Source organism: Cupriavidus necator A5-1 (assembly GCF_000744095.1).
GTDB lineage: Bacteria > Pseudomonadota > Gammaproteobacteria > Burkholderiales > Burkholderiaceae > Cupriavidus > Cupriavidus necator_A.
In genome coordinates this window covers 3017967-3075637 of record NZ_JQLI01000008.1, presented here as the reverse complement: position 1 = coordinate 3075637, position 57671 = coordinate 3017967, and the positions used below count along the sequence as shown (strand labels likewise).

General features: G+C 66.2%; 50 protein-coding genes and 1 pseudogene (1 of these 51 only partly in view). 47 read left to right on the top strand and 4 right to left on the bottom strand.

Going from position 1 to position 57671, the window contains the following annotated elements; translation table 11 throughout:
• The first annotated feature begins 26 nt into the window (after positions 1 to 26).
• The 7 genes from K307_RS38080 (at position 27) to crcB (ending at position 6692) form a co-directional block, all read left to right on the top strand.
• A complete protein-coding gene (locus K307_RS38080; protein ID WP_042886245.1) occupies positions 27 to 1262 on the top strand; it encodes a pyridoxal phosphate-dependent aminotransferase in 1236 nt (411 codons plus the stop codon).
• A 48-nt stretch (positions 1263 to 1310) separates the two neighbouring features.
• Entirely contained in the window at positions 1311 to 2621 is a 1311-nt protein-coding gene (locus K307_RS38075) for a homoserine dehydrogenase (protein ID WP_042886244.1), read from the top strand.
• 21 nt (positions 2622 to 2642) lie between these two features.
• Positions 2643 to 4088: a threonine synthase gene (gene thrC, locus K307_RS38070; RefSeq protein WP_042886243.1), complete on the top strand. Its 1446-nt coding sequence runs from the start codon at positions 2643 to 2645 to the stop codon at positions 4086 to 4088.
• A 172-nt stretch (positions 4089 to 4260) separates the two neighbouring features.
• Entirely contained in the window at positions 4261 to 5502 is a 1242-nt protein-coding gene (gene glp / locus K307_RS38065) for a gephyrin-like molybdotransferase Glp (protein WP_042886242.1), read from the top strand.
• 32 nt (positions 5503 to 5534) lie between these two features.
• On the top strand, positions 5535 to 5792 hold the full coding sequence (moaD, locus tag K307_RS38060; RefSeq protein WP_022535668.1) for a molybdopterin converting factor subunit 1: 258 nt from the start codon (positions 5535 to 5537) through the stop codon (positions 5790 to 5792).
• Between the two features lies 1 nt (position 5793).
• Positions 5794 to 6312 carry a molybdopterin synthase catalytic subunit MoaE gene (gene moaE, locus K307_RS38055; RefSeq protein ID WP_042886241.1) on the top strand — a complete coding sequence of 173 codons (519 nt, stop codon included), beginning with the start codon at positions 5794 to 5796 and terminating at the stop codon, positions 6310 to 6312.
• On the top strand, positions 6312 to 6692 hold the full coding sequence (gene crcB / locus K307_RS38050) for a fluoride efflux transporter CrcB (RefSeq protein ID WP_042886239.1): 381 nt from the start codon (positions 6312 to 6314) through the stop codon (positions 6690 to 6692). The genes moaE and crcB overlap by 1 nt, the downstream gene beginning before the upstream one ends.
• On the opposite strand, the gene K307_RS38045 is transcribed toward crcB, so the two are convergent.
• Positions 6674 to 7540, bottom strand: a complete 867-nt coding sequence (locus K307_RS38045; protein ID WP_230626332.1) for an alpha/beta fold hydrolase — start codon at positions 7538 to 7540, stop codon at positions 6674 to 6676. The two genes, crcB and K307_RS38045, sit on opposite strands and share 19 nt — an antisense overlap.
• A 290-nt stretch (positions 7541 to 7830) precedes the next feature.
• Here K307_RS38045 and K307_RS38040 point away from each other — a divergent pair, with 290 nt between their 5' ends.
• The 33 genes and pseudogenes from K307_RS38040 (at position 7831) to K307_RS50115 (ending at position 46267) form a co-directional block, all read left to right on the top strand.
• The gene (locus K307_RS38040; protein ID WP_022535664.1) at positions 7831 to 8475 is read left to right on the top strand and encodes a TetR/AcrR family transcriptional regulator; all 645 of its coding nucleotides are present in this window, start codon (positions 7831 to 7833) and stop codon (positions 8473 to 8475) included.
• On the top strand, positions 8472 to 9254 hold the full coding sequence (locus K307_RS38035) for an enoyl-CoA hydratase/isomerase family protein (RefSeq protein WP_042886238.1): 783 nt from the start codon (positions 8472 to 8474) through the stop codon (positions 9252 to 9254). Before K307_RS38040 ends, K307_RS38035 begins: the two co-directional genes overlap by 4 nt.
• Before the next feature lie 76 nt (positions 9255 to 9330).
• Positions 9331 to 10518, top strand: coding sequence for a substrate-binding domain-containing protein (locus K307_RS38030; RefSeq protein WP_042886237.1), 1188 nt, complete (start codon positions 9331 to 9333; stop codon positions 10516 to 10518).
• A complete protein-coding gene (locus tag K307_RS38025) occupies positions 10518 to 11381 on the top strand; it encodes an ABC transporter ATP-binding protein (RefSeq protein ID WP_196251643.1) in 864 nt (287 codons plus the stop codon). The genes K307_RS38030 and K307_RS38025 overlap by 1 nt, the downstream gene beginning before the upstream one ends.
• Complete coding sequence (locus K307_RS38020; protein ID WP_042886236.1) at positions 11374 to 12114, top strand: ABC transporter ATP-binding protein; 741 nt, start codon at positions 11374 to 11376, stop codon at positions 12112 to 12114. Before K307_RS38025 ends, K307_RS38020 begins: the two co-directional genes overlap by 8 nt.
• Before the next feature lie 195 nt (positions 12115 to 12309).
• The gene (locus tag K307_RS38015; protein WP_042886235.1) at positions 12310 to 13335 is read left to right on the top strand and encodes a branched-chain amino acid ABC transporter permease; all 1026 of its coding nucleotides are present in this window, start codon (positions 12310 to 12312) and stop codon (positions 13333 to 13335) included.
• Positions 13336 to 13351: 16 nt separating this feature from the next.
• Positions 13352 to 14428 (top strand): branched-chain amino acid ABC transporter permease, encoded by a 1077-nt coding sequence (locus K307_RS38010; protein WP_042886234.1) that lies wholly within the window; start codon positions 13352 to 13354, stop codon positions 14426 to 14428.
• Positions 14429 to 14444: 16 nt separating this feature from the next.
• Positions 14445 to 15989 (top strand): acyl-CoA synthetase, encoded by a 1545-nt coding sequence (locus tag K307_RS38005; RefSeq protein ID WP_042886233.1) that lies wholly within the window; start codon positions 14445 to 14447, stop codon positions 15987 to 15989.
• A 116-nt stretch (positions 15990 to 16105) separates the two neighbouring features.
• Positions 16106 to 18259, top strand: coding sequence for a 3-hydroxybutyrate oligomer hydrolase family protein (locus tag K307_RS38000; RefSeq protein ID WP_042886232.1), 2154 nt, complete (start codon positions 16106 to 16108; stop codon positions 18257 to 18259).
• Positions 18259 to 19143: a MaoC/PaaZ C-terminal domain-containing protein gene (locus K307_RS37995; protein ID WP_042886231.1), complete on the top strand. Its 885-nt coding sequence runs from the start codon at positions 18259 to 18261 to the stop codon at positions 19141 to 19143. The genes K307_RS38000 and K307_RS37995 overlap by 1 nt, the downstream gene beginning before the upstream one ends.
• Positions 19144 to 19339: 196 nt before the next feature.
• Entirely contained in the window at positions 19340 to 21928 is a 2589-nt protein-coding gene (gene clpB, locus K307_RS37990; RefSeq protein ID WP_042886230.1) for an ATP-dependent chaperone ClpB, read from the top strand.
• Positions 21929 to 22240: 312 nt separating this feature from the next.
• Positions 22241 to 22780 (top strand): ferritin-like domain-containing protein, encoded by a 540-nt coding sequence (locus K307_RS37985; RefSeq protein WP_042886229.1) that lies wholly within the window; start codon positions 22241 to 22243, stop codon positions 22778 to 22780.
• A 395-nt stretch (positions 22781 to 23175) separates the two neighbouring features.
• Positions 23176 to 24180 (top strand): sulfate ABC transporter substrate-binding protein, encoded by a 1005-nt coding sequence (locus K307_RS37980; RefSeq protein ID WP_022535652.1) that lies wholly within the window; start codon positions 23176 to 23178, stop codon positions 24178 to 24180.
• Between the two features lie 76 nt (positions 24181 to 24256).
• A complete protein-coding gene (gene ssuE, locus K307_RS37975) occupies positions 24257 to 24880 on the top strand; it encodes an NADPH-dependent FMN reductase (protein WP_042886228.1) in 624 nt (207 codons plus the stop codon).
• Positions 24881 to 25034: 154 nt separating this feature from the next.
• Entirely contained in the window at positions 25035 to 26063 is a 1029-nt protein-coding gene (locus tag K307_RS37970) for a sulfonate ABC transporter substrate-binding protein (RefSeq protein WP_042886226.1), read from the top strand.
• Between the two features lie 36 nt (positions 26064 to 26099).
• Positions 26100 to 27263, top strand: coding sequence for an FMNH2-dependent alkanesulfonate monooxygenase (gene ssuD, locus K307_RS37965; RefSeq protein ID WP_042886225.1), 1164 nt, complete (start codon positions 26100 to 26102; stop codon positions 27261 to 27263).
• Positions 27264 to 27275: 12 nt separating this feature from the next.
• On the top strand, positions 27276 to 28076 hold the full coding sequence (gene ssuC / locus K307_RS37960) for an aliphatic sulfonate ABC transporter permease SsuC (protein WP_042886223.1): 801 nt from the start codon (positions 27276 to 27278) through the stop codon (positions 28074 to 28076).
• 43 nt (positions 28077 to 28119) lie between these two features.
• Positions 28120 to 29013, top strand: coding sequence for an ATP-binding cassette domain-containing protein (locus tag K307_RS37955; RefSeq protein ID WP_042886221.1), 894 nt, complete (start codon positions 28120 to 28122; stop codon positions 29011 to 29013).
• 208 nt (positions 29014 to 29221) lie between these two features.
• Positions 29222 to 30073: an EAL domain-containing protein gene (locus K307_RS37950; RefSeq protein WP_042886220.1), complete on the top strand. Its 852-nt coding sequence runs from the start codon at positions 29222 to 29224 to the stop codon at positions 30071 to 30073.
• Positions 30070 to 30741, top strand: coding sequence for an RBBP9/YdeN family alpha/beta hydrolase (locus K307_RS37945; RefSeq protein WP_042886219.1), 672 nt, complete (start codon positions 30070 to 30072; stop codon positions 30739 to 30741). Before K307_RS37950 ends, K307_RS37945 begins: the two co-directional genes overlap by 4 nt.
• A gap of 160 nt (positions 30742 to 30901) precedes the next feature.
• Complete coding sequence (cysT, locus tag K307_RS37940; RefSeq protein ID WP_042886218.1) at positions 30902 to 31864, top strand: sulfate ABC transporter permease subunit CysT; 963 nt, start codon at positions 30902 to 30904, stop codon at positions 31862 to 31864.
• A 1-nt stretch (position 31865) separates the two neighbouring features.
• Complete coding sequence (cysW, locus tag K307_RS37935; protein ID WP_042886217.1) at positions 31866 to 32795, top strand: sulfate ABC transporter permease subunit CysW; 930 nt, start codon at positions 31866 to 31868, stop codon at positions 32793 to 32795.
• Positions 32792 to 33901: a sulfate/molybdate ABC transporter ATP-binding protein gene (locus K307_RS37930; RefSeq protein WP_042886216.1), complete on the top strand. Its 1110-nt coding sequence runs from the start codon at positions 32792 to 32794 to the stop codon at positions 33899 to 33901. Before cysW ends, K307_RS37930 begins: the two co-directional genes overlap by 4 nt.
• Positions 33898 to 34842, top strand: coding sequence for a CysB family HTH-type transcriptional regulator (locus tag K307_RS37925; RefSeq protein ID WP_042886215.1), 945 nt, complete (start codon positions 33898 to 33900; stop codon positions 34840 to 34842). Before K307_RS37930 ends, K307_RS37925 begins: the two co-directional genes overlap by 4 nt.
• A 285-nt stretch (positions 34843 to 35127) precedes the next feature.
• Positions 35128 to 35517 carry a terminase gene (locus K307_RS37920; RefSeq protein ID WP_051975363.1) on the top strand — a complete coding sequence of 130 codons (390 nt, stop codon included), beginning with the start codon at positions 35128 to 35130 and terminating at the stop codon, positions 35515 to 35517.
• Positions 35518 to 35586: 69 nt separating this feature from the next.
• Entirely contained in the window at positions 35587 to 36768 is a 1182-nt protein-coding gene (locus K307_RS37915) for a sensor histidine kinase (protein ID WP_042886214.1), read from the top strand.
• A gap of 80 nt (positions 36769 to 36848) precedes the next feature.
• The gene (locus tag K307_RS37910) at positions 36849 to 37676 is read left to right on the top strand and encodes a LytR/AlgR family response regulator transcription factor (RefSeq protein ID WP_042886212.1); all 828 of its coding nucleotides are present in this window, start codon (positions 36849 to 36851) and stop codon (positions 37674 to 37676) included.
• Positions 37677 to 37820: 144 nt separating this feature from the next.
• On the top strand, positions 37821 to 39068 hold the full coding sequence (locus K307_RS37905) for an MFS transporter (protein ID WP_042887967.1): 1248 nt from the start codon (positions 37821 to 37823) through the stop codon (positions 39066 to 39068).
• Positions 39069 to 39127: 59 nt separating this feature from the next.
• Positions 39128 to 40867, top strand: a complete 1740-nt coding sequence (locus K307_RS37900) for a thiamine pyrophosphate-binding protein (RefSeq protein ID WP_230626330.1) — start codon at positions 39128 to 39130, stop codon at positions 40865 to 40867.
• 43 nt (positions 40868 to 40910) lie between these two features.
• Complete coding sequence (rraA, locus tag K307_RS37895; protein ID WP_042886211.1) at positions 40911 to 41408, top strand: ribonuclease E activity regulator RraA; 498 nt, start codon at positions 40911 to 40913, stop codon at positions 41406 to 41408.
• A 2-nt stretch (positions 41409 to 41410) separates the two neighbouring features.
• Positions 41411 to 41827: a gamma-glutamylcyclotransferase family protein gene (locus K307_RS37890; RefSeq protein ID WP_042886210.1), complete on the top strand. Its 417-nt coding sequence runs from the start codon at positions 41411 to 41413 to the stop codon at positions 41825 to 41827.
• 395 nt (positions 41828 to 42222) lie between these two features.
• Positions 42223 to 43518 (top strand): isocitrate lyase, encoded by a 1296-nt coding sequence (gene aceA, locus K307_RS37885; RefSeq protein ID WP_042886209.1) that lies wholly within the window; start codon positions 42223 to 42225, stop codon positions 43516 to 43518.
• 1001 nt (positions 43519 to 44519) lie between these two features.
• Positions 44520 to 46267 (top strand): annotated as a pseudogene (locus K307_RS50115) (ShlB/FhaC/HecB family hemolysin secretion/activation protein).
• Positions 46268 to 46374: 107 nt separating this feature from the next.
• Here the strand turns inward: K307_RS50115 and K307_RS37875 are convergent.
• A complete protein-coding gene (locus K307_RS37875) occupies positions 46375 to 46809 on the bottom strand; it encodes a universal stress protein (RefSeq protein WP_042886208.1) in 435 nt (144 codons plus the stop codon).
• A gap of 177 nt (positions 46810 to 46986) precedes the next feature.
• Entirely contained in the window at positions 46987 to 47940 is a 954-nt protein-coding gene (locus tag K307_RS37870) for a LysR family transcriptional regulator (RefSeq protein WP_042886207.1), read from the bottom strand.
• 261 nt (positions 47941 to 48201) lie between these two features.
• On the opposite strand from K307_RS37870, the gene K307_RS37865 reads away from it, so the two are divergent.
• From K307_RS37865 to K307_RS37840, 7 genes are all read left to right on the top strand, one after another.
• Complete coding sequence (locus K307_RS37865) at positions 48202 to 48903, top strand: haloacid dehalogenase type II (protein ID WP_042886206.1); 702 nt, start codon at positions 48202 to 48204, stop codon at positions 48901 to 48903.
• Between the two features lie 49 nt (positions 48904 to 48952).
• Entirely contained in the window at positions 48953 to 50539 is a 1587-nt protein-coding gene (gene aceB, locus K307_RS37860) for a malate synthase A (RefSeq protein WP_042886205.1), read from the top strand.
• Between the two features lie 616 nt (positions 50540 to 51155).
• On the top strand, positions 51156 to 51695 hold the full coding sequence (locus tag K307_RS47000) for a lecithin retinol acyltransferase family protein (protein ID WP_080745450.1): 540 nt from the start codon (positions 51156 to 51158) through the stop codon (positions 51693 to 51695).
• Positions 51695 to 51913 (top strand): hypothetical protein, encoded by a 219-nt coding sequence (locus K307_RS37855; RefSeq protein WP_042886204.1) that lies wholly within the window; start codon positions 51695 to 51697, stop codon positions 51911 to 51913. The genes K307_RS47000 and K307_RS37855 overlap by 1 nt, the downstream gene beginning before the upstream one ends.
• Positions 51914 to 52322: 409 nt before the next feature.
• Positions 52323 to 53441, top strand: a complete 1119-nt coding sequence (locus K307_RS37850; protein ID WP_042887965.1) for a porin — start codon at positions 52323 to 52325, stop codon at positions 53439 to 53441.
• 59 nt (positions 53442 to 53500) lie between these two features.
• Positions 53501 to 55666 carry an indolepyruvate ferredoxin oxidoreductase subunit alpha gene (locus K307_RS37845; protein ID WP_042886203.1) on the top strand — a complete coding sequence of 722 codons (2166 nt, stop codon included), beginning with the start codon at positions 53501 to 53503 and terminating at the stop codon, positions 55664 to 55666.
• 13 nt (positions 55667 to 55679) lie between these two features.
• Entirely contained in the window at positions 55680 to 57170 is a 1491-nt protein-coding gene (locus K307_RS37840; protein WP_042887964.1) for an indolepyruvate oxidoreductase subunit beta family protein, read from the top strand.
• 63 nt (positions 57171 to 57233) lie between these two features.
• On the opposite strand, the gene K307_RS37835 is transcribed toward K307_RS37840, so the two are convergent.
• Positions 57234 to 57671: the 3' portion of a cyclase family protein gene (locus K307_RS37835; RefSeq protein WP_042886202.1), read on the bottom strand. The gene runs 342 nt beyond the window's last position; only the last 438 of its 780 coding nucleotides appear in the window; its start codon lies beyond the right edge, outside the window; its stop codon occupies positions 57234 to 57236.

Here is a 57671-nt window from a genome sequence, read left to right as displayed (position 1 = left end):
CCCCGACAGCCTGCCCCGACATCGCCGTGAAACCCATCCAGAAATCCAACAAACTCAATAATGTTTGCTACGACATCCGCGGGCCGGTGCTGGAAAAGGCCAAGCAGATGGAGGAAGAAGGGCACAAGATCATCAAGCTGAATATCGGCAACCTGGCCGTGTTCGGCTTTGACGCGCCGGAAGAGATTCAGCAGGACATGATGCGAAACCTGCCGAATTCGGCAGGTTATTCTGATTCCAAGGGCATTTTCGCCGCGCGCAAGGCGATCATGCACTATACCCAGCAAAAAAATATCGAGGGCGTCGGCCTGGACGACATTTATGTCGGCAACGGCGCCTCCGAGCTGATCGTCATGGCGGTCAACGCGCTGCTCAATACCGGCGACGAAGTGCTGGTGCCGGCGCCGGACTACCCGCTGTGGACCGCCGCGGTGAGCCTCTCCGGCGGTACGCCGGTGCACTATATCTGCGACGAAGCCAATGACTGGATGCCCGACCCCGCCGATATCCGGGCCCGCATCACGCCGCATACCAAGGCCATCGTCATCATCAACCCGAACAACCCGACCGGGGCGCTGTATTCGGATGAACTGCTGCTCGAGATCGTCGCGATCGCGCGCGAGCATGACCTGATCATCTTCGCCGACGAGATCTACGACAAGGTCCTGTACGACGGCAACACCCACACCTCGATCGCCTCGCTGTCGACCGACGTGCTGACAGTGACCTTCAACGGCCTGTCGAAGAACTACCGCTCGTGCGGCTACCGGGCCGGCTGGATGGTGGTGTCCGGCGACAAGCGTCCGGCTATCGACTACATCGAAGGCCTGAACATGCTGTCGTCGATGCGCCTGTGCGCCAACGTGCCGGGCCAGTGGGCGATCCAGACCGCGCTGGGCGGCTACCAGAGCATCAACGACCTGGTGGCGGAAGGCGGGCGCCTGCGCCGCCAGCGCGACCTGGCCTATGAGCTGATCACCGCGATCCCGGGCGTGACCTGCGTCAAGCCCAAGGCTGCGCTGTACCTGTTCCCCAAGCTCGACCTGTCGATGTACCCGGTGCAGGACGACCAGGAGTTCATCTACGAACTGCTGCAGGAGTCCAAGGTGCTGCTGGTGCAGGGCTCCGGCTTCAACTGGGCCAAGCCCGATCATTTCCGCATCGTGTTCCTGCCGCACGAGGAAGACCTGCGCGAGGCCATCGGCCGCGTCGCGCGCTTCCTCGAGGCGTACCGAAAACGCCACGGCAAGGCGGCGGCCTGAATCGCGGGCCGCGCTGTATCTCATCCTTAGCAACTCAGAAGATTGTCCATGAACCCCATCAAAGTTGGCCTGCTCGGCATCGGTACCGTCGGTAGCGGCACGTACAACGTGCTCAAGCGCAATCAGGAAGAAATTCGCCGCCGCGCCGGCCGCGGCATCGAGATTGCCATCGTGGCCGATCTCAACACCGAACGCGCGCGCGAGCTGACCAACGGGGAAGTGGAGATCGTCAGCGATGCCAACGAGGTGGTCAACCGCCCCGACATCGACATCGTCATCGAGCTGATCGGCGGCTACGGCATCGCGCGCGAGCTGGTGCTCAAGGCGATCGAGAACGGCAAGCACGTGGTCACCGCCAACAAGGCGCTGCTGGCCGTGCACGGCAACGAGATCTTCGAAGCCGCGCGCCGCAAGGGCGTGATCGTCGCCTTCGAGGCCGCGGTGGCCGGTGGCATCCCCATCATCAAGGCGCTGCGCGAAGGCCTGACCGCCAACCGCATCCAGTGGATCGCCGGCATCATCAATGGCACCACCAACTTCATCCTGTCCGAGATGCGCGACAAGGGCCTGGATTTCGACGTGGTGCTGAAGGAAGCGCAGCAGCTGGGCTACGCTGAAGCCGACCCGACCTTCGACATCGAAGGCGTCGACGCCGCGCACAAGGTCACGCTGATGAGCGCGATCGCCTTCGGCATGCCGGTGCAGTTCGACAAGGCCCACGTGGAAGGCATCACCAAACTGTCCGCCACCGACATCAAGTACGCCGAGGAGCTGGGCTACCGCATCAAGCTGCTGGGCATCACCCGCCGCCGCGACGACGGCGTGGAGCTGCGCGTGCATCCGACGCTGGTGCCGGCCTCGCGCCTGATCGCCAACGTCGAAGGCGCGATGAACGCCGTGCTGGTGCAGGGCGACGCCGTGGGCGCGACGCTCTACTACGGCAAGGGCGCCGGCGCCGAGCCGACCGCCTCGGCCGTGATCGCCGACCTGGTCGACGTGACCCGCCTGCACACCGCCGATCCGAACCACCGCGTGCCGCACCTGGCGTTCCAGCCGGATGAGCTGTCGAGCGTGCCGGTGCTGCCGATCGAAGAGATCAACAGCTCGTACTACCTGCGCATGCGCGTGTCGGACGAGACCGGCGTGCTGGCCGAGATCACCCGCATCCTGGCCGAGGGCGGCATCTCGATCGACGCCATGCTGCAGAAGGAATCGCGCGAGGGCGAGCCGCAGACCGACATCATCATCCTGACCCACATCACGCGCGAGAAGCACGTCAACGCGGCGATCGCCAAGATCGAGGCGCTGCCGACCGTGCTGTCCGATGTGACGCGTCTGCGCATGGAAGAACTGAACTAAGGGCCGGACCAGCAGATTCAGATGAAATACAAGTCGACCCGCGGCCACGAACTGCCGCAAACCTTCTCCGAGATCCTGCTGGGCGGCCTGGCGCCGGACGGCGGCCTGTACCTGCCCGTCGAGTACCCGCAAGTCAGCGCCGACGAGCTGGAAGCCTGGCGCAAGCTGTCGTATGCCGACCTGGCCTACGAAATCCTGCGCAAGTTCTGCGACGATGTTCCCGCCGAGGACCTGCGCGCGCTGACGCGCAAGACCTATACTCCCGAGGTGTACTGCAACGCGCGCGAAGGCGACAACACCGCCGACATCACGCCGCTGCGCACGCTGGGTGAAGAGGGCGGTACGAAGCTGCAACTGCTGGGCCTGTCCAACGGGCCGACGCTGGCCTTCAAGGACATGGCGATGCAGTTGCTCGGCAACCTGTTCGAGTACGCGCTGGGCCGCGCCGGGCAGGAGCTGAACATCCTGGGCGCGACTTCCGGCGATACCGGCAGCGCCGCCGAGTACGCGATGCGCGGCAAGCGCGGCATCCGCGTGTTCATGCTGAGCCCGCACCGCAAGATGAGCGCGTTCCAGACCGCGCAGATGTTCAGCCTGCAGGATGCCAACATCTTCAACCTCGCTGTCGAAGGTGTGTTCGACGACTGCCAGGACATCGTCAAGGCGGTCTCCAACGACCTCGACTACAAGGCGCGCCAGAAGATCGGCACGGTCAACTCGATCAACTGGGCGCGCGTGGTGGCCCAGGTGGTGTACTACTTCAAGGGCTGGCTGCTGGCCACCAGCGGTCCGGGCCAGAAGGTCTCGTTCTGCGTGCCGTCCGGCAACTTCGGCAACGTCTGCGCCGGCCATATCGCGCGCATGATGGGCCTGCCGATCGACAAGCTGGTGGTCGCCACCAACGAGAACGACGTGCTCGACGAGTTCTTCCGCACCGGCGCCTACCGCGTGCGCAAGTCGGCCGAGACGTACCACACGTCGAGCCCGAGCATGGATATCTCCAAGGCCTCGAACTTCGAGCGCTTCGTGTTCGACCTGCTGGGCCAGGATGCCGACAAGCTGGCTGCGCTGTTCCGCGACGTGGAAGAGAAGGGCGGTTTCGATCTGTCGGGCACGCCGGAATTCGACCGCATCCGCGAGTTCGGCTTTGTCTCGGGCCGCAGCACGCATGATGACCGCGTGGCGACCATCCGCGACCTGTCGTCGCGCTACGGCATCACCATCGATACCCATACCGCCGACGGCGTCAAGGTGGCGCGCGAGCATCTCAGCGCCGGCGTGCCGATGGTGGTGCTGGAAACCGCGCTGCCGGCCAAGTTTGCCGATACCATCCGCGAGGCACTTGGCCACGAGCCGGAGCGCCCGGCAAAGTTCGAGGGCATCGAGAGCCTGCCGCAGCGCTTTGAAGTGATGCCGGGCGACGCCGCGCAGGTCAAGGCCTATATTGCCCGCCACACCGGCCTGTAAGCGCACGGGCACGGGGACCGGGCTGCGGCGCTGCCGCGTGCCGGGTCCGTGCCAACTCGCTACAATCAGGCTGCGGGCCCGATCTTCGGCCCCCGGATTGCACGCCCCAGCATGCTGGAGGCGGCAATGCGCGGGCCGTTTTTCATGGGCCAACCCTTTTCCACATAGCACCATGACCCAAGCCGCAGCACCTTCCCGCCCCCCGATGCTGACCATGGCCCAGGCGCTCGACGCCTTGCTCGCTGCCGCCCGTCCGCTGGGGCAGGTGGAGTCGGTCGACACGCTTGACGCCAACGGCCGCGTGCTGGCCGCGCCCGTGACCAGCACGCTGCGCGTGCCACCGGCCGACAACACCTCGATGGATGGCTATGCCATGCGCGCCGCCGATATCCCGGCAGCGGGCACGCGGCTGCGCGTGTCGCAACGCATTCCGGCAGGGCATGTCGGCACTGAGCTTGAACCCGGCACCGCCGCGCGCATCTTCACCGGTGGGCTGATTCCGCCGGGGGCCGATGCCGTGGTGATGCAGGAACAATGCACGGCCGAAGGCGAGGACGTGATCGTCAACCACGTGCCGCAATCCGGCGAATGGGTGCGGCGCGCGGGCGAGGACATCGAAGCCGGCAGCGTGATCCTGCCGGCTGGTACACGGCTCACGCCGCAGGCAATGGGGCTGGCGGCATCGGTCGGCCAGGCAAAGCTCGATGTGGTGCGCCGCGTGCGCGTGGCGGTGTTCTTCACCGGCGACGAACTGGCGATGCCGGGGGAGCCGCTCAAGCCCGGCGCGATCTACAACTCGAATCGCTTCACGCTGCGCGGCCTGCTGGAAAACCTGGGCTGCGAGGTCAGCGACTTCGGCATCGTGCCGGATACGCTGGCGGCCACGCGAGAGACGCTGCGCCGCGCGGCGCAAGGCCACGACCTGATCATCACCTCGGGCGGCGTGTCGGTCGGCGAGGAGGATCATATCAAGCCCGCGGTCGAGGCCGAAGGGCGGCTAGACATGTGGCAGATCGCGATCAAGCCGGGTAAGCCGCTGGCGTTCGGGCAAGTTGCCAGCGCCGGTGCCGAGCCGTCCTTCTTCCTGGGGTTGCCGGGCAACCCCGTGTCGAGCTTCGTCACCTTCCTGCTGTTCGTGCGGCCCTTCATCCTGCGCCTGCAGGGCGTGGCCGACGTGGCGCCGCGGCGCCTGCCGCTGCGTGCCGATTTCGAGCTGAAGAAGGGCGACCGCCGCAACGAGTTCCTGCGCGCGCGCATCAATGCCGAAGGCGGACTGGACCTGTTCCCGAACCAGAGTTCGGGCGTGCTGACCTCCACCGTATGGGGCGATGGCCTGATCGACAACCCGCCCAGCCAGGCGATCGCGCGCGGCGATACCGTGCAGTTCATTCCGTTTGACGGCCTGCTCGCATAGCGGGCCCGCATCATCAGGACGCAGAAGCAGTGATGACCATCGAACTACGATTCTTCGCCAGCGTGCGCGAACAACTCGGCGTGGCCGAAGAGCGCATCGAGGTGCCGACGGGCGTGCGCACCGTGGGCGAGCTGCGCCACTGGCTAATCCAGCGCGGCGGCGCCTGGGCTGAAACTCTGGCCGAAGGCCGCGCACTGCGCATGGCCGTCGACCACGCGGTGGCGCGGCCCGATACGGCGATTGCCGACGGCTGCGAGGTCGCCTTCTTCCCGCCCGTCACCGGAGGCTGAGATGAGCGTCAGGGTACAGCGCGAGGATTTTGACCTGGGCGCCGAGGTAACGGCGCTGCGTGCCGGCAACCCGGCGGTCGGCGCGGTGGCCAGCTTTATCGGCACCGTGCGCGATATCAGCGACGGCAGCGCCGTCAGCGCGATGGAGCTGGAGCACTACCCGGGCATGACCGAGAAGGCGCTGGCGCAGATCGAGGCGGCCGCGTGCGCGCGCTGGGTGCTGCTGGGCGTGACCATCATCCATCGCGTCGGCCCGCTGCTGCCGCAGGACCAGATCGTGCTGGTGGCGGTGGCGTCCGCGCATCGCGGCAATGCCTTCGCCGCGTGCGAGTTCATCATGGACTACCTCAAGTCCGAAGCGCCGTTCTGGAAGAAGGAAGAAACACCCGAAGGCGCGCGCTGGGTCGATGCCCGCGTCACCGACGAAGCCGCGCTCAAGCGCTGGGGCATCGCGTCGTTCAACGCCAGCGGCGATGACGAGCAGCAAGGAGAGGGCGGCGACGGCGGGAGCCGGTCCTGATGGGGCCGTTGGGGTTTGTCGCCGTGGGCGTAGGTGCCGCGGTGGGGGCGTGGCTGCGCTGGGGGTTCGCGGTGCTGTGGAACGCCATCAACCCGGCCATGCCCTACGGCACGCTGGCGGCGAACCTGCTGGGCGGCTACCTGATCGGGCTGGCGGTGGGTTTCTTCGACATCCACGCCGCCCTGCCGCCGGAATGGCGCCTGCTGGCCATCACTGGCTTCCTCGGCGGGCTGACCACGTTCTCGACGTTTTCCAGTGAAGTGGTGGCGAACCTGATCGCCGGCGACTACGGCTGGGCGGCGATGCACCTGCTGATGCACCTCGGGGGCTCGCTGCTGCTGACGGCGTTCGGCCTCTGGACTTACCGCGTGCTGGCCTGAGCGATCAGCGCGAGCAACGAGGCATTGAACGCCTGCGGTTGCTCCATATGCGGGCTGTGGCCCGCGCCGGCCACCACACTGAATCCTGACGAAGGTTGCAACGCTAGCGTGGCAGTGCCGACCGCCGGCGCGTACAAGCGGCTGGCCGCGCCGTACAGGTGGAACAGCGGCAAGGCCGCCGTATGCAGCGTCGCGCGGAAATCCTGGCGCGCCATGTCCTCCCACAGCGCGGCGAGCGCCGCGGCATCGCACTGGCTTGCCATCTGCGCGATGCGCTGCATCGCGGCGCCGTCCGGGCGCCGTCCCGCCGCCCACAATCCCAGCGCGACCGAGGGCGCCAACCGGGTCCAGTCAGCCCGGATGCGCGCCGCCATCTGCGCGGCGAGCGCGATGTCATAGTCGCCGTGCAGGCCATGCGGCCAATCCGGATCCGTCACCAGCCGGGGCGTCATGTCGATGCTGCCGACAGCCGCCAGCGGAAGACCCGGATGGTCACGCAACAGTGCCCATGCCACCATTGCGCCCATCGACCAGCCTGCCACCACCACGTCAGTGAGCCCCAGGTGCGCGACCAGGCCCGCCACATCCTGCGCCAGCGCCGTGATCGTGGTGCCGGCGCGGTAGCGGGACAGGCCGTGGCCGGCGTGGTCAGGCGCGATCACGCGGAATCCTGCCAGCGCCAGTGCACGCTGGGCGTCGAAGGCCTCGCCATTGACCGACCATCCGTGCAGCAACAGCAGCGGCCGGCCTTGCCCGGCTTCGCGCCAGCCTGGCAACGCGCGGTCGGCCGGATGGCTGGCAAAGGGCGGGGCCGCGGTGCTTGCGGGGGCAGAAGCGGGAGCGTCCAACGAAGGGTGTCTCCTGGCGGTTGGTCGGGGAAAGTGCCCTGGATGCCACGCGGACAACCTGCCCCGGTGGAGGGTGATCCCTATTGACATCCTTCGTGGTGAATTTATACGATGAAACATGAATCAGATATCAGGTTTTGCCTGCATAGCGATTCCAGGCAGTGATGCAAAGGCGGCGGCAGGTGCGGAGGAGGTACTTGCCGAGAGCGGGACCGAGGTAACCGGCCGCCTGCAGGACATGAAGCGGCTGGCATTCCAATGACAAGGCGCACAGCGCCACCGGAGACATGATGTCCCAGACCGAAACTGGCGAGACTGGCGAAGTCCGCGAACCCGGCTTGGCCGGCGCCATCTGCCCGCCCAAGACCGCGCGCGGCCAGAAGACCCGCGAAGCCCTGCTGCGCGCCGCCGAGAAAGTGTTCGGCGAGAAAGGCTACTACGCCGCATCGATCTCCGAAATCACGCAGGAAGCCAAGGTGGCGATGGGCACCTTCTACCTGTACTTCAAGGACAAGGAAGACATCTTCCGCGCGCTGGTCGCCCATATGCTCGAGCTGGTGCGCGCGCACCTGCGCAAGCACGTGGCCAACGCCGCCAGCCAGATGGAGGCCGAGCGCCTCGGCCTGAAGGCTTTCCTCTCTTTCGTTTCGCGCCACAAGAACCTGTACCGGATCGTGCTCGATTCCTACTCGGTGGACGAGACCATCTACAGCAGCTATTTCCAGGTTTTTGCCGAGCTCTACAGCCGGCGCCTCGAGCGCGCCGAAGAGCAGGGCGAGATCGTCCCCGGCGATGCCGAGGTGCGCGCCTGGTGCCTGATCGGCATCAGCAACTTCCTGGGCATGCGCTATGCGCGCTGGAAGCGGCCTGCATCCATGGAGAAGGTGGTCGATACCGCCTTCGACCTGATCTCGCACGGCCTGCAGCCGCGATGAGCGCGCACGCCGAGCCGCTGGTCCTGCTGGAGCGCACCGACTGCGTGGCGCTGCTGCGCCTGAACCGGCCCCGGCGGCACAACAGCCTGGTGCCCGAGTTGCTGGTGGCGCTGCTCGGCGCGCTGGACCAGATCGAGGCCGACCCGTCGATCCGCGTGGCGGTGCTGACCCATGCGGGACCGAACTTCTCGACCGGCGGCGATGTGGCCGCCTTTGCCGACCAGGGTGATGGCATTGCGGAATATGCGGGCCGGCTGCTGGCGCTGCTGAACCGGTCGATCCTGCGCATTGCCGCGCTGCGCTGCCCGATGGTGGCGGCGGTGGAAGGCTGGCTCACCGGTGGCTCGCTCGGCCTCGTGCTGGCGTGCGACATGGCGGTGCTGGCACAGGATGCGCGCATCGCGCCGTTCTACACCGTGGTCGGCTTCAGCCCGGACGGCGGCTGGACGGCGATGCTGCCGCAACTGGTCGGCACGCCGCGAGCACGTGCCTGGCAGCTGAACAATACGATCGTGGCCGCGCCCGACGCGCTCACGCAAGGCATCGCGGCCGCGCTGGCGGCGCCGGGCTCGGCAGAGGCCGAGGCTATCGCGCTGGCACGCGGTATCGCGGCCAAGGTGCCCGGCAGCGTCGCGCACACGCGCGCATTGCTGCGCTGGGATCTCGACGCGCTGGCCGCAGCACTGGAGTGCGAGCGCGCGGCTTTCGTCGCGCAGGTGGCCACTGCCGATACCGCCGAAGGCATGCGGCGCTTCCTTGCCGGCCGCGCGCGCGAATAGCAAAGCAACACCCCCACGCAGTTGCAGCAGGTTTCAGCTCTACAAACACAAACGAGACCGAATCGAGGAGACAGCAATGCAACGCAACACTCACGCCGTACGCGCCCTGGTCATGGCCGCCGCGCTGCTCGCCGCCGGCACCGCACTGGCCAAGGACATCCGCATCGCCCACGTCTACGACAAGACCGGCGCGCTCGAGGCCTACGCCAAGCAGACCCAGACCGGCCTGATGATGGGGCTGGAATACGCCACCAACGGCACCATGACAGTCAACGGCAACAAGCTGGTGGTGATCGAGAAGGACACCCAGGGCAAGCCGGACGTCGCCAAGGCGCAGCTCGCCGCGGCCTACAGCGACGACCGCGCCGATATTGCGGTCGGCCCGACCTCGTCCGGCACCGCGCTGGCGATGCTGCCGGTGGCCGAGGAATACAAGAAGGTGCTGCTGGTCGAGCCCGCCGTCGCCGACTCCATCACCGGCGACAAGTGGAACCGCTATATCTTCCGCACCGGCCGCAACTCGTCGCAGGATGCGATCTCTAATGCCGTGGCGCTGGACAAGCCCGGTGTGACAATCGCCACGCTGGCACAGGACTACGCCTTCGGTCGCGACGGCGTCAAGGCGTTCAAGGGCGCGCTGAAGAACGCGAAGATCGTCCACGAGGAATACCTGCCGACCAACACCACCGACTTCACCGCCGGCGCGCAGCGCCTGTTCGATGCGCTCAAGGACAAGCCCGGCCGCAAGGTGATCTTCATCATCTGGGCCGGCGCCGGCAACCCGTTCAAGATCGCCGATCTCGATCCCAAGCGCTACGGCATCGAGATCGCCACCGGCGGCAACATCCTGCCGGCGATGAGCAGCTACAAGAACTTCCCGGGCATGGAAGGGGCCACGTACTACTACTTCGGCATCCCGAAGAACAAGGCCAACGAGTGGCTGGTGTCCAACCACTACAGCAAGTTCAAGTCGCCGCCTGACTTCTTCACCGCTGGCGGCATGACCGCGGGCATCGCGCTGGTCGAGGCGCTGAAGAAGACCAACGGCGACACCGGCACCGACAAGCTGATCATGGCGATGGAGGGGATGTCGTTCGACACGCCCAAGGGCAAGATGACCTTCCGCAAGGAGGACCACCAGGCCATGCAGTCGATGTACCACTTTAAGATCAAGGTCGATCCCGCCTTTGCCTGGGGCGTGCCTGAACTCGTGCGCGAGATCCGGCCGGAGGAAATGAACGTGCCCGTGCGCAACCACCGCTGATGAACGCGCCTGCTTCTTCCGCCCGCACAGCGGCCGCGCCGGTGCCACCGCAGCCGGCCGGCCAGCGCGGCAGCACCGCGGCCGCGGCCGGCGCGCAGCCGTTACTGGAAACGCGCGAGCTGACCATCCGCTTCGGCGGCCATGTGGCCGTCAACGCGATGTCGTGCGCGTTTCGGCCCGGCGAGCTGACCTGCATCGTCGGCCCCAATGGCGCGGGCAAGACCACGTACTTCAACCTCATCTCTGGCCAGTTGCCTCCTACCGCCGGGCAGATCCTGCTCGACGGCGAGGACCTGACGCGCCTGCCGGTGTCGCAGAAGACCCGGCGCGGCATCGGGCGGGCCTTCCAGCTCACCAGCCTGTTCCCGCAACTGTCCGTACTGGAGAACGTGCGGCTGGCGGTGCAGGCGCGCCAGCAGCGCGGCATCGACCTGTTCTCGATGTGGACCAGCCACCGCGACGTGCGCGCGCAGGCGCTGGCGATCCTGGAGCGCGTGGCGCTGGCGGGCAAGCAGCACCTGACGGTAGCCTCGCTCCCGCATGGCGACCAGCGCAAGCTGGAGGTCGGCATCCTGCTGGCGCTGCAGCCGCGCGTATTCATGTTCGACGAGCCCACGGCAGGCATGAGCGTGGACGAAGTGCCGGTGATCCTGGACCTGATCCGCGAGATCCGCCAGGACCGCAGCAAGACCGTGCTGCTGGTCGAGCACAAGATGGACGTGGTGCGCTCGCTGGCCGACCGCATCATCGTGCTGCACAACGGCACGCTGGTGGCCGATGGCGACCCGGCGGAGGTGATTGCCTCGCCGGTGGTGCAGCAGGCCTACCTGGGCATGGCGGAAGAGGAGGGCAACCATGGCTGAGCCACAGAACGCGGCGCCCATCCTGCGGCTGCAGGGCGTGCAGACCCACATCGGCCCGTACCACATCCTGCACGGCGTCAGTTTTGACGTGCCGCGCGGCGGCGTGACCATGCTGCTGGGGCGCAACGGCGCCGGCAAGACCACCACGCTGCGCACCATCATGGGCCTGTGGCAGGCCAGCGCCGGCACGGTGACGTTCGACGGCGCCGACATCACGCGCCACAGCACGCCCGCGATCGCGCAGGCGGGCATCGCCTACGTGCCGGAGAACATGAGCGTGTTTTCCGACCTGACCGTGGCGGAGAACATGCGGCTGGCCGCGCGCACGGGCGCCATCGACGAGCGCCGGCTGGACTGGGTGTTCCGCATGTTCCCGGCGCTGAAGACCTTCTGGCACCAGCGCGCCGGCGTGCTGTCGGGCGGGCAGAAGCAGATGCTGTCGGTGGCGCGCGCCATCATCGAGCCGCGCAAGCTGCTGATCGTGGACGAGCCGACCAAGGGGCTGGCGCCGGCCATTATCCAGAACATGATCCACGTGTTTCGCGAGCTGAAGCAGACCGAGGTGTCGATCCTGCTGGTGGAGCAGAACTTCAATATGGCGAAGTCGGTGGGGGATACGGTGGCGGTGATGGATGATGGGCGGACGGTGCATACGGGCTCGATGGCGGCGCTGGCTGACGACGAGTCCCTGCAGCAGAAGCTGTTGGGGCTGTCGCTGGCCGCGCACCAGTAGCGAAGACGATCAGCGAGACCGATTGTTTGCTCCCCTTTCCCGCTTGCGGGAGAGGGGCAGGGGGGAGGGCAGGAACTGGCATACCGACAGGCATTACTTTGTCGATACGCCCGGCCCTCACCCCAACCCTCTCCCGCTAGCGGAAGAGGGAGCACACAGCGCGCGGGACGTTACGCCCGCGGCAGGACGAGACACATGACAACATCAACGACCCTATCAAGCGCCACCCCGGCCGACCTGCCGAAGGTCCGCCTCGACTGGACACCGCTGGCACTGGCGCCATTGCTGATGCTGCTGGCCTACCCGCTAATAGGCAGCCCCTCGACCTGGCTCACGCTGACCGTCGCCGGCCTGGCAATGGGCATGATCATCTTCGTGGTCTCGTCCGGCCTGACACTGGTATTCGGCCTGATGGACGTCCTCAACTTCGGCCACGGCGCCTTCATCGCGCTTGGCGCATATGTTGCTGCCTCGGTGCTGCTGCCACTGGCAGGCTGGGTCGAGGCCGACAACCTGGCGCTGAACCTGTCGGTGTTTGCCCTGGCGATCGTGGCCGCGATGGTCGCCGCCGGCGCAGTCGGACTCTTCTTCGAACGCGTGGTGGTCCGCCCAGTCTACGGCCAGCACCTGAAGCAGATCCTGATCACGATGGGCGGCATGATCGTGGCCGAGCAACTGATCAAGGCGATCTGGGGCCCAGAAACCATCGCGCTGCAGGTGCCCACCACCTTCCGCGGCGCGGTGCTGCTGGGCGACGCCGCCATCGAGAAATACCGGCTGATCGCAATGGCGCTCGGGCTGGTGATCTTCATCGCCATGCTGCTGTTGCTCAACCGCACCCGCATCGGCCTGCTGATCCGCGCGGGCGTGGAGAACCGCGAGATGGTGGAGGCGCTCGGCTACCGCATCCGGCGGCTGTTTATCGGCGTGTTCGTCGTGGGCGCCGGGCTTGCCGGGCTGGGCGGCGTGCTGTGGGGTCTGTATCAGCAAAACATCACCGCGGCGATCGGCGCGCAGGTCAACGTGCTGATCTTTATCGTGATCATCATCGGCGGCCTGGGTTCGACCACCGGTTGCTTCGTCGGCGCGCTGCTGGTAGGGCTGATGGCCAACTACACCGGCTTCCTGTTCCCCAAGGTTGCCCTGTTCTCCAACATCCTGCTGATGATGCTGATCCTGCTGTGGCGCCCACAAGGGCTGTTCCCGGTGGCGCGGCGCTAACGGAAGGGACACGACCATGCTCCGACTTCTCTCCGGCGACCTGCCGCGCAGCCGCGTGCTGACCGTGATCCTGCTGCTGATCCTGGTGGCGCTGGCGTGCGCCCCGTTTGCGTTCCCCGGTGCGCGTGCGCTGAACATGGCGGCCAAGATCTGCATCTTCGTGGTGCTGGTGGCCAGCTATGACCTGCTACTGGGCTATACCGGCATCGTTTCCTTCGCCCACACCATGTTCTTCGGCATCGGCGGCTATGGCGTGGCGATCGCAATGTCGCGCATGGAGCCGGGTTGGGGCGCGCTGCTCGCCGGCACTGTGGGCGCGCTCGCGGTATCGGCGCTGCTGGCCTTCCTGATCGGGCTGTTCTCGCTGCGGGTGCGCGCGATCTTCTTCGCCATGATCACGCTGGCGGTGGCGACCGCCTTTGGCACGCTGGTGTCGCAGCTGTCGGAATGGACCGGCGGCGAGGACGGGCTGACCTTCAAGGTGCCCGAGGTGCTGCGGCCGGGCTTCTCGCTGGGCGATGCCGAGTGGCTCGGCGTGCCGCTGACCGGCAAGCTGCTGAGCTACTACCTGGTGTTCGCCGGCGCGCTGGTGCTGTTCCTGGTGCTGCTGCGCATCGTCAATTCGCCCTTCGGGCGCGTGCTGCAGGCGATCCGCGAGAACGACTTCCGCGCCGAGGCCATCGGCTACCGTACTGTGGTCTACCGCACGGTGTCGACGGTGCTCTCTGCGATGTTCGCCACATTGGCCGGCGTGCTGATGGCGCTGTGGCTGCGCTATAACGGACCGGACACCTCGCTGTCGTTCGAGATCATGGTCGATATCCTGCTGATCGTGGTGATCGGCGGCATGGGCACCCTCTACGGCGCGGTGATCGGCACGGTGCTGTTCCTGGTGGCGCAGACCTACCTGCAGGACGTGATGAAGCTTGCCAGCGACGCCACCTCGGCGCTGCCGCTGCTGTCCTCGCTGCTGCATCCGGACCGCTGGCTGTTGTGGCTGGGCCTGCTGTTTATCCTGAGCGTCTACTATTTCCCTCAAGGCGTGGTAGGACGGCTGCGCGGCAACAACACCGTGCAGGACGTGGCAACCTGAGCAGCGGAGCTCGCGCATGTACGTCATCGACTGGCTGCACAAGAACGCGCAGCACTTTCCCGACAAGGTCGCACTGGTGGACGTCGAGACCGGCCGCCATGTCACCTATCGCCATTTCGACGAGCGCGCCGGCCGCTTCGCCGAATACCTGACCGAGGGTTTGCACCTCGCCCCGGGGACGCGTGTCGCGGTGCTGGCGCACAACAGCTCGGACTACTTCGAAATGCTGTATGGCTGCGCCAAGGCCGGCATGGTGATGGTCTGCCTGAACTGGCGCCTGCCGGCGGCGGAACTGCTGCCGATCCTACAGGACTGCACACCCGAAGTGCTGGTGGCCGGCGACGGCTTCCTCGCCGTGGCGGCGGAGCTGGCGCGCGCCGTGCCGCTGCGAGCGGTGCTGCACCTGGCCGATGACGAGGCCGCCGACGTGCCCGGCGGCTGGACCGAGTACGAGGCGGTGCTCGATGCCGCTTCCGGCCGCATCATCGAGATGCCGTGCCGCGACGAGTCCGAGGTCTGGCACCTGCTCTACACCTCCGGTACTACCGGCAAGCCCAAGGGCGTGATCCAGACCTATGGCATGGTGTTCTTCAATGCCGTCAACGCCATGCTGGCCAACAAGATCACGCGCGACGACGTGTTCCTCAGCGTGCTGCCGTTCTTCCATACCGGCGGGCTGAACCTGTATGCCAACCCGGTGCTGCATGCTGGCGGCACGGTGCACATCATGCGCCAGTTCGAGCCGCAGGTGGTGCTCGACAGGCTCGACCGGGCCTCCGGCCAGGGCATCACGATGTTCTTTGCGGTGCCCGCCGTGTACCTGTTCCTGAGCCAGCACCCGCGCTTTGCGCAGGCGGATTTCGGCGGCGTGCGCAATATGTCCGCGGGCGGCTCGCCGGTGCCGAAGCCGCTGCTGGAAGCCTACCTGGCCAAGGGCGTGACCATCTGCTTCGGCTTCGGCATGACCGAGACGGGCCCGACGGTGTTCGTCTGCGACGAGGAAACCGCGCGCCGCAAGATCGGGACCATTGGCAAGCCGGTCGGGTCGATGCTGACGCGCATCGTCGATGCGCAGGGCGTGGACCTGGGGCCTGGCGAGCGTGGAGAACTGCTGATCAAGGGCCCCGGCGTGACGCCGGGCTACTGGAACCTGCCGGAAGCGACGGCTGCCGCGATCCGCGACGGCTGGCTGCATTCCGGCGATATCGCGTATCGCGACGGGGAGGGCGACTACTACATCGTCGATCGAGCCAAGGACATGTTCATTTCGGGCGGCGAGAACGTCTATCCCGCCGAGGTCGAGAACGTGCTGTTCCAGCTCCCCGGCGTGGCCGAGGCCGCGGTGATCGGCACCGCCGATGCGCGCTGGGGCGAGGTCGGCATGGCGCTGGTGGTGCTGCGCCCGGGCGCCACGCTGGACGAAGCCCAGGTCATCGCCCACTGCAAGGCACAGCTGGCCGGCTACAAGGTGCCGCGCCACGTGCGCTTTCTCGATGCGTTGCCGCGAACGCCGTCCGGCAAGGTGGAGAAGCACAAGCTGCGCACCAGGTTTGCCGGCTGAGGCGTGGCGCATCGCGCCGGCCGTTTCTGTCTTTTCGCATTGCCGAAGTCTCGCAGTCTTCCATTTGACGAATGTCTCGACTGCCCCCCTTCGCGGGGCGACAGAAGGAGGGTGACATGCAATCCATGCAGATTCCGCCACTGCGGCAGCGCCGCCTCGGAGTCACGGTCCTGGCCACTGGCGCAGCGATGCTCGCGGTCGCCTGCGGCTCGGGCGACGGCGACAACAAGAACAGCAACAGCAACGGCAGCAACCCCAACACCAAGCCCGCCTTTGTCGGCGCCGTCACCGTCAACAGCTACAACGGCACCACCGACGATCTGCTGACTGCCGGCCTCGGCAAGGATGGTCTGGCCAGCAGCTCGGCGCCGCTGCCGGCCAACCCGACTGCACCGACCGCGGCCGAGCTGCGGCGCTATGCGATTTACTCGAATTACCGCGCCATCGTCGATACCACGTCCGGCGGCGGCTACGGCTCGCTGTACGGCCCTAATGTCGATGCGCAGGGCAACGTCACCGCCTCCGAAGGCAAGATCGCGGGAGTGGAATACCTGGCGTATTCGGACGACGGCACCGGCAATCAGAATGTGACGATGCTGGTGCAGATCCCGAACACGTTCAATTCGGCGAAGCCTTGCATGATCACAGCCACCTCGTCGGGATCGCGCGGCGTCTACGGCGCCATCGCCGTCGGCGAGTGGGGCCTCAAGCGCGGCTGCGCCGTGGCTTATACCGACAAGGGAACAGGCGCCGCGCCGCACGACCTGGACACTGACGCCGTGCCGCTGATTGATGGCACCCGCACCACGCGCACCGCAGCCGGCGGGAACGCCCAGTTCGCGGCGAAGCCAGGGGCGATCTCGCTGGCAGACTTTACCGCCGCTGCGCCGCACCGGCTGGCCTTCAAGCACGCCCATTCGCAGCAGAACCCGGAGAAGGACTGGGGCAAGTTCACGCTGCAGGCGATCCAGTTCGGCATCTGGGCCATCAATGACCGCTTCGGGGCGGTGGCGGCCGACGGCACTCGCCAGCTCAGCATGGACAAGGACAGGATTCTGGTCATTGCCTCAAGCGTGTCAAACGGCGGTGGGGCTGCCGTCGCCGCGGCCGAGCAGGATACCGATGGCCTGATCGACGGCGTGGCGGTGGGTGAGCCAAACCTGAACCTGCCGCCTGATACCGGCATCGTGATCAAGCGCGGCAGCAGTACTGTCAGTGCCTCGGGCCGCATCCTCTATGACTACATGACCACGGCCAACCTGCTCCAGCTATGCGCGTCGCAGGCGACGGCCCTGACCCTCGCGCCGGCCTTTGGCCAGAACGTCAATTTCGCCAATCGCTGCCAGACCCTGGCGGACAAGAACATTGTGTCCGGGAGCACACTGGGCGACCAGGCTGCCAGCGCACTGGCTGCCCTGCATGCGGCAGGGTGGGAGCCGGAATCGGACGATCTCCATCCGTCGCTCGCCGCGCTCGATACGGCGGCCTCGATTTCGGTCACCTATGCCAACTCGTACGCGAGGGCCAGCGTGACGGATCGCCTGTGCGGCTACAGTTTTGCGACGACGCTGGCCGATTTCAAGCCGGCAGTGATTGCGCCGGCGGCTCTGGCATCGTTGTTCGCCACTGGCAACGGCGTGCCGCCCACCAGCACGGTGCAGCTGATCAATGACCGCGATCCGGCCAACGGGCCTTTCCTTAATGGCCGGTCGGTCTCGGTCTCGACCCAGCGCACGGACGCGAACTTCGACGGCGCCAATTGCCTGCGCGCGTTGCTGACGGGTACCGACGCTCCGTCACAGGCACTGCAATCCGGCCTCGCCCAGACGCTGCGCTCGGGCAACCTGCGCGGCAAGCCCGCGATGATCGTGCACGGTCGCAGCGACGGCCTGCTGCCGGTCAACCACACGTCACGACCATACCTCGGCTTCAACCGGCGGCAGGAGGGCGATGCCAGCAAGCTGACCTATGTCGAGGTCGAGAACGCCCAGCACTTCGATGCCTTCATCGGGGCGGTGTCAGGCTATAGCAATCGCTATGTGCCGCTGCACATCTACGTGATCCGCGCGCTTGACGCGGTCTACGACAATCTGACCGCCAACAAGGCGCTGCCGCCGTCACAGGTAGTGCGCACCACGCCGCGCGGCGGCAGCACCAACGCCACCACCGCGCCGACGCTGCTGCCGTCCAACGTGCCGCCGTTCGCGGCCTCGCCGACGCCCGCCAACGCGATTACCGTCAACGCTTCTACCGTCCAGGTGCCAGACTGATGACCAACGCTTCACCGCGCGTGCTGACGCAGCGCGACTTCGACCGATTCGCGGCGTTGTCGCGCGACGATAACCCGATCCACTGCGATCCGGACTTTGCCCGTGGCACGCATTTCGGTGCCACGGTGGCGCACGGCATGTTCTTGTTTTCGCTGCTGTGCGCCCACACCTGGCGGCAACTGCCCGGGCCGGCGCTGCCGGTCGGGCAGACGCTGATGTTCCCGACGCCGGCCTTTGTCGGCGACGCGGTGCAGATCGGGCTGACGCCGCAGGCCGAGGCGCCGACGGGGCTGCTGGGCTATGGCACGACCGTGGGCAGCGCGGCGGCGGAAGCGGCGCCGCGCGTCACGGCCGTGGGCGAGTCCTTGTGGCTTGTGGACGCTGTGCCGGACCGGTTGGCCGCGATGCCGCCCGATCCCGCCGCGGCGCTGGGCGAGGAGGGTGACGCTGCGCTGTACGGCCTGCGCCCCGGCCAGGACGCCAGCGCGGAACGGGCCTTCTCGTCAGCCGACCTGGATGAATACATCGCCCTGACCGGCGACGCCAACCCGTACCACGCCAACCCCGCCTTCGCCCGCGCGCGCGGCTTCGAGGGCCCGGTGGTGCCGCTGCCGCTGCTGGCCGGCATGTTCTCCGACCTGCTCGGCACGCGTCTGCCCGGCCGCGGCACCGGCTGGATGAAGCAGTCGCTGCGCCTGGCCTCGGCCGCGCGGCTGGGCGAGCCGCTGACCGCGCGCGCGCGCATCGTGCGGCTGCGCGCCGGCAAGGACCTGGTCAACCTGGCCAGCCTCGTCACCGGCGCCGACGGCCGGGTGGTGGTGCGGGGCGAGTCCCTGGTGCTGGTGCGCAACCTGGCGGACAAGGGCGAAAGCCGGGCCGCTTAGCCCTTGCGCGCGTATCGCATGCAGCACTCGACGACATCGCAAGACGTCGGATCGCGGCCTTGAAATGTCGCGGCGAAGCCTTATCTTTCGATAAGACATCCAGTGTCCGGCAGGGCATACGGGCGCTCCGGCAACCAAGACCGTGAGCCGACGCCCCTCGCATCAGGACACGACCTTATCTGAGAGAGGGATTCCTATGCGTCTTGACAAGCTGACCACCCGGTTCCAGGAAGCGCTGGCTGATGCGCAAAGCCTGGCACTGGCCAACGACAACCAATACATCGACCCGCAGCACGTGCTGCGCGCGCTGCTGTCGCAGGACGACGGCGCCGCCAAGGCGCTGCTGTCGCGCGCCGGCGTCAACGTGCAGGGCCTGCAGACGGCGCTGGACGCCGCCATCAAGCGCCTGCCGCAGGTGCAGGGCACCAGCGAGGTCCAGATCGGCCGCGACCTGGTCAACCTGCTCAACGCCACCGAGAAAGAAGCCATCAAGCGCGGCGACCAGTTCATCGCCAGCGAACTGTTCCTACTGGCCGTTGCCGACGACAAGGGCGAGGCCGGCCGCATCGCGCGTGAAAGCGGCCTGAACCGCAAGTCGCTCGAGTCGGCCATCCAGGCCGTGCGCGGCGGCGAATCCGTCAACAGCGCCGAGGCCGAAGGCCAGCGCGAAGCGCTCAAGAAGTACACCATCGACCTCACCGAGCGCGCCCGCATCGGCAAGCTCGACCCCGTAATCGGCCGCGACGACGAGATCCGCCGCGCGATCCAGATCCTGCAGCGCCGTACCAAGAACAACCCGGTGCTGATCGGCGAGCCGGGCGTGGGCAAGACCGCCATCGTCGAAGGCCTGGCGCAGCGCATCGTCAACGGCGAGGTGCCCGAAAGCCTGAAGAACAAGCGCGTGCTGGTACTCGACATGGCCGGCCTGCTGGCTGGCGCCAAGTATCGCGGCGAGTTCGAAGAACGCCTGAAGGCCGTGCTGAACGACGTTGCCAAGGACGAGGGCCAGACCATCGTCTTTATCGACGAGATCCACACCATGGTGGGTGCGGGCAAGGCCGAGGGCGCGATCGACGCGGGCAACATGCTCAAGCCGGCGCTGGCGCGCGGCGAGCTGCACTGCATCGGCGCGACCACGCTGGACGAATACCGCAAGTACATCGAGAAGGACGCCGCGCTCGAGCGCCGCTTCCAGAAGGTGTTGGTGGACGAGCCCACAGTGGAAGCGACCATCGCCATCCTGCGCGGCCTGCAGGAAAAGTATGAACTGCACCACGGCGTCGAGATCACCGACCCGGCCATCGTCGCCGCGGCGGAGCTGTCGCATCGCTATATCACCGACCGCTTCCTGCCCGACAAGGCCATCGACCTGATCGACGAGGCGGCCGCGCGCATCAAGATGGAAATCGACTCCAAGCCGGAGGCGATGGACAAGCTCGAGCGCCGCACCATCCAGCTCAAGATCGAGCGCGAAGCGGTCAAGAAAGAGACCGACGAAGCCTCGCTCAAGCGCCTGGACCTGATCGAGCAGGAGATCGCCCGGCTGGAGAAGGAATACGCCGACCTGGACGAGATCTGGAAGGCCGAGAAGGGCGCCGCGCAAGGCACGGCCGCGCTCAAGGAAGAGATCGAGAAGGTCAAGCTCGAGATAACCAAGCTGCAGCGCGAAGGCAAGCTCGACAAGGTGGCCGAGCTGCAATACGGCAAGCTGCCGGGCCTGGAAGGCAAGCTCAAGGCCGCGACCGATGCCGAGGCCAGCGAGCAGAAGCAGCCCAACAAGCTGCTGCGCACGCAGGTGGGCGCAGAGGAAATCGCCGAAGTGGTAAGCCGTGCGACCGGCATCCCGGTGTCCAAGATGATGCAGGGCGAGCGCGAGAAGCTGCTGAAGATGGAAGACCGCCTGCATGCGCGCGTGGTGGGCCAGGACGAAGCCGTGCGGCTGGTGTCCGACGCTATCCGCCGTTCGCGTGCCGGGCTCGCGGACGAGAACAGGCCCTATGGCTCGTTCCTGTTCCTGGGCCCGACCGGCGTCGGCAAGACCGAACTGTGCAAGGCGCTGGCCGAGTTCATGTTCGATTCGCAAGAGCACCTGATCCGCATCGACATGAGCGAATTCATGGAGAAGCACAGCGTGAGCCGGCTGATCGGCGCGCCGCCGGGATATGTGGGCTACGAGGAAGGCGGCTACCTGACCGAGGCCGTGCGCCGCAAGCCGTACAGCGTGGTGCTGCTCGATGAAGTCGAGAAGGCCCACCCGGACGTCTTCAACGTGCTGCTGCAGGTGCTGGACGACGGCCGCCTGACCGATGGCCAGGGCCGCACGGTGGACTTCAAGAACACGGTGATCGTGATGACGTCCAACCTTGGGTCGCAGATCATCCAGGCGATGACCGGCGAGCCGCAGGAAGCGATCAAGGGCGCGGTCTGGCAGGAAGTGCGCACGCATTTCCGGCCGGAGTTCCTGAACCGGATCGATGAAGTGGTGGTGTTCCACGCGCTCGACCAGCAGCATATCGAGTCGATCGCGCGCATCCAGCTGCAACGCCTGCAGGCCCGCCTGGCCCGCATGGACATGACGCTGGAGGTCAGCGAGACGGCGCTGGAGAAGATCGCCAGCGCGGGCTACGACCCGGTGTTCGGCGCGCGTCCGCTCAAGCGGGCGATCCAGCAGCAGATCGAGAACCCAGTGGCGCGGGCGATCCTGGAAGGCAAGTTCACGGCCAAGGATGTGGTGCCGGTGGATTATGTCGACGGGGAGTTCACGTTCGGGCGGAAGCTCGATTAAGGCCTGCCCAACAGCTTGAAACCGCTGCGGGTTTGCTCCCCTCTCCCGCCCGCGGGAGAGGGAGCACACAAGCGGTCGCTTACAGTCAGGCCCCTGCGAATTTGCGCAGGGGCTTTTTTTCGCCTTGCCATCGCCCGCCGCGTGTAAGGCAGTCCCGCCCCGTGCAAATTTTTCACGCCGCGCCGCCCACGGGGCGTCGCCAGCCGCGCCTTAGCCCCATCCGCCGAGTGGCACACTTTTCGCGTCGCAAAAGGGCTGAGTTTCCCTACAAGGGGCTGCGCTGACGCAGCCCATCCCCCAAGGAGCCCTTCAATGACCGATAAGCCTTTCCTCACAGACGTCAAGAAGCTGCGCGAGCGCGCCCGCCAGCACATCGATGATGGCGCCGTGACCGCGGGCTATGCCGCGGACCGCGATAGCGTGCTGAAGCTGCTCAACGACGCGCTCGCGACCGAGATCGTCTGCGTGTTGCGCTATCGCCGCCACTACTACATGGCCAAGGGGCCGAACTCGAAGAGCGTCGCCGATGAATTCCTGGCCCATTCCAACGAAGAACAAGGCCATGCCGACCAGATCGCCGAGCGCATCGTCCAGCTCGGCGGCGAGCCCGACTTCGCGCCCGACGGCCTGACCAGCCGCTCGCACGCGGAATATGTGGCGGGTACGTCGCTGACGGAAATGATCAAGGAAGACCTGGTGGCCGAGCGCATCGCCATCGACAGCTATCGCGAGATCATCCAGTTCCTGGGCGAACGCGACCCGACCTCGCGCCGGCTGATGGAGGGCATCCTGGCGGTGGAAGAGGAGCATGCCGACGAAATGGCTGACCTGCTCGCACGCCAGGGCGGCTGAGGCATCGGCGCGGCAGCTTGCCCGCACTTGACCTTGATCAACCCGAGGCCGCCGGCAAGCCGATAACATTTGCCTGTCATGGAGATGCGGGGGCGCTCTTCATGACTTGTCTACCCGTTTCCGGAATGGAAACTTCGCCCGCACCGGCTTGCCGGTGCGGGCGTTTTCTTTTGAGGCGTGGCGCATCCTCCTCCTGTCCCGAATGCCCCCGTGCGCCGGCATGCCCATATTTCCGTCCGATCTTATGCAAAAAACAGCAAAGGATCGGCGAAACCATTCGTTCCGTTCAGATAGCCCCCTCGGTAGTCTTGCTCTTGACACAAGTCCGCCCCCTACGGCGGACAAAGCAAACAGCGCCTGGCGCGCATTCACGACACTGACGGGAGCAACACAAGATGATCCGCAAACTGGCCATCGGCCTGGCCGTACTGGGCGCACTGACGGCGGCGCAGACCGCCTCGGCTGCCAACCTGCTGAACGTTTCCTACGATCCGACGCGTGAGCTGTATGTCGACGTCAACGCCGCCTTCGCCAAGGCCTGGAAGGCCCAGGGCGGCGACGCCGTGACCGTGCGCCAGTCGCACGGCGGCTCGGGCAAGCAGGCGCGCTCGGTGATCGACGGGCTCGATGCCGACGTGGTGACGCTGGCGCTGGGCTATGACATCGACGCCATCGCGGAGAAGGGGCTGATCAAGCCGGACTGGCAGAAGCGCCTGCCGCACAACGCCTCGCCGTACACCTCGACCATCGTGTTCCTGGTGCGCAAGGGCAACCCCAAGGGCATCAAGGACTGGGGCGACCTGGTCAAGCCCGGCGTGCAGGTGATCACGCCCAACCCGAAGACCTCGGGCGGCGCGCGCTGGAACTACCTGGCCGCGTGGGGCTATGCGCTGCGTCAGCCGGGCGGCAACGACGCCAAGGCGCGCGAGTTCGTCGGCGAACTGCTCAAGCATGTGCCGGTGCTGGATTCGGGCGCGCGCGGCGCCACCACCACCTTTGTCGAGCGCAACCTGGGCGATGTGCTGATCGCGTGGGAGAATGAAGCCATCCTGGCCATCAAGGAGCTGGGCCCGGACAAGTTCGATATCGTCGCGCCGTCGGTCTCGATCCTGGCCGAGCCGCCGGTGGCCGTGGTCGACAAGGTGGTCGACAAGAAGGGCACGCGCAAGGCGGCCGAGGCCTACCTGCAGTTCCTGTACACCGATGAAGGCCAGGAGATCGCGGCCAAGAACTACTACCGCCCGATCTCGCAGAAGGTGGCGGCCAAGTACGCGGCCAACTTCCCCAAGGTCAAGCTGTTCACCATCGATGAAGTGTTCGGCGGCTGGCAGAAGGCGCAGAAGACCCACTTCGCCGATGGCGGTTCGTTCGACCAGATTTATCAGCCCGGCAAGAAATAACCCACGAGACCGGCGGGCCGGGGCCGCGTGGGGCGGCCCCGGCGCCGACCGGCCCACCAAGAAGAAGGAAGCCCCGATGTCCATCCTGACGCTCTCCGGCAGCCCGTCGGTCCAGTCCCGTTCCGGCCATGTGCTGGCGCACCTGCGCGCCGCGCTGGAGGCTGCCGGCGAACGCACCCGCCATCTCGACCTGCGCGAACTGCCGGCGGGTCCGCTGCTGGCAGCGCGCGTGGACGAACCCGCGATCGCCGCCGCCACGCGCGCCGTGTCCGAGGCGCAGGTGGTGGTACTGGCCACGCCGGTCTACAAGGCCGCCTATAGCGGTCTGCTCAAAGCTTTCCTCGACCTGCTGCCGCAGACCGGCCTGCGCGACAAGATCGTGCTGCCGATCGCCACCGGCGGCAGCCTCGCCCATGCGCTGGCGATCGACTATGCGCTGCGCCCGGTGCTGTCCGCGCTGGGCTCGCGCCAGATCCTGCCCGGCATCTTTGCCGTCGACCAGCAGATCGAGACCTCCGATGCCTCCGGCGTGCGCGAGGTGCGCTTCGATGCCGCGCTGTCGGCGCGCCTAGACGAAGGCGTGCTGCGGGTGCGCGATGCGCTGGCGCATGCCCGCATCGACGTGCCGCTCGACGTGGTGCCCCGCGCGCTGGTGCAGCGCGCCGCGGCCGCCGCGGTCGCCGAGCGATGTTCCGCCTGAACTGACTGACTGAAGTGGCGCCGGCCAGCCCGGCGCAGCGGCAGCCACGCCATGCCACCCGCAAAGCGGGGTCGGCAGGGAGGCCTGCTGCCGTCACCACCCTAGCCATCAATCTGGCCTTGGAGGGCATCGCCCCGGCCATGGAGGAAATCGCATGACATCGAGCATCCTGTCCCGCGCGGCAATCCAGCGCCGCCGCCTGATCACCGCCGCGCTGGTGGCTGCCACCGGCCTGGCCTACGGCCTGCTGCCCGGCCGCGCCGAAGCGCAATCGAAGAACATCGATGCCAAGGTGCTGCGCATCGGCTACCAGAAGTACGGCACGCTGACGCTGCTCAAGGCGCGCGGCACGCTGGAAAAGCGGCTGGCGCCGCAAGGCATCACCGTCAAGTGGACCGAGTTCCCCGCCGGGCCGCAACTGCTGGAAGGGCTGAATGTCGGCGCGGTCGACTTCGGCACCGTCGGCGAGGCGCCGCCGATCTTCGCGCAGGCCGCCGGCGCGCAGCTTGTTTATGTCGGCAACGAACCGCCGGCGCCGACCGCTGAAGCCATCGTCGTGCCCAAGGGCTCGGCGATCCGCTCGGTGGCCGAGTTGCGCGGCAAGCGCGTGGCGCTAAACAAGGGTTCCAACGTGCATTACCTTCTGGTGCGCCAGCTGGAGAGGGCCGGGGTGCCGTATGGCGAGATCCAGCCGGTCTACCTGCCCCCGGCCGATGCGCGTGCGGCCTTCGAGCGCGGCGCGGTCGATGCGTGGGTGATCTGGGACCCGTTCCTTGCTGCCGCTGAGAAACAGCTCGGTGCGCGCGTGCTCGCCGATGGCCGCGGCGCGGATGGCAAGAATGTGGTCAGCAACCACCAGTTCTACCTGGCCTCGCGGCCGTATGCGCAAGCAAAGCCGGAGATCGTGAAGCTGATCCTGGACGAGCTGGCCACGCTGGGCAACTGGGCGGAGAAGAACCCGAAGGACGCCACCGCCGTGCTGACCGGTGAAACCGGCCTGCCGGCCGATGTGCTCGAGTTGGCGGTATCGCGCTTCTCGTACGGCGCGCGCCCCGTCAGCGCCGAAGTGCTGGCCGAGCAGCAGCGCATCGCCGACGTCTTCCACACGCTCAAGCTGATCCCCAGGCCGGTCAAGGTGGCCGATGCGCGCTGGGACGTGCCGCAGCAGCAGGCGCAGCGATAGGCATCGCGCACCTGGCAATAACATAAGGAGAACGACATGCACGTATTCTGGTTTATCCCCACCCACGGCGACAGCCGCTACCTCGGCACCTCCGAGGGCGCGCGCGAAGTCAACTTCGACTACCTGAAGCAGGTTGCCGTGGCCGCCGATACCCTGGGCTATGAAGGGGTGCTGATCCCCACCGGGCGCTCGTGCGAAGACCCGTGGGTGGCAGCGTCCGCGCTGGCGGCGGTCACGCAGCGCCTGAAATTCCTGGTCGCGGTGCGCCCGGGGCTGATGGCGCCGACGCTGGCCGCACGGATGGCGGCGACCTTCGACCGCATCTCGAACGGCCGGCTGCTGATCAACCTCGTCACCGGCGGCGACACCGCCGAGCTGGAAGGCGACGGCCTGTTCCTCGACCACGCCGCGCGCTACGAGGCCTCGGCCGAATTCCTGCGCATCTGGCGCGAGGTGCTCGCCGCCAGCCATGACAGCGGCCAGATCGACTTTGAGGGCAAGCACCTGAGCGTGAAGGGCGCGCGCGTCCTCTACCCGCCGCTGCAGCGCCCGCACCCGCTGGTGTACTTCGGCGGATCGTCCGCGCCGGCGCATGCGCTCGCGGGCGAGCAGGTCGATACCTACCTGACCTGGGGCGAGCCGCCGACCGACGTCGCGCGGAAGCTCGACGACGTGCGCCGCCACGCGGCACGCCATGGCCGCGCCGTGAAGTTCGGCATCCGCCTGCACGTGATCGTGCGCGAAACTGATGAAGCCGCGTGGGCCGCCGCCGATGACCTGATCAGCCGGCTCGACGACGACATCGTGGCGCGCGCGCAGGCGGTGTTCGCCAAGATGGATTCGGAAGGGCAGCGCCGCATGGCAGCGCTGCATGCCGGCGGCGCGCGCCGCACACGCGAGACGTTGGAGATCAGCCCCAACTTGTGGGCCGGCGTGGGCCTGGTGCGCGGTGGCGCTGGCACCGCACTGGTGGGCGACCCGCACACCGTGGCGGAGCGCATGCGCGAGTACGCAGAGCTTGGCATCGACACCTTCGTGCTCTCCGGCTACCCGCACCTGGAAGAAGCCTACCGTTTTGCCGAACTGGTGTTCCCGCTGCTGCCGCGCTCGGTGCGCGAGAAGCTCCCGGGCAAGGTGCTGTCCGGCCCGTTCGGCGAAGTGATGGCGACCGGCATCGTGCCGCGCGCGGCGCAAAGCTGAAGGAGAGCAATCATGAGTGCTCCGCAATTGCCGCCGCCACGCCACGCACCTCAGCTCGCACGCGCGCTCACGCCGTGGATCGTTCCGGTGCTGCTGATCGTCGTCTGGCAGGCGGCCTCGCAGAACGGCTGGCTGTCCAGCCGCGTGCTGCCGGCACCGCTGGCCGTGGTACAGGCCGCATGGGAACTGGCCCGCTCGGGCGAGCTGTCGAAGCACGTGTGGGTCAGCACCTGGCGCGCGCTGGCCGGGTTTGCCATCGGCGGCGGGCTGGGCCTGTTGCTCGGCCTGCTGACCGGCACCTTCCGCACCGCGGCCACGCTGCTCGACAGCTCGCTGCAGATGGTGCGCAACATCCCGCCGCTGGCGCTGATCCCGCTGGTGATCCTGTGGTTCGGCATCGACGAGACCGCCAAGCTGTTCCTGGTGGCGCTGGGCGTGTTCTTTCCGGTCTACCTGAACACGTATCACGGCATCCGCTCGGTCGATACGGGGCTGGTGGAGATGGCGCGCAGCTACGGGCTGTCCGGCTGGCGCCTGTACCGCGAAGTCATCCTGCCGGGCGCGCTGCCCGGCATCCTGGTGGGCGTGCGGTTTTCGCTCGGGCTGATGTGGGTGATCCTGATCGTGGCGGAGACCATCTCCGCGCAGTCCGGCATCGGCTACATGACGATGAACGCGCGCGAGTTCCTGCAAACCGACGTGGTGCTGGTGGGCATCCTGCTCTATGCGCTGCTGGGCAAGCTGGCCGACTTGCTCTCACGCGGGCTGGAGCGTTACTGGCTGCGCTGGCACCCGGGCTACGCCGCCGCCTGATGCAAGGCTGCGCTGGCGTCCCAATCAAGGCAAGGAGATCGATATGCAGATGTACCCGGTGGAACAGGCCGCGCTGGCTGAACTTGAAGCGGGCCTCGCGCGCCGCGAGGCGGCACGGCCAGTGGCAGAGGCGCCGCGCAAGGCAGGTGGTGTGGCGTTGCACGTGAGCCAGGTGGTCAAGCGCTATGACGGCCGCGAAGTGCTGCACAACGTGGCGCTCGATGTGGCGGCGGGGGAGTTCCTCGCGATCGTCGGGCGCAGCGGCTGCGGCAAGAGCACGCTGCTGCGGCTGGTGGCGGGGCTGGAGAATGCCGATGCCGGCAGCATCACGATCGATGGCGAGCGCGGCCGCACCAGTGCCGACGTGCGCGTGATGTTCCAGGACGCGCGGCTGTTGCCGTGGAAGCGCGTGCTCGACAACGTGGCGCTGGGGCTGCCACGTGAACGCCGCGCCGAAGCTGCGGAGGTGCTGGCACAGGTGGGGCTGGCCGACCGCGCACAGGCGTGGCCTGCACGTCTTTCCGGCGGGCAACGCCAGCGCGTGGCACTGGCACGTGCGCTGGTGCATCACCCGCAACTGTTGTTATTGGACGAGCCGCTCGGTGCGCTCGACGCACTTACGCGAATCGAGATGCAAGGACTGATCGAAGGCCTGTGGCGGCGTCTTGGCTTCACGGCGCTGCTGGTCACGCACGACGTGTCCGAAGCGGTGGCGCTGGCCGACCGCATCGTGCTGATCGAGGACGGGCGTATTGCGATGGACGAGCGCGTGGCGCTGGCGCGCCCGCGCGAACGCGGCGCGGCAGGCTTCGCGCAACTGGAGGCCACGGTGTTGCAGCGGGTGATGCGGCAGGCGCCGCAGGCGGCTGCGCAAACCGGCACGCAAGTGGAGGCGGCCACGCAGCCGTCGCGCCTGACCGTCAGCTGGGCTGCGTAGCGAGACCGTGTAGCGGCATATCATGATGCGTGCGCAGCGCTTCGGCCGCGCCGCGACCATCGACAGGTCGGAATCTTCATACGCTCGCGCCGGCTGAACTCCTATCATGAGCAAGCGGGCAGATGCGATGCGACGGCGCACATTGCAGCCGCCACCATCACCAATCAGACCTTGAGGCCAAGGGGCCCGGTCAATCGAAGGAATCGCCATGCCAGGCGTGCATGAACCGACGGGCGCAGTCCCTGCGCTCCAACGCTATCTCGAATCGCTGCCGCGCAAGCCCGTGGCTGACCGGCAATTGTGGCGCGATGCGCGCGGACAGGTGCAGGGCCAGTTCTTCAACTGCTCGCTGACCAGCGTGTTCGAGCCACTGGTGGCACTGGCTGACCGTCAAGTGGTGGCGCACGAGGGTTCGATTCACACCTACGCGCAGGACGGCGTAGGCCTGGCTGCGTGGAAGCTGTTTGCGATGGCGGCCGATGACCACACGCTGGTATCGCTGGACCGGCTCTCGCGACTGCTGCATGCGATCAACTACTTTGCCGCCGACGGCGAGCAAAAGCTGGTGCTGAACGTGCACAACCGCCTGCTGGTCGCGGTGGCCGACGACCACGGCGCGGCCTTCCGGCGCGCGCTGCAATCGCTGGGGCTGCCGCTGGAGCGCTTCGTGATCCAGGTGCCGGCCAGTGCCAACGACGACCTGCCGTTGCTGCTGCACGTGGTTGGCAACTATCGTCGCAATGGATTCGCGGTGAGCCTGCAGGCTTCCGATCCGGCTGAAGCGGGCGCATTGATGGCGCACGCGTTGCCGGACTGGCTCAAGCTCGACATGCGCCGCACCTGGACCGACCGTCAGCTGTCCGGCCTGCGTGCCAGCGCCAACAGCGCCGGCGTCACGCTGATCGGGCGGCGGCTGCAGGATGCCGAAAGCGTGGAGCGGCTGCAGGCCGCCGGCATCGGGCTGGGGCAGGGCGCCTTCGCCGGCGCGCCGATGAGCGTGGCCGGACTGCGGGCGACCCATGCGGCCACGGTCAATGAACTGAGCAAGGAGCCGGTATGACGCAATCCCTCTCACCATCGACCGGGGCGCGCACGCGACTGGAAATCCCGCGGCACCTGCAGGTGCTGACCGTGCCGGGGCTGCATGGCAGCGGACCGGGGCACTGGCAAAGCCGCTGGGAGCAGAAATTCCCGGACTGGCAGCGCGTCGAGCAGCACGACTGGTCGCGCCCGAGCCTGCCGCTGTGGGCCGAGCGCGTTTCCGAAGGCGTGATGCGCGCACAGCGCGTGGCCTCGCGTGGCGCGGTGCTGGTGGCGCACAGCTTTGGCTGTCTGGCGTCCCTGCGCCAGGCGGCGCTCGATTCGGTCGGGATTGCCGGCGCACTGCTGGTGGCGCCGGCGGATCCGGACAAATTTGGCGTGGCGGCGCTGCTGCCGACCTACCGGCTGCCGTTCCCGACGATTCTGGTCGCCAGTCGCAACGACCCGTGGATGCCGCAACGCACCGCCTTCAGCTGGGGCACGCTGTGGGGCAGTGAACTGGTCGATTCGGGCATGCTGGGTCACATCAATGCCGATTCCGGGCTCGGCGAGTGGCCAGAGGGCCTCGCACTGCTCGATACGCTGGTCCAGCGGATCGGCCAAGGCGGGGAGGCGAGCGCAGGAAGTGGTCCGGGCGCCGCATGGGAGACGGGTGTCGAAGTCACCCCAACCGTCCCTTATATCTAAACCGTCTAAGAAAATTCAGAAAGATTCGTTCTATTTATAAGGGCGAGTCTCCAGAATCTGTCTCGTAGGCCGGAGCGATATGCGCCGGCGTCATAAAGAACGGGCCCGCCGGGGCCGGCCATCCCTGGCCCGACGGCGCACCGCTCGCAGACGAGACGACATGCCACCATCCATTTCCCTGGCGGACGCGCCGCCGCCAGCCGCCCCCCGCGCGCCGGAATCCGGCGCAGCCCGCCCGCCCCGCGGCCCGGCCACGCAGCGCTTCACCGTGCTGCCCGGCTTCGGCCTGTCGCTCGGCTTCACGTTGTTCTACCTGACGCTCATCGTCCTGATCCCGTTGTCGGCCACGTTCCTGAAGACGTTCACGATGACGTGGGACGCCTTCTGGACCTCGGTCACGGCGCCGCGCGTGGTGGCGTCGCTGCAGCTGAGCTTCGGCGCGTCGCTGGTAGCGGCCATCGTCAATACGGTGTTCGGGCTGGTGGTCGCATGGGTATTGGTGCGCTACCGCTTTCCCGGCAAGCGTTTGATCGATGCGCTGGTGGACCTGCCATTCGCACTGCCCACGGCCGTGGCCGGTATTGCGCTGACGGCGCTGTTCGCCGGCAATGGCTGGATCGGCCGCTACCTGGAGCCGCTGGGCATCAAGGTCGCCTTCACGCCGCTGGGCGTGGTGGTGGCGCTGACCTTTATCGGCCTGCCGTTCGTGGTGCGCACGGTGCAGCCCGTGCTGGAGGATGTCGAGCAGGAACTGGAAGAGGCCGCCGCGAGCCTGGGCGCCAACCGCCTGCAGACCTTCCACCGCGTGATCCTGCCCGCCATCTTGCCGGCGCTGCTGACCGGGTTTGCGTTGTCGTTCGCGCGTGCCACCGGCGAATATGGCTCGGTGGTCTTTATCTCCGGCAACATGCCGATGGTGTCCGAGATTGCGCCGCTGATGATCTATTCCAAGCTGGAGCAGTACGACTACGCCGGCGCCACCGCGGTGGCGGTGGTGATGCTAGTGATCTCGTTCGCGCTGCTGCTGCTGATCAACCTGCTGCAGGCCTGGACGCGCCGCCACCAGTCGGGCGTGCGTGCGGCGCTGGCACCTGAAGCGCCCGCCACGGGCAAGGAGTTCTGACATGGCGGGCGCAGTTTCCGGACGCCTGGGCGGGCAGGGTAACGCCAGGGCCCATCACAGATTCGACGCCACCGGCGAGGCGCCATGGGTGCGCTACACGCTGATCACCGTAGCGGTGCTGTTCCTCACGCTGTTCCTGTTCGTGCCGCTGGCCTCGGTCTTCTATGAAGCCTTGCGCAAGGGCGTGCAGACCTACTGGGACGCGTTGATCGAGCCCGACGCGCTCGCCGCGATCCAGCTCACGCTGACGGTGGCGGCGATCGCGGTGCCGCTGAACGTGGTGTTCGGCGTGGCGGCGGCGTGGGCCATCGCCAAGTTCGACTTCCGCGGCAAGAACCTGCTGATCACGCTGATCGACCTGCCGTTCTCGGTGTCGCCGGTGATCTCCGGCCTGGTCTACGTGCTGCTGTTCGGCGCGCAGGGCTGGCTGGGGCCGTGGCTGGAAGCGCACGACATCAAGATCATGTTCGCGGTGCCGGGCATCGTGCTGGCCACCATCTTCGTGACCTTCCCCTTCGTCGCGCGCGAGCTGATCCCTCTGATGCAGGCGCAGGGCAGTGAAGAAGAAGAGGCCGCGATTGTGCTGGGCGCCTCCGGCTGGCAGACCTTCCGCCATATCACGCTGCCCAATATCCGCTGGGGCCTGCTGTACGGCGTGATCCTGTGCAACGCGCGGGCCATGGGCGAGTTCGGCGCGGTGTCGGTGGTGTCGGGCCATATCCGCGGGCTGACCAACACCATGCCGCTGCACGTGGAGATCCTGTACAACGAGTACAACTTTGCGGCGGCCTTTGCGGTGGCCTCGCTACTGACCCTGCTGGCGCTGGTCACCCTCGGCATCAAGACGCTGGTGGAGTGGCGCGCCCGCAAGGAAACCGAAGAAACGGCGCCTGAGCGGCCGCTGGGCACATTGCAAGGACAGGCATCATGAGCATCCAGGTCAAGAACGTAGAGAAGCGCTTTGGCGACTTTGTCGCGCTGGACAACGTCTCGCTCAATTTCGACGAAGGCGAGCTGACCGCGCTGCTGGGGCCGTCCGGCTGCGGCAAGACCACGCTGCTGCGCATCATTGCCGGCCTGGAGCGCGCCGACGCAGGCCAGATCGTGCTGGCCGGGCGCGATGCCTCGGACCAGCATGTGCGGCAGCGCCAGGTGGGCTTCGTGTTCCAGCACTATGCGCTGTTCAAGCATATGAGCGTGTTCGAGAACGTGGCTTTCGGCCTGCGCGTCAAGCCGCGCGCCGAGCGCCCGAGCGAAGCGCAGATCCGCGACAAGGTGCGCTCGCTGCTGGAGCTGGTGCAGCTCGACTGGCTGGCCGACCGCTACCCGTCGCAGCTTTCCGGTGGCCAGCGCCAGCGTATCGCCCTGGCCCGTGCGCTCGCGGTGGAGCCGCGCGTGCTGCTGCTCGACGAGCCCTTCGGCGCGCTCGACGCCAAGGTGCGCAAGGAACTGCGCCGCTGGCTGCGCCGCCTGCACGATGAGCTGCACGTCACCAGCGTGTTCGTTACGCACGACCAGGAAGAGGCGCTCGAGGTGGCCGACCAGGTGGTGCTGATGAACCGCGGCCACGTGGAGCAGTACGGCTCGCCCGAGGCGGTCTACAACCATCCGGCCACGCCGTTCGTGTTCGGCTTTCTCGGCAACGTGAACCTGTTCCACGGCCGGCTGGAAGTGGGCGAGAGCGGTGGCCTGCTGCATACCGGCGAGGCGGTGCTGCCGGTAGTCGGCAGCGGCCACGAGACCGCCGGCGATGCGGTGGCCTATGTGCGCCCGCACGACCTCGACCTCGAGCGCTATGCGCCGGGCGCCGACGGCATCGCCGTCACACTGCGCCGCGCGCTGACGCTGGGTCCGGTCGCGCAGCTCGAACTTGAACGCGAAGACAACCAGGACGTGATCGAAGTGGCGCTGCCGCTGGAGCGCTTCCGCCATGCGGGCTTCCGTGAAGGCGAACTGCTCGCGGTGCGCCCGCGCCAGCTGCGTGTGTTCACGCAACCGCGCACCACGTCCACCCAACAAGAAAAGGCGACGACATGAACTTCCAGCAACTCCGATCGATCCGCGAGGCGGTGCGCCGCCAGTTCAACCTGACCGAAGTCGCCAACGCGCTCTACACCTCGCAGCCCGGCGTATCGCGCCAGATCCGCGAGCTGGAGGAAGAGCTCGGCGTGGAGATCTTCGAGCGCTACGGCAAGCGCCTGACCGGCCTGACCGAGCCCGGGCGCGAGATCGTGCGCATCGTCGAACGCCTGCTGCAGGAGGCCGAGAACCTGCGCCAGGCCGGCGACGAGTTCGCCGGCCGCCATACCGGGCGCCTGACCGTGGCCACCACCCACACGCAGGCGCGCTATGCGCTGCCGCGCGTGGTGCAGGCGTTCCGCCGCGAATACCCGCACGTGACGCTGGCGCTGCAGGAGGCGTCGCCGACCCATATCGTCGAACTGCTGCTGACGGGCCAGGCCGATATCGGCATCGCCACCGAGGCGCTGGCGACCGAGACCGGGCTGACCTCGTTCGAGGCCTATAGCTGGCAGCACGTGCTGGTGGTCTCGCCCGACCATCCGCTCACGCGCCTGCCCGAGCCGACGCTGGAAGACGTGGCCGGCTTCCAGCTCATCACCTATGACGCCGGTTTCACCGGCCGCCGCAAGATCGACAGCGCCTTTGCCGAAGCCGGGCTGCAGCCGGAGATCGTGCTGACCGCCCTGGACGCCGACGTGATCAAGACCTACGCCGAGCTGGAGCTGGGCGTGGGTATCATCGCCTCGATGGCCTATGACGAGCGCAAGGACTCCGGGCTGGTGCGGATCTCGGCCGACCACCTGTTCGCCTCCAACACCACCAGCGTGGCGGTGCGCCGCGGCGCCTACCTGCGCGGTTACGCACATGCCTTTATCAACATGTTCGCGCCGCACCTGTCGCGCGATACCGTGACCAGCGCGCTGTCGGAACAGGAGCGCCAGGCACTGGCGGCCTGAACCCTGGGACGGCGCACGGAGCGGCGCAGGCCGCACCTGACGCTGCCTCCACCCCCGCCGTCCACCCCCGCACGGTGCAGTTCGCGCCCCGTGCCCGCCGTTCGTCGCAAGAGTCTTTCTTCATGCCCGTGTGAGGGGTAAAGTCCCTGCACGTGCCGCGCATTGCCATACCGCGTGCGCCGCGCGTGTGCCGCAGCGCAACAAATAATGCGCGCGGCTGGCCGTACCGGGACCATCCAGTCCGGACCAGGGCCAAGGAAAGAGGGGCAAGGGAGAGAGACCATCATGCGCGACGAACCGCTGCTGCGCTGGCAGTGGCGCGGCTATGGCCGCAACCACCAGCATCCCCGCAACCTGCTGCTGCATATCGTGGCCGTGCCGATGTTCATGGCGGGCACGGTGCTGGGCATCTATGGCCTGCTGCGCCTGAGCCTGCCGGCGGTGGCGCTGGGGCTGGTGTGCATGGGCATGTCGATGGCCTTGCAGGGCCGCGGCCACCGGCTGGAAGCGCACGCGCCGGAGCCGTTCGCGGGCCCGGCCGATATCGCCGGCCGCATCCTGGCCGAGCAATGGATCACGTTCCCGCGTTACGTGCTGTCAGGCCAATGGTGGCGGGCGCTGACTAGCCGGCGCGCAGGCTGTCCGCCGCAGGCGGGCCCGTCGGGGCCGGGCTGATGAGGCGCATGGGTTGCGTTGTCCGCCCCAGCATATCCCCGCATTGCGTGAAGCCCAGTCCACGCTAACATGACCGCCATGGAACGCTGCCTCTCCTCCGTCGCCACCGCCATCCCCTCCCGGCTCACCATCCTCGGCCGCGACCTGCTGTTCGTGCTGTGCATGAACACGGTCATCGCCGTCAGCCTGAACTACGGCTTCCAGACCGGCGGCACGCTGTGGCACAACTTTGTCTACAGCCAGCTGATCGGCCTGTCGATCTGGCTGCTGATAGATATCCCGCGCGTGCTGATCTGGTGGAACGACCGGCCGCGCCGCTGGCCCTTCCTGCTGCTGGCCGCGGCCGCGGTGCCGGCCGGCGTGGTGATCGGCAGCTGGGCCACGCGCGTAGCGCTGGAGCTGCCGCCCAAGTCGATCGCGGAAACCGGCGACATGCTGCGCATGTGCCTGGTGGTGGGCATGCTGGCCTCGGCCTCGATGATCTACTTCTACTGGTCGCGCGAGAAGCTCGCCTACCTGGAGCGCCAGGCCGCGCTCGACGCGCTGCAGCGCGAAGAAGCGGAAAAGCAGCTGGTGCGCGCGCAGCTGATGGCGTTGCAGGCGCAGATCGAGCCGCACTTCCTGTTCAATTCGCTGGCCAACCTGGATGGCCTGATCGCCACCGACCCGCCCACGGCGCGCCAGCTCTTGCAGCGCCTGATCGGCTTCCTGCGCATGTCGCTGGCGCACACCCGCGCCGAGCAATGCACGCTGCGGCAGGAGTTCGAGCTGCTGCGCAGCTACCTCGATATCCAGGCCATGCGCTTCGGCCAGCGGCTCTCGTTCGACATCGACCTGCCGCGGGAGCTGGCGAAGGTGGAGATCCCGCCCATGCTGATCCAGCCGCTGGTGGAGAACGCGGTCACGCACGGCATCGAGCCCTGCATGATCGGCGGCCATATCCGGCTGTCGGCGCGCGCGGCCGGGGACGATGCGGTGCAGGTCATCATCGAGGATACCGGCGTGGGCTTTGGCCATGCCTCGGGCAAGGGCTCCGGCCTTGGCATCACGCATGTGCGCGAGCGGCTGGCGCGGATCTTCGGCGCGTCGGCCACCATGCAGATGGAAGAGAACACGCCGCGCGGCGTGGTGGTGCGGCTGACACTGCCGCTGGCGCGGCCGGCGGATGCGCCGACCCTCACCCAGACGGTCACCACCACCACCGTGTCGGAGGGCATGCCGGTGTCGGCGCCGGCGATGCCGCGGCCCTGACTGCCGCACCCTGACAAGCACAACAGGCGCCGCCCCGAGCGGTGCCGCTGATAGCGCAGGACCAAGCCCCCAAGCCCCCCATGACCCCGACCCTGCTGATTGCCGACGACGAAGCGTTGCTGGCGCGCGTGCTGGAATCCGAACTGAAGTCGCTGTGGCCCGAGGCCCGTATCGTTTCCGTAGTCCACGACGGCATGGCGGCGCTCGCCGCCGCGCGCGAGCACCAGCCGCGCGTGTGCTTCCTGGATATCCGCATGCCGGGCATGAGCGGCATGGACGTGGCGCGCGAGCTGATCGAATTCGATACGCCGCCGCTGGTGGTCTTTGTTACCGCGTATGACCAGTTTGCGCTGGAGGCCTTCGAGCGCGCGGCGGTGGACTATGTGCTCAAGCCGGTCCAGCGCGAACGGCTGGAGGCGACGGTGAACCGCCTCAAGGAGCGGCTGCAGACCGATGCCGACGACGCCGATGCGGCCGACGATGATGAGTCCGGCAGCGACACGCTCGATACCGACCGCCTCGGGCAGTTGCTGGCGCGCCTGGAGTCGCTCGAGCACGCCACCCCCGGCGCGCCGCCGCGGCAGTACCTGCGCTTTATCAAGGCGCTGGTGGGGCAGGAGGTGCGCATCATCCCCGTGGACGAGGTCATTTACCTGGAAGCCACCGACAAGTATGTCAACGTGGTCTCCAGCAACGGCGAGGCGCTGATCCGCACCAGCCTGCGCGAACTGACCCAGCAGCTGGACCCGGAGCGCTTCTGGCAGGTCCACCGCGGCACCGTGGTCAACATCGCCTGCGTGGCCAGTGCGGTCAACCAGTCGCTGGGCCGGCTGTCGCTGCGGCTGCGCGACCGGCCGGAACTGCTGCCGGTGGCGCGGCAGTACGCGCACCTGTTCAAGCAGATGTAAGGGATGCCGCCGGGCGGCGTGGCCGCCACCTGGCTGCAGCGAAGGGCGGTTTTCCTCTATGATGCGGGCTTCGGCCCGCGTTTTTCTTTGTGCGCCGCCGCCCCGCATCCCCGTCCTGCCGCAGAGCCACCAACCGCCAGCACCATGTCCACCGCCGCACTCGATCCCACGCGCAATCCCCTTCGTCATGACGCCCAGGTGATCGGGCTGGTGGGGCTGGCGCACGGGGTCTCGCATTTCTATCACCTGCTGCTGGCGCCGCTGTTCCCGTGGATCAAGGCGGAATTCGGCCTGAGCTACGCCGAGCTGGGTTTGCTGATGACGGTGTTCTTTGCCGTGTCGGCGGTGGTGCAGACGGCCTCGGGCTTCGTCGTGGACCGCTTCGGCGCGCGGCCCGTGCTGTTCGCCGGCCTGGCCTTCCTGGGCACTGCGGCACTGCTGTTGTCGACCAGCGGGGGCTACGCCGCGCTGCTGTTCGGGGCGGCGGTGGCGGGGCTGGGCAACGGCGTGTTCCACCCTGCCGACTTCACCCTGCTGAACAAGCATGTGTCGCAGCCGCGGCTGGGCCATGCGTTCTCGGTGCACGGCATTTCCGGCAACCTCGGCTGGGCCGCGGCGCCGCTGTTCCTGGTCACCATCGCCAACCTCGCCAGCTGGCGCGTGGCGCTGGCAGCGGCGTCGGCGGTGGCTTTTGTCGTGCTGGCCGTATTGGTGGTGCTGCGCCACGTGCTGGACCCGCGCGAAGTGCACGGCGCCGTGGGCCGGTCCGCGGCCAAGGCCGCCGGCGGCAGCCTGCTGGGCTTCCTGCGCTTGCCGCAGGTATGGGTGTGCTGGGCCTTCTTCCTGCTGACCACGTTCTCGGCCGCCGGTATCCAGAGCTTTGCGCCCACCGCGCTGACCTACCTGTACGGCATGCCGTTCACGCTGGCCACTGCCTCCTACACCATCTACATGCTGTGCAGCGCCGGCGGCATGATCGTCGGCGGGTTTGCCGCCAGCCGCACCAGCAATCATGACCGGCTGATCGCGGTCAGCTTCACCGTGTCGGGCCTGATGGCGGTGCTGGTCGGGCTGAACGTGGTGCCGGGGCTGCTGGTGCCAGTGCTGATGGGCCTGATCGGCTTTGGCGCCGGTACCGCAGGACCCTCGCGCGACCTGCTGGTGCGCGCGGCCGCGCCCGCGGGTGCCACCGGGCGCGTCTATGGCGTGGTCTATTCCGGGCTCGATATCGGCCTGGCGAGCGGCCCGCTGTTCTTTGGCGCGCTGATGGACGCGCGCCTGCCGGCCTGGGTGTTCTTCATGATCGGCGGCTTCCAGCTGCTGTCGATCTTCACCGCGGTGACCGTGGGCAACGGCAACCGCTCGCGCCGTGGCGCGGCGGCGGCTGCCTAGCGACGACCGCGGCGCACCCGCGCACCGCTTTCCGAAATCGTTTGCCTGAGGATGCTTCCATGTCATTGACGCCGGCCACTTCCACCCAGCAAGACGGTTCCGATCGCGACACGCCGCTGCCGGGCGGCCATATCCTGGTCGATGCGCTGCTGGCGCACGGCGGCGAGTTGGCCTTCGGCGTGCCGGGTGAAAGCTACCTCGCGGTGCTCGATGGCTTCCACCGCCGCCGCGACCAGATCCGCTTCATCATCTGTCGCCAGGAGGGCGGGGCGGCGGTGATGGCCGAAGCCTACGGCAAGCTGACCGGCCGCCCCGGGCTGGCCTTCTGCACGCGCGGGCCCGGCGCGACCAATGCCAGCATCGGCGTGCACACGGCCTTCCAGGACTCGACGCCGATGATCCTGTTTATCGGCCAGGTTGGCACCGACTTCATGGACCGCGAGGCCTTCCAGGAGATCGACTACCGCCGCATGTTCGGCCAGATGGCCAAATGGGTGGCGCAGATCGACCGCGTGGAACGCATCCCCGAATACATCGCACGCGCCTACCAGACCGCCACTTCGGGCCGCCCGGGGCCAGTTGTGCTGGCGCTGCCCGAGGACATGCTGGCGCAGACCGCCACCGTGCTGCAGCTGCATGCCTACCAGCGCGTGATGAGCTGGCCGGGCGAAGCCGACCTGGCGCGGCTCACGGACATGCTCGCTGCCGCCGAGCGCCCCTTCGTGCTGGCCGGCGGCAGCGGCTGGACGCCGCCGGCGTGCGCCGACCTGCAGGCCTTTGCCGAACGTTTCTCGCTGCCGGTGGGCTGTGCCTTCCGTGGCCAGGACCTGTTCGACAACCGGCATCCCAACTACGCCGGCGATGTCGGCATCGGCATCAACCCGGCGCTGGCCGAGCGCATCCGCAATGCCGACCTGGTGCTGGCGATCGGCCCGCGGCTGGGCGAGATGACCACCGGCGGCTATTCGCTGATTGCCGCGCCGCGGCCGGCGCAGACGCTGATCCACGTGCATGCCGGCCCGGAGGAACTGGGCAGCGTCTACCAGGCCGACCTGATGATCCACGCGTCGATGCCCGCCATCGCCGCGCGCCTCGCGGGGCTGCAGCCGGCCGCCACGCCGCGCTGGAAAGCCTGGACCGATGCCGCGCATGCCGACTATGAACGCTACTTGCAGCCCCCGGCGTTCACGGGGCAGGGCGTCGACATGGCCGAGGTGATCCGGACGCTGGACCAGATGCTGCCCGCCGATGCGGTGGTGACCAACGGTGCCGGCAACTATGCAGGCTGGCTGCACCGCTATTTCCGCTACCGCCCGTTTGTGAGCGGCGCGCGCGGCCAGCTGGCCCCGACCAGCGGTGCGATGGGCTACGGCGTGCCGGCTGCGATCGGCGCCAAGATCGCCTTCCCGCAGCGCACCGTGGTCGCGCTGGCCGGCGACGGCTGCTTCCTGATGAACGGCCAGGAGCTGGCCACGTCGATGCAATACCAGGCGCCGGTGGTGTTTATCGTCGTCAACAACGGCATGTACGGCACCATCCGCATGCACCAGGAGCGCGAGTACCCGGGGCATGTATCCGGCACCGAGCTGCATAACCCGGACTTTGCCGCGCTGGCACGCGCCTATGGCGCCCGCGGCGAGATCGTGACCACCACCGAGGCCTTCGCGCCGGCCTTGCGCGAGGCGCTGGCCGCGCCGGTCTCGACGCTGATCGAGATCCGTGTGGACCCCGACGTGATCACGCCGCGCACCACACTGAGCGCGATTCGCGCGCAGGCGCTTGCCAGCCAGAAAGGCTGAGGCGGCCCCACCGAATTCTTTCCATCCCATCAGGAGACTATCGATGAAGCCTGTCACCACCGACCTGTGCGACGCGCATGAAGACCGCCTTGCAGCCGGCACCCTGCGCGTCATGGCGCCGGTGTTCCGTGCCTTCGGCAAGCAGGGCGCCTTTGCCGGCCCCGCGGCCACGCTTAAGGTGTTCGAAGACAACTCGCTGGTGCGCACCGTGCTGGAAGCGCCGGGCCAGGGCAGGGTGCTGGTGATCGACGGCGGCGGCTCGCAGCGCTGCGCGCTGGTCGGCGGCAACCTCGGCGTGCTGGCCGAGAAGAACGGTTGGGCCGGCATCGTCGTTAACGGCTGCATCCGCGATACCGCCGAGCTGGATGCGTGCGATATCGGCATCCGCGCGCTCGCCGCGCATCCGCAGAAGAGCCAGAAGCGCAACGTTGGCGAAAGCGACGTCACGGTACAGATGCCCGGCACCGTCGTGCGCCCCGGCAACTGGATCTACGCCGACGCCGATGGCGTGCTGGTCTCGGACGAGAAGCTGGAGGGCTGAGCATGCCGCGCGTCTTTGTCTACGGCACGCTGCGCGCGGGCGAGGTCAATGACCTGAACGCCGCCGCGCAGCGTCACGGCATTGCCGCGCCCACGTTGTTGGGCACGGCGACGGTGGCCGGCAGGCTGTATGACTTCGGCAGCTATCCGGGGCTGGTGCTGGACGACAACGCCGGCCCGGTAGCGGGCGATGTCTACGATGTGGCCGACGCACTTTTGCCGGTGCTGGACGAGATCGAGGAGGTCTATCCCGGCCAGGCCACGCTGTTCGTGCGCGAGGAGCGGGACGTATGGCACGGCGGACATGCCGTGACTTGCCTGCTTTATCCGGTGTCCGATGCGGCGGTGGCGGCGTTGCCGCGCATCGACGGCGGCGACTGGGTTGCGTATCGGCGCGCGCGCGATACGGCTGCGGCCTGATCCGGGTGGTTCACCCAGACAAACGGCGCCCTTGCGGCGCCGTTTTGCTCTTTCCGGGCCTCACGGACCCACGGGTGGCGTAAATGGCTATTTTTCACGATGTGGAAAGCCGTTTTGGACCGCAAAAATACATGGTTTGCAGAGCACAAGGCCATTTCTCATGATGGAAGATTCTGTCCCGCATCGTGAAATAAATTCTGCAAGCCATTGAATTACAAGAACAAAAAAACTAAGCATCAACTGCATATCGGGCTTGTTGCGACGCGGGAGCATTCCCTACACTCTTATATAAGACACATGACCTGAAGCGCGAAACACAGCCCCACGGCAGCGCGGTCAGGCCAGGTGATCAAGAGATTCTCAGCCATCCCCAAAACACCTTCGGGAGAGTGACCATGAACCGCCAAGAACAGATCCAGGCCCTGCAGAAAGACTGGGATACCAATCCCCGCTGGACGGGTATCAAGCGCAACTTCACCGCCGAAGACGTCGTGCGCCTGCGTGGTTCGGTCCAGGTCGAGCACACCCTGGCCCGCCGCGGCTCGGAAAAGCTGTGGAACCTGCTGCACACCGAGCCGTTCGTCAACTCGCTGGGCGCGCTGACCGGCAACCAGGCCATGCAGCAAGTGAAGGCCGGCCTGAAGGCAATCTACCTGTCGGGTTGGCAAGTCGCCGGCGACGCCAACCTGGCCGGTGAAATGTACCCCGACCAGTCGCTGTACCCGGCCAACTCGGTGCCGCAAGTCGTTAAGCGCATCAACAACACCTTCCAGCGCGCCGACCAGATCCAGTGGAGCGAAGGCAAGGGCGACACCGACTTCTTCGCCCCGATCGTGGCTGACGCCGAAGCCGGCTTCGGCGGCGTGCTGAACGCATTCGAACTGATGAAGTCCATGATCGAAGCGGGCGCCGCCGGCGTTCACTTCGAAGACCAGCTCGCTTCGGTCAAGAAGTGCGGCCACATGGGCGGCAAGGTACTGGTGCCGACCCGCGAAGCCGTCGCCAAGCTGACCGCTGCGCGCCTGGCCGCCGACGTCTCGGGCGTGCCGACCCTGGTGATCGCCCGTACCGACGCCGAAGCCGCCGACCTGCTGACCTCGGACGTGGACGACAACGACAAGCCGTTCTGCACCGGCGAGCGCACCGTGGAAGGTTTCTACCGCGTGCGCAACGGCCTGGAGCAGTCGATCTCGCGCGCCCTGGCCTACGCAGAAGTCGCTGACCTGGTGTGGTGCGAAACCGGCAAGCCGGACCTCGAGTTCGCCAAGAAGTTTGCCGAAGCCGTGCACGCCAAGTTCCCGGGCAAGATGCTGGCCTACAACTGCTCGCCGTCGTTCAACTGGAAGAAGAACCTGGACGATGCCACCATCGCCAAGTTCCAGAAGGAACTGGGCGCGATGGGCTACAAGTTCCAGTTCATCACGCTGGCCGGCTTCCACTCGCTGAACTACTCGATGTTCAACCTGGCCTATGGCTACGCCCGCAACCAGATGAGCGCGTTCGTGGAACTGCAGGAAGCCGAGTTCAAGGCAGCCGAGAAGGGCTTCACCGCGGTCAAGCACCAGCGCGAAGTCGGCACCGGCTACTTCGACGCCGTGACGCAGACCATCGAAGGCGGCCAGTCGTCGACGACCGCACTGAAGGGTTCGACCGAAGACGAGCAGTTCTTCGAAGACAAGAAAGTGGCCTGACTCTCCTGGTCACCTCCGCCGGGTCGTGGGGCCCGGCGGTATGGAAGGCGTGCGACCATCACGTCTTCTGCTTTAGGCGCCGCGCCGTTCTCTCTCAGGGACGGCGCGGTTTTTTGTTTCCCAATGCTGACGCGGGTTAACGGGCAGCTGTTCAACAGGTGGGACGCGCCTTAGTGATCACAGTCGTTTTTGATTAGCACTAGCCGGCCCCGCTGCATACCGGCCACATGGGTTGCGCTCTGTTGGGTTGCGAACAGTTCTACCTCGTCAGAGTACGTTTCTTAAATGAAACTTAAACCCAACGCTGTTATGACTCTGAGGGAACTGCCATGCACCCTTATGCCGTAGGATTGACCATTTATATCCTGCTGGTCCTGATGCTGACCCCTGAACTATGGTGCCCATGACTACCGCGGGCAGAATCATTTAAGGGGATGATCGCCTTTGGGATACTGGCCAAATGTATGCATGCAGTCTTTGCACTCTTTGCACTGGTCATCCGGGTAGGGCAATGAGGCACGCATTCCACAATACGCGCTTTTGCAGTGCTGCATTCCGAATTGACGGCTGGCAATAGGCTAGCAACACGCTAGGCCGGCCGTCGGGCTGGGCAATCGACCAAGCCGGGGCCGGCGTGAGCTACTTCGCGCGAGCTCGGCGCTTCGCGATGGGGGCCAGCGTTCCCGCCCGATCGTGGCTAGCTGCACCTCGTGTTCCGGTGTCCGGACTTCGCCCTGCCAGCCCCGGGAGCCGGGGGTGCCGCTTGCATAGTCCGCCTCCAAGGCCTCGACGATGCACGGCTCCTGCTGCAATTCCCGCATCCAGCTATCCGCCATCACGCCGCCATTCCCATACAGCAGCTCGGCGATGTAGTGGGCCCGCTTGATCGTCTCCCGCAGTCGTGCGATCTCCCACAGAGGACTAAGGGGGTAACACAGTTACACCGGGCAGCGCATCAATACCACGCCCGGTCCAGCACCTTTAGCATTCGTCGTAACAGCATGAAAAGAACAAAATCGTTTGCCACCATGCCCATCGCCGGCATGCTGATGGTTTCGGCATCCCTTCGCGCCCAGGTCATCGCCTCACCAGCACAATCCGCAGCACTCACCAATGCCGAACAAGACCAGCGCACTCGCCAGCAACAGGAAGCCCGTGAACGCGCCCAGACCGTTCAGACTCCAACCGTACGCGCCGCAGACATCGTTCCGGTCGAATTCGCGCCACTGCCCGCGGAGACGCCATGCTTCCGCATCGACCGCTTCACCCTCGACGTCCCCGCTGACCTGCCGGAGGCATCCCAACGGCAAGGCGCCTCTGCATTGCCGCAAGACCCATTCGCCTTCGCCCGCACGTGGCTCGACCACTACCAGGGCGCCTGCGTCGGCAAGCAAGGCATCGACCTGCTGGTAAAAGGTGTTTCCCAGGCGATCCTGAGCAAAGGCTACGTCACCACCCGCGTGCTCGTGCCCGAGCAGGATCTGGGTTCCGGCACGCTGCGCCTCGCTCTGATCCCCGGTGTGATCGGCGGGATTGCGCTTTTCGGAGCCGGATCTTTGGGGCACGTGGAAGAGCGCCTTTCCGGCCCGCCCCGGGTGACCTGCTGAACCTGCGCGAGCTCGAACAGGGCCTGGAGCAGATGAAGCGGGTGGCGAGCCAGGATGTGGATATGCAGATCATGCCGACCAGGGCTGCGGGCGTGAGCGATGTGGTGATTGCCGTCAGGCGCCGCAAGCCGTGGACGGTCGTGGCGTCGGTGGATAACTCGGGCACGCGCTCGACCGGCAAATGGCAGGGCAACCTGAGCCTTGGAATTGACAATCCGCTCGGGCTGAACGATCTCTTCAATGTGGGCTACAGCCAGGACCTTGGCTTTTCAAACAAGGAGCATGGCACGCGTGGCTGGAATGGCTATTACTCGGTGCCATGGGAATATTGGACAGCGATCCTGACGGCCAATACGAACAACTATTCTCAGCAGATTGCCGGGGTCAACCGGACTTTCGTCTCCAGCGGTCAGACAGAAACAGCGGACCTGAAGCTGCATCGGGTGCTCAGCCGCGGCCAGGACGACGTGTTCGGTATGCAGTTTCGCCTGACGCGGCGCTTTGGCAAGAGCTTCATCGAAGACACCGAGATCGCGCAGCAGCGCCGCAACAACACGGTGGTCGAGTTTGGGGTCACGCTTCGGCGCTGCGCAGTTTGACGGCAGCCTGGCCTATCGCCAGGGCGTCGGCGGTTTAGGCGCACAGGCGGATGTGCTGGGCCGCCGCCGGCGCGCCTACATGGCGCTTTCGCATGGTCGTGGCGGATGCCAATCTTTCGGCGCCATTCAAGCTGGGCGAGCAGTCGCTACGCTATGTCACCACCTTTCACGGCCAGTTCACCAACGACCGCCTGTATTACATCGACACGCTGACCATTAGCAGCCGCTACACGGTGCGCGGCTTCGACGGTGAAAACCTGCTGGCCGGCGAGCGTGGCTTCTACTGGCGCAATGAATTGCAGGCGCCGCTGGGCGGCAGCGGGCAGGCACTATACGCGGGCCTGGAGCTGGTGTTCGGGCCGACCACGGCAGCGCTGGCGGGCACGCAGCTCGCTGGTGCGGTGATCGGCCTGCGCGGCGGGCTGGGCTCCCCGTATGGGCTCGGTCTCGTCTGACCTGTTCGTCGGTACTCCGATCTACAAGCCCACCGCGTTCCATACTGCGGCGGTGACCGCCGGGTTGCAAGTGGTGTACCAGTACTGATGCTCGCAATTCGAAGCATGGTCTCAGCGCTTCCCACATTGACACTGGACCTGAAAGGAAAACGCCCCAAGAGTCGGGCTTCAGCTCTTGGGGCAGTTCATAGGCGCTCAGCGATAGACGATCACCGGGATGTCGGTATGCGTCAGCACCTTCTGCGTCTCGCTGCCGAGCAGCAGGCCCGAAAGCCCGCGCCGCCCGTGCGAGGCCATGAAGATCACATCGCAGCCATGGCGCTCGGCCGCGTCGATGATGCCGAGGTAGGGCACGGCAAAGGTCGACATGTCGGCGTCAAAGGTGACGCCGGCCGAGGTGGCCAGGTTCTCGACTTCCTTCAGGTAAAGCTTGGCCTGGTTCTCGATGCGGTCCTTGAAAGCTTGCGGCGCCTCGACCACGATTTCGCTGAACGGGGTGTACGGATATTCCTCCAGGCAGACATAGGCCGTGACGCGCGCGCCGATGGCCTTGGCGAGCTCCAGCCCGCCGTTGATGGCTTTCTTGGAGAGTTCCGAGCCGTCGGTGGGTAGCAGGATGTGTTGGAACATGCGGGGCTCCTTTTCTGACTAGGGAACGGGGCAGGCCAGCCGGGCAGGCATCCGGGGAGACGCCTCGGCGGCGGAAAGCGCCTGTCACGAATCCATTGTAGTCAGTGTGCCGAGAAGGGCATTGCGCAACATCAATTGCAACAAAAGTGCCTCAGATCACGCGAGCCGCCGCCTCCCTCAGCCCGCCAGCGCTTCGGCATTTGCGGGCACGACCGGCGCCTGCTCCGCCCGGCGCCAATAGGCCGGATTGCCGTAGGTGTTCTTCAGGTGGTCAATAAACAGCCGCACGCGCAACGGCAAGTGCTTGCGTTGCGGGAACACCGCGTGGATGCCGACCGGCGGCGCCTGGAAGTCGTCCAGCACCGTCACCAGCCGCCCCGTGGCGATCTCGCGGCCCACTTCCCACCACGAACGCCAGGCCAGCCCGTTGCCCTGCAGGCACCACTCATGCAGCACGGCGCCGTCGCTGCATTCCATGGTCCCGCCCACCTTGACTGTGACCGCGCGGCCGTCCTCCTGGAACACCCAGCCGCGCTGCACGTTGGCGCTGGCGCCAAAGGCAAGGCAATTGTGGCGCTGCAGGTCCTCGGGTGTCTTCGGGCGGCCCGCGCGCGCCAGGTAGTCGGGTGAGGCCACCACCACGCGGCGCGTCTCGGCCAGCCGGATCGACACCAGGCTGGAGTCGGGCAGGTCGCCCAGCCGGATAGCGCAGTCGAAGCCCTCGTTAACCAGGTCGACCACGCGGTCCGACAGGTCCAGCGTGATGCTCACATCGGGGTGCGACTCAATAAACAGCGGCACCAGCGGCGCCACGTGCTTGCGGCCATAGCCCGCCGGCGCGGTCACGCGCAGGTGGCCGCTGGCCTTGACGCCGCCGGCCGACACGCTAGCCTCGGCATTGTGCAGGTCGTTCAGGATGCGCTGGCAGTCCTCCAGGAAGGCCGAGCCCTCGAAGGTCAGGCTGATCTTGCGCGTGGTGCGTACCAGCAACTTGACGCCCAGGCGCTCCTCCAGCGCATCGATGCGTCGCCCGATAATGGCCGGCGCCACGCCTTCGGCCGCCGCCGCTGCCGACAAACTGCCGCGCGAGGCGACGGATACAAAAGTCTCCAGTTGCTTGAAATGGTCCACGAATGTTCGCCCGGGGTCGCGCTGATTGTGCTGGCACGGTCACGTGGGCAGGCTTTCTGCGCGCGTGCGGCCGGCAATGGGGAGGATTTGGTGCGGAGTATCGTTTTAGTCAGCCAAGATTAGTGGTCGAAAAGTAAAAGATCAAGTGACCCGGGGCACCTTTGCCGCACTGCAGCGTCTCCCTACAATGCCATGCATCCATCGGTGTACAGGGCCACGCAGTTGTGGTCCTGCCAGAGACATACGGTTGCCCCAGCCCTCATGAACAAGATCCGCGCAGTCGTCTTCGATGCCTACGGCACGCTGTTCGACGTGTATTCCGTCACCGCGCGCGCGGAACAGCTGTTCCCGGGCCGCGGCGAGGCTCTGGCTTTGCTGTGGCGCGACCGCCAGATCGACTACACCCGCATCCGCACCATGGCCGCGCCCGACGGTGCGCGCTACAAGCCGTTCTGGGCGATCACCGTGGACGCGCTGCGCTACGCCGCCGAGCGCCTGAACCTGGCGCTGGACGAGGCCGCCGAAGCGCAGCTGCTGAAGGAATACGCCTGCCTGTCGGCCTTCCCGGAGAACCTGGGCGCGCTCAAGCGCCTGCGCCGCGCCGGGCTGCCGCTGGGCATCCTGTCGAATGGCAATGCCGAGATGCTGGACATTTCGGTCAAGAGCGCCGGCATGGCTGGGCTCTTCGACCACGTGCTGTCGGTGGACGCCGTGCGCCAGTACAAGACCGCCCCCGCTGCGTACGCACTGGGACCCCTGGCGTTTGGCCTGGACGCGCAGGACATGCTCTTTGTCTCGTCCAACGGCTGGGACGCGTGTGGCGCCACCTGGTACGGCTACACCACCTTCTGGATCAACCGTGCCGGCCATCCGGCGGAGCGGCTCGACGTAGCCCCCTCCGGCACCGGGCACGACATGAACGACCTGCTTGAGTTCGTCCGCGCCCGTGGCGTGGCGGTGTAGCAGGCCCCCCAATAACCAAGCTATCACTATCGTTTACAGGAGAACACTGATGGCTATCACGCTGCCCGCGGGCATGAAGATTACCGGCGAAACCCTGCCGGCCTACGAAGATATCCTCACGCCGGAAGCCCTGGCCCTGGTAGACAAGCTGCACCGCGCCTTCGAGCCGCGCCGCCAGGAACTGCTGGCCGCGCGTGTGGCACGCGCCAAGCGCCTGGACGCCGGCGAAATCCCCGACTTCCTGCCGGAAACCAAGAACATCCGCGAAGGCGACTGGAAGGTTGCCCCGGTGCCCAAGGCGCTGGAATGCCGCCGCGTGGAAATCACCGGCCCGGTCGAAGCCAAGATGGTCATCAACGCCTTCAACTCGGGCGCTGACAGCTACATGACCGACTTCGAGGATTCCAACACCCCGAACTGGCACAACCAGCTGCAAGGCCAGGTCAACCTGAAGGCAGCCGTGCGCCGCACGCTGACCCTGGAATCCAAGGGCAAGCAGTACAAGCTGCACGACAAGATCGCCACGCTGCAGGTGCGTCCGCGCGGCTGGCACCTGGATGAAAAGCACGTCACCATCGACGGCAAGCGCGTCTCGGGCGGCATCTTCGACTTCGCGCTGTTCCTGTTCCACAACGCCAAGGAGCAGATCGCCCGCGGCGCCGGCCCGTTCTTCTACCTGCCCAAGATGGAAAGCCATCTGGAAGCGCGCCTGTGGAACGACATCTTCGTGATGGCGCAGAACGAGATCGGCCTGCCGCAAGGCACGATCAAGGCCACCGTGCTGATCGAGACCATTCTCGCCGCATTCGAGATGGAAGAGATCCTGTATGAGCTGCGTGAGCACAGCGCTGGCCTGAACGCCGGCCGCTGGGACTACATCTTCTCGTGCATCAAGAAGTTCAAGAACGACAAGGACTTCTGCCTGGCCGACCGCGCCAAGGTCACCATGACCGCGCCGTTCATGCGTGCCTATGCGCTGCTGCTGCTCAAGACCTGCCACCAGCGCGGCGCTCCCGCCATCGGCGGCATGAGCGCGCTGATCCCGATCAAGAACGATCCGGAGAAGAACGCCATCGCGATGGAGGGCATCATCAGCGACAAGCGTCGCGATGCCACCGACGGCTACGACGGCGGCTGGGTGGCCCACCCGGGCCTGGTCGAGCCGGCGATGAAGGAATTCGTCGCGGTGCTGGGCGACAAGCCCAACCAGTTCGAGAAGCAACGCCCGGACGTGCAAGTGAAGGGCGCCGACCTGCTCGACTTCAAGCCGGAAACGCCGATCAGCGAGCACGGCCTGCGGATGAACATCAACGTCGGCATCCACTACTTGGGCGCCTGGCTGGCCGGCAACGGCTGCGTGCCGATCCACAACCTGATGGAAGACGCCGCCACCGCCGAGATCTCGCGCTCGCAGGTGTGGCAGTGGATCCGCTCGCCCAAGGGCAAGCTGGAAGATGGCACCAAGGTCACGGCTGAGCTGGTGCGCAAGCTGATCCCGGAAGAGCTGGCCAAGGTGAAGGAACTGGTTGGTGGCGATACCAAGACGTATGACCGTGCTGCCGAGATTTTTGAGCAGATGTCGACGTCGGAGGATTTTGCTGAGTTCCTGACGCTGCCGTTGTATGAGGAAGTCTGAGTTCCCTCAGTGAGTCAGCAGCAATGAAACCCGCGGCCTGGCCGCGGGTTTTCTTTTGGGTGCTTTGTCACGACATCGGCGACAGTAGGACGGAGACTGCACGCAGTCACGGTGATTTGAAATTTCGGAGCGGAAGGGCGGAGGTCGCCGGCCGGGAAGCGAAAGCCATTCGCGCATTCCAGATGGCTCACTGGGCTCTCAGGACGTCTTGCGGCGCGCGCCCCGGTCCCACGCCTATACCCGAGTATGAGCGTTCGAAGCCAATGTAGGGGCCGCGCCAGCCCTCCGTAGAGTGGGTTTTGTGGCGCCCGCCGCCTACCCTTGTTTCATGGCCGGTGCGATCGAGCAGTGCGCTCGTAAAACGCCGAACGGCCAGTTTTGAAGGTACCGTGAATTAGCAGAAAAACGTGTATCGGCGAACAATGGAACTGCACCGCATTTGCCTGCGATAGCTGGCGCAATGCAAATCTGAAATGAGCGCAGTGAACCCATTTCCCGAGGAGGGACCTCCTCGGAGGGACTCGCTTTGCCTTCAGTTCGAGGAGCGGTGATTAGCGCTTCGGTGGTTCCGCCAATGGTACTGAATTCATCGCATCTAAGCTATCAGCGGCTCGCCATGGAAACTCTTTATTTTGATCGGTTTGCAGCTTCGCCAGAGTTGGCGAGCACGGAACGAATTATCGGAGTCGGCGCCCATCTTATTAGTGAGCGGGACGGCTACGCGCACCACGGCATTTATGCGGGAGATGGTCGGGTCATTCACTATGGTGGCTTTGATCGTTCCGCGAAGCGGCGCCCCATAGAATACATTTCATTGCGCGGCTTTGCGGCAGGAAAGGGGGTAAGAATTCAGGCTGAACCGGATGCGATCTATGCCGGAACCGAAGTGGTGGAGAGGGCAAAGTCCCGCCTCGGCGAAGACCGGTATCAGTTCCTGACCAATAACTGCGAACACTTCTGCACATGGTGTGTGTCAGGCGTCGAGCGGAGTGAGCAGGTATGCCGATGCTTACGGAATCCATGGGTTGGCATCAAGACGCTGTTTGCGCTCGCCAGGGTGGAAATTCATGCTTTCCGTGAAAGGCGAGTTCGCCGGCATCGTCACGCTTATCTCGCTCATGCGAATCCTTGCTACCTATTCCTCCGGAGTCGCTGATGTCGCATGACGCCTTCCTCATCGCCGCCAGAACAAGAATTTCCTGCGTCTCCCGCCAGCTTGCCGGCGCGAGTTGGCAAGGGGCATCCCTGCTTTCGGACTTCGCGTTACAGATGATGACCGCGTCCATCGTAGGAAGCATGATATTGATGGTGGTTGCGTCCTCCATGTACGTCATGGCTATCGCGCTTCTTCGCGGTGGCGGCGTCGTGCGCTAATGCGGCCCAGCGAGTTGGGCTGTTGGTTTGGCTAGCCAGGCTAAGAAAGGGCTGAGTCCTGGACGGCAGGGGACTCAGCCCTTTCAGCTTGCGCCTCCTGGCATCAGGATCAGTCCTGTTTATGCGTAACATAATCCGCATCAATTTGACCTATATATTGCGCGTTCCTATACTGTCCTCGTCTGGACGAGGAATGGTGCATTACGACTCGAACCTGTCAGGCACTGGCTGCTGTTAATGGGCAGGGCGCAATTAACTTGATTTCACTTCCCTTCACCAGCGAGCCATCCACTCGTTGTCTCGATTCCGAGGAAACGTAGCGTTATCCGGATCCATCCAGACGATTCCGCGCGAACAAGCGGTTCTACAGAATTAATGAACCACAGGGACAAGGAGGAGAATGAACAAGATGGCAAGATGCCATATCTGGCTCGCTGCATTCGCGGTGATCGCTGGCAGCGCGCATGCGCAATCGACGAGTGTCACGCTCTATGGCGTCGTCGATGCCAATATCGAATACGTAAGTCACTATTCAAGTATCACCCCAACCCCCGCCAACGGGCTTTCTCGTGGTCCGGCGGAGAATCTTTTCCGCTTGAGCTCAGGCGGACTATCAGGTTCTCGCTGGGGTCTGCGCGGCGTAGAGGACTTGGGTGGCGGCTGGAAAGGGCTCTTTGTCCTCGAAAGCGGCTTCGGCCTGGACGATGGGAAAAGTCAGCAAGGCGGCCGGCTCTTCGGACGGCAGGCCTTTGTCGGCATCCGTAGCGATCAACTCGGCCAGTTGTCCTTTGGCCGGCAATATACAAGCATATTCGAGGGTTTTGCGAATTTCTCGCCTGGCGGCTTTCCGACCCAGTACGAGCCGGTGGTGGTCGAAACAGGGTTGAACCACCGCTCGGACAACACCGTAAAGTACAGCGGCCAGTTCGGAGGGGTCACTGCTTTCGCTCACTGGTCGTTCGGCAACGGTGTGGCAGGTGGCGGTGAAGTCCCGGGTCAATTCCGACGCGACACAGGGTACGGTGCGTCATTGGGCTATGCCAGTGGTCCCTTTGGCGTGGCGGTGGTCTATGACCAGTACAGCCCGACGCTCAACGCAGCAGGTGCCACCGGGGATTTCAAGAAGGCCGGTGCAGCAGCCAGTTACAGCTTCGGCGCCGCCAAAGTCATGGGTGGATATCGTTGGGGGCGAAATGCCGATGCAAGCGGGGTGACCTTGCTGCGTGACAATTTCTACTGGCTTGGCGGAACCTATCAGGTCACGCCCGCGATAAGCCTGGCTTTGACTTATTTCTACGACGACGTAAAAAACCTGGCCGGCACCAACATCAAGAATCCGTGGCAAGTTTCATTCATCGCGGACTATAGCCTCTCCAAGCGTACCGATATCTATCTGACGACAGCCTACGTGAAGGAGTCGGGCATCAATTTTGATACCTCGGCGATCGGCTTCGCCAACGGTTACTTCCTCGGGACCGGAAAAAACAGCATGTTCGCTGCTGCCGTGGGGATTCGACAGAAGTTCTAGTGTTGTTCTAGTGTTCCACGGTATCTGTTACTCGGGCCACGTATTCTCAAGGAAGTACTATGGCAGAGCGGTCATTTGTCGAAGAAGTGAAGAAGTTGCGCCTGGGCGCCGGCGAGGTGTTCAGCGGCGAGGGCATCCTTGCCGTCACCAAGGCGCTGCTGGAATCGGGCGTGGCGTACGTGGCCGGCTATCAGGGCTCGCCGATTTCCCACCTGATGGACGTACTGGCGGACGCACAGGACATACTGGCCGAGCACGGCATCCGCTTCGAGAACAGCGCGAGTGAAGCCACCGCCGCCGCCTCGCTGGCCGCCTCGGTCAATTATCCGCTGCGCGGCGCGGTCACCTTCAAGGCGACCGTCGGCACCAACGTGGCCTCGGACGCGCTCGCCAACCTGGCCTCCGGCGGCGTGACCGGAGGCGCGCTGATCATCGTCGGCGAGGACTACGGCGAGGGCTCGTCGATCATGCAGGAGCGCAGCCACGCCTTCGCCATGAAGTCGCAGATGTGGCTGCTCGACCCGCGCCCGAACCTGCCGTGCATCGTGCAGGCGGTGAAGGACGGCTTCGACCTGTCCGAGGCATCCAACACGCCCGTGATGCTGCAACTGCGCGTACGTTCCTGCCACGTACACGGCCAATTCGTGTCGTCGGACAATCGCCGCTCTGCGTTCACGATTACCGACGCGCTCGAGAACCCCATGCGCGACGTTAATCGCATCGTGCTGCCTCCCGCGAGTTTCCTGCACGAGCGCGAGAAGATCAGTCAGCGCTGGCCCGCGGCCGTGAAGTTCATCGAGGACCGCAGGCTCAATGAGTTCTTCGAGGGTGACGGGGACGAGAACTTCGCGAACCTCGGCATTGCGGTGCAGGGCGGCAGCTACAACACGCTGATCCGTGCACTGGAGCAGCTCGGCCTGGCCGATGTGTTCGGCGAATCGAAGATCCCGCTGTATGTGATGAACGTGGCCTACCCGTTGATCGACGCCGAGTGGGAGCGGTTCTGCGCCGGCAAGCAGGCCGTGCTGGTGCTGGAAGAGGGCCAGCCGAACTTCGTCGAGCAGAACGCCGCCAACATCCTGCGCCAGCAGGGCGCCGCCACCGCGTTGCACGGCAAGGACCTGCTGCCGCTGGCCGGCGAATACAACACGGCTGTTGTCCTTAAGGGCCTGCGCGCCTTCCTGGCGCAGTACGGCAAGATCGAGCCTGTGACGGCGCCCGCCCCGGCGAAGAAGGTGATCCCGCTGGTGCTCGAGCCGGCGAAGCCGGTCGACGAAAGCGTGCATGCACGGCCGCCCGGCTTTTGCACCGGCTGCCCGGAGCGACCCATCTTCACCGCGATGAAACTGGTGGAGCGCGAAATCGGCGCGCACCACGTCAGTGCCGACATCGGCTGCCACCTGTTCTCGATCCTGCCGCCCTTCAACCTGGGCAACACCACCATGGGCTACGGCCTGGGCAGCGCCAGCGCCGCGGCGCTGAACGCGCCCGGCGGCAAGCGCGCCATCTCCGTGATGGGCGACGGTGGCTTCTGGCATAACGGCCTGACCAGCGGCATCGCCAACGCGGTCTTCAACAAGAGCGACAACCTGACCATCGTGGTCGACAACAGCTACACGTCGGCCACCGGCGGGCAGGACATCCCCTCGTCCACGGCGCTGAATACCACACGCAGCACCGGCCACGCCATCGAGGCCGCGGTCAAAGGCGTTGGCGTCAAGTGGGTGCGCACCATCCGCCGCACCTATGACCTGAAGACGATGAAGGCCACGCTGAAGGAGGCGCTGACCACCGGTGCCAGGGGTCCGAAGGTGCTGATCGCGCAGAGCGAATGCATGCTGAACAAGCAGCGCCGCGAGAAGCCGAAGACGCGCAAGGCGATCGCAGACGGCCAGCGCGTGGTGCGCGAGCGCTTTGGCGTGGATTCGGATACCTGCACCGGCGATCACTCGTGCATCCGTCTGTCCGGCTGCCCTTCGCTGACGATCAAGCCCAACCCGGATCCGCTGCGCACCGATCCCGTCGCCTCCGTGCTGGACAGCTGCGTGGGCTGCGGCCTGTGCGGGGAGGTCTCGCACGCCGCCGTGCTGTGCCCGTCGTTCTACCGCGCGCAGATCGTCACCAACCCGACCCGCTGGGACAAGCTGCGCCAGCGCATGCGCGGCGCAGTGATCGGCTGGCTGCAAGGCCGTGACGCCGCCCGCCGCGCCCGCTACGCATTCTGAGAGCGTCATCGTGATCAAGGAAAAACCCATCAAGATCGCCATCCTCGCCATGGGCGGCGAGGGCGGAGGCGTGCTGGCCGACTGGATCGTCGACCTGGGCGAGCATAACGGCTGCATCGCCCAGACTACCTCGGTGCCGGGCGTGGCCCAGCGCACCGGCGCGACCATCTACTACGTCGAGCTGTTCCCGCGCGACGTGGCGGAGCGTGCCGGCCGAACGCCAGTGCTGGCGCTGATGCCGACCCCCGGCGACGTCGACGTGGTGCTCGCTTCCGAACTGATGGAAGCCGGCCGCGCCGTCCAGCGCGGGCTGGTGACACCGGACCGCACCACGCTGGTGTCGTCCACGCACCGCGTGTACGCCATTGCCGAGAAGTCCGCGATGGGCGACGGCCGCGTCGACAGTAACGAACTGATCGGGCACGCCAGCAAGGCTGCAAAGCGCTACGTGCGCTTCGACATGGCCCGGGCCGCCGAGGAAAACGGCAGCGTGATCAGCGCCGTGCTGTTCGGCGCGCTGGCCGGCACCGGTGTGCTGCCATTCAGCCGCGTGCAGTTCGAGGCCACCATCGAGCGCGGCGGCGTGGGCGTGAAGCCCAGCCTGCGCGCCTTCGGCGCGGCGTTCGCCACGGCTCAGTCGGGCGATGTGGGCGCCGATGCCCCCAAGGCGCCGGGCGAACTGAAGCCGCAGGACGACAGGGTCGCGCAGGTGCTGCAACGCGCCAGGGCCGAGCAACTGGTCGAGATCTATCCGGTGGTCATCGAAGGCGTGCGCCGCCTGATCGACTACCAGGACGTGGCCTACGCTGGCCTGTACCTCGACCGCCTCGGCACGGTGCGCTTCACCGCAGGCAACGATATCGCACTGTTGCGCGAGATCGCGCGCCATCTGGCGCTGTGGATGTCTTACGAGGACACCATCCGGGTGGCCGACCTGAAGATCCGCGATGCGCGCTTTGCCCGCGTGCGCGACGAGGTGCGCGCCGGCGACGACCAGATCCTGGCGATCAACGAGTTCATGCACCCGCGCCTGGAAGAGATCTGCGAAACCCTGCCCGCCGGCCTAGGTCGCTGGCTGGGGAAGCCGCACATCGTCAACCGGCTGGTGCGCCGCCTCACGCAGGAAGGCCGCGTGGTCACCACCAGTTCGCTACGTGGCTACCTGATGCTGTGGACCGTGGCCCGCCTGCGCGCCATTCGCCGCAGCACGCTGCGCTATCAGCTGGAGACGCAGCGCATCGAAGGCTGGCTCAGGCACGTGCTCGACGCCGCGCGCATCAACCCGGCGCTGGCGCTGGAGGTGGTGCAGTGCCAGCGGCTGGTCAAGGGCTACAGCGACACCCATGTGCGCGGCCTGACCAACTACCAGACCTTGATGGACGCCGTGACGCGCGCCGGGGCGAAACTGGCGCCCGCCACGCTGCGCGAGCTGCGCGAGGCGGCGCTGGCGGACGAGCACGGCAGGAAGCTGAACGCATTGCTGGGCCAGCACGGGCTGGCCTGAGCGGGGGAGGCGCCTTTTGCCAAGGCGCCCCACCTCACAGGGCTTTCCAGAGCAGCCCCGAACTTACACCTCGACCAAAGCAAGAACCCGGCACGGGCTACCCGAGCCGCGCCGGATCTTGAGCGGGGGCGTGATCAGCATCGCACCGGTCGGCGGCAGTTTGTCGAGATTGACCAGGCTCGCCAGGCCAAACTTGTTGTTTCCATGCATGGTGCTATGGCAGGGAAACGGGTGCTTGAATGCGTAGGCCTGCCCTGCGTCGGTGCCGACGGCCTCCGTCCCCCAGCCCATCACATCGCGCTCGCTGGCGAGGAAGGCCGGCAAGTCAGGATGACCACCAGGCGTGTGCCCGCCGTCCTCCCGCATATTCAGGAAGGCGTCCGGATCGGTGCGCAGCGACCAGTCGGTGCGCATCAGCACCCACGAACCCGCCGGGATGCGACCATGCTGGTCTTCCCACTGCTCGACGCGTTCGACGGTAAGGAGGTAATCGGGATTCTC

Excerpts from the sequence above, each read along its gene's own strand:
- K307_RS38075 (WP_042886244.1), top strand. The coding sequence starts at position 1,311 with ATGAACCCCATCAAAGTTGGCCTGCTCGGCATCGGTACCGTCGGTAGC.
- thrC (WP_042886243.1), top strand. The coding sequence starts at position 2,643 with ATGAAATACAAGTCGACCCGCGGCCACGAACTGCCGCAAACCTTCTCC.
- glp (WP_042886242.1), top strand. The coding sequence starts at position 4,261 with ATGACCCAAGCCGCAGCACCTTCCCGCCCCCCGATGCTGACCATGGCC.
- moaD (WP_022535668.1), top strand. The coding sequence starts at position 5,535 with ATGACCATCGAACTACGATTCTTCGCCAGCGTGCGCGAACAACTCGGC.
- moaE (WP_042886241.1), top strand. The coding sequence starts at position 5,794 with ATGAGCGTCAGGGTACAGCGCGAGGATTTTGACCTGGGCGCCGAGGTA.
- crcB (WP_042886239.1), top strand. The coding sequence starts at position 6,312 with ATGGGGCCGTTGGGGTTTGTCGCCGTGGGCGTAGGTGCCGCGGTGGGG.
- K307_RS38040 (WP_022535664.1), top strand. The coding sequence starts at position 7,831 with ATGTCCCAGACCGAAACTGGCGAGACTGGCGAAGTCCGCGAACCCGGC.
- K307_RS38035 (WP_042886238.1), top strand. The coding sequence starts at position 8,472 with ATGAGCGCGCACGCCGAGCCGCTGGTCCTGCTGGAGCGCACCGACTGC.
- K307_RS38030 (WP_042886237.1), top strand. The coding sequence starts at position 9,331 with ATGCAACGCAACACTCACGCCGTACGCGCCCTGGTCATGGCCGCCGCG.
- K307_RS38025 (WP_196251643.1), top strand. The coding sequence starts at position 10,518 with ATGAACGCGCCTGCTTCTTCCGCCCGCACAGCGGCCGCGCCGGTGCCA.
- K307_RS38020 (WP_042886236.1), top strand. The coding sequence starts at position 11,374 with ATGGCTGAGCCACAGAACGCGGCGCCCATCCTGCGGCTGCAGGGCGTG.
- K307_RS38015 (WP_042886235.1), top strand. The coding sequence starts at position 12,310 with ATGACAACATCAACGACCCTATCAAGCGCCACCCCGGCCGACCTGCCG.
- K307_RS38010 (WP_042886234.1), top strand. The coding sequence starts at position 13,352 with ATGCTCCGACTTCTCTCCGGCGACCTGCCGCGCAGCCGCGTGCTGACC.
- K307_RS38005 (WP_042886233.1), top strand. The coding sequence starts at position 14,445 with ATGTACGTCATCGACTGGCTGCACAAGAACGCGCAGCACTTTCCCGAC.
- K307_RS38000 (WP_042886232.1), top strand. The coding sequence starts at position 16,106 with ATGCAATCCATGCAGATTCCGCCACTGCGGCAGCGCCGCCTCGGAGTC.
- K307_RS37995 (WP_042886231.1), top strand. The coding sequence starts at position 18,259 with ATGACCAACGCTTCACCGCGCGTGCTGACGCAGCGCGACTTCGACCGA.
- clpB (WP_042886230.1), top strand. The coding sequence starts at position 19,340 with ATGCGTCTTGACAAGCTGACCACCCGGTTCCAGGAAGCGCTGGCTGAT.
- K307_RS37985 (WP_042886229.1), top strand. The coding sequence starts at position 22,241 with ATGACCGATAAGCCTTTCCTCACAGACGTCAAGAAGCTGCGCGAGCGC.
- K307_RS37980 (WP_022535652.1), top strand. The coding sequence starts at position 23,176 with ATGATCCGCAAACTGGCCATCGGCCTGGCCGTACTGGGCGCACTGACG.
- ssuE (WP_042886228.1), top strand. The coding sequence starts at position 24,257 with ATGTCCATCCTGACGCTCTCCGGCAGCCCGTCGGTCCAGTCCCGTTCC.
- K307_RS37970 (WP_042886226.1), top strand. The coding sequence starts at position 25,035 with ATGACATCGAGCATCCTGTCCCGCGCGGCAATCCAGCGCCGCCGCCTG.
- ssuD (WP_042886225.1), top strand. The coding sequence starts at position 26,100 with ATGCACGTATTCTGGTTTATCCCCACCCACGGCGACAGCCGCTACCTC.
- ssuC (WP_042886223.1), top strand. The coding sequence starts at position 27,276 with ATGAGTGCTCCGCAATTGCCGCCGCCACGCCACGCACCTCAGCTCGCA.
- K307_RS37955 (WP_042886221.1), top strand. The coding sequence starts at position 28,120 with ATGCAGATGTACCCGGTGGAACAGGCCGCGCTGGCTGAACTTGAAGCG.
- K307_RS37950 (WP_042886220.1), top strand. The coding sequence starts at position 29,222 with ATGCCAGGCGTGCATGAACCGACGGGCGCAGTCCCTGCGCTCCAACGC.
- K307_RS37945 (WP_042886219.1), top strand. The coding sequence starts at position 30,070 with ATGACGCAATCCCTCTCACCATCGACCGGGGCGCGCACGCGACTGGAA.
- cysT (WP_042886218.1), top strand. The coding sequence starts at position 30,902 with ATGCCACCATCCATTTCCCTGGCGGACGCGCCGCCGCCAGCCGCCCCC.
- cysW (WP_042886217.1), top strand. The coding sequence starts at position 31,866 with ATGGCGGGCGCAGTTTCCGGACGCCTGGGCGGGCAGGGTAACGCCAGG.
- K307_RS37930 (WP_042886216.1), top strand. The coding sequence starts at position 32,792 with ATGAGCATCCAGGTCAAGAACGTAGAGAAGCGCTTTGGCGACTTTGTC.
- K307_RS37925 (WP_042886215.1), top strand. The coding sequence starts at position 33,898 with ATGAACTTCCAGCAACTCCGATCGATCCGCGAGGCGGTGCGCCGCCAG.
- K307_RS37920 (WP_051975363.1), top strand. The coding sequence starts at position 35,128 with ATGCGCGACGAACCGCTGCTGCGCTGGCAGTGGCGCGGCTATGGCCGC.
- K307_RS37915 (WP_042886214.1), top strand. The coding sequence starts at position 35,587 with ATGACCGCCATGGAACGCTGCCTCTCCTCCGTCGCCACCGCCATCCCC.
- K307_RS37910 (WP_042886212.1), top strand. The coding sequence starts at position 36,849 with ATGACCCCGACCCTGCTGATTGCCGACGACGAAGCGTTGCTGGCGCGC.
- K307_RS37905 (WP_042887967.1), top strand. The coding sequence starts at position 37,821 with ATGTCCACCGCCGCACTCGATCCCACGCGCAATCCCCTTCGTCATGAC.
- K307_RS37900 (WP_230626330.1), top strand. The coding sequence starts at position 39,128 with ATGTCATTGACGCCGGCCACTTCCACCCAGCAAGACGGTTCCGATCGC.
- rraA (WP_042886211.1), top strand. The coding sequence starts at position 40,911 with ATGAAGCCTGTCACCACCGACCTGTGCGACGCGCATGAAGACCGCCTT.
- K307_RS37890 (WP_042886210.1), top strand. The coding sequence starts at position 41,411 with ATGCCGCGCGTCTTTGTCTACGGCACGCTGCGCGCGGGCGAGGTCAAT.
- aceA (WP_042886209.1), top strand. The coding sequence starts at position 42,223 with ATGAACCGCCAAGAACAGATCCAGGCCCTGCAGAAAGACTGGGATACC.
- K307_RS37875 (WP_042886208.1), bottom strand. The coding sequence starts at position 46,809 with ATGTTCCAACACATCCTGCTACCCACCGACGGCTCGGAACTCTCCAAG.
- K307_RS37865 (WP_042886206.1), top strand. The coding sequence starts at position 48,202 with ATGAACAAGATCCGCGCAGTCGTCTTCGATGCCTACGGCACGCTGTTC.
- aceB (WP_042886205.1), top strand. The coding sequence starts at position 48,953 with ATGGCTATCACGCTGCCCGCGGGCATGAAGATTACCGGCGAAACCCTG.
- K307_RS47000 (WP_080745450.1), top strand. The coding sequence starts at position 51,156 with ATGGAAACTCTTTATTTTGATCGGTTTGCAGCTTCGCCAGAGTTGGCG.
- K307_RS37855 (WP_042886204.1), top strand. The coding sequence starts at position 51,695 with ATGTCGCATGACGCCTTCCTCATCGCCGCCAGAACAAGAATTTCCTGC.
- K307_RS37850 (WP_042887965.1), top strand. The coding sequence starts at position 52,323 with ATGGCAAGATGCCATATCTGGCTCGCTGCATTCGCGGTGATCGCTGGC.
- K307_RS37845 (WP_042886203.1), top strand. The coding sequence starts at position 53,501 with ATGGCAGAGCGGTCATTTGTCGAAGAAGTGAAGAAGTTGCGCCTGGGC.